The sequence below is a fragment of the Allosphingosinicella sp. genome, from assembly GCF_046295735.1.
GTDB lineage: Bacteria > Pseudomonadota > Alphaproteobacteria > Sphingomonadales > Sphingomonadaceae > Allosphingosinicella.
On sequence record NZ_JBKBMQ010000010.1, the window covers coordinates 1 to 55,738 of the forward strand.

Below are 55,738 nucleotides of genomic sequence, written 5' to 3' on the forward strand. Positions count from 1 at the left end.
ACAAACTCAAGAACTGGCGGCGCATTGCCACCCGCTACGACAAGACGCGAGAGTCATATCTGGGCTTCGTCACCATCGCCTCCGTCAAACTCTGGCTACCCTTTGTCCACGAGGCCTAGCGGCGCGAGCCGCGCGTGATTAGCGGGTGGTTAGGCGCGATCCTGCTGTTTGGCGGGCTCAATGTATTGCCGCATGCGGTTGGTGGGGATGTCATTTCCCATCGCAAAGAGACAATAGGGAACATCATACTCCTCGCCGAAAATGTCACGATACGTGATGTGTCCGTAGCAATAGAGGGCGTACTCCCCAGCCAACACATTTTCCAAAGCGGATTTCGCCAAGGTGAAATCAAGCACCTGATCGGCTTCCCCAGTGGGAGGCATATCCCCGCTTCCCCCGAGCCCCAGCTGGGGATGCTTTTGAAGATCAACGGTGAGCGGGTACGGGAAATAGGCCCCGCTGATGCTCCACTGCATCCCCAAGGCCGGACTCGCTCCAAAATTTTTGATCTTAAGACCAATCACGGTGCGGAAGCCGCCGTCCTCGCCTTCATCCTCAACCGCTATGTCGGCGCTAGCGATATCTACGTAGGCGCGAAGCTGAACTTTCTGGCCTTGAAGGGCGATGGAATTTGCCTCTCTCCCCGCATCACTAGCGGCGATCGCTGCTTCGGTGGCAAGGCGAGCTTGGTCCGCCATGTCTCCGGCATAATCAGCGGCGCGGCGCGTATGCTCCAAAGTCCTCCAAATCAGGATGATGCCTATAAAGGTGAGAAGGGCCATCAAAGCGGCAACAGCGGCAGCGACCTTCGCCCACAACCACATGCCCTCTTGAGCGGCAAGGTCGCGCTCACTCTGGGTTTGGCCGGTCTCGGTCTGTGCCTCTGTGTGGCCGGCTTCTATCGCACGGGTGAGGCGGTCGATGCTGTTCTCGATGGCCAAAAGAGAGCTTGGTGGAATGCCTTGCTCGGCACTCTCGTTGCGTTCAGTGGCGCCGGGCTGGCCGTAGGCAGCATGTTCTATTGGATAGCATAGAGCTAATCCTGCAAGCGCAATGACGATGCACCTACTGCCTCTAAGCATTGGACCAGGAACACCGCTGTGAATTTGCCCCGCGCAAGCTTGTTCCTGATATTCGGCTCAGAGTCCACCACCCCGATCGCAGCCAACTTCTCCACTAGCTGGGCGTAGGTGACGTTCCGCCGCTTCAGCTCCGCCTTCAGCAGCCCCTTCACCTTCGCTTCCCACTCCGCATTGTCCGCCATGTAAGCTCTCCATTCGTCGCAAATGCCATCATATGCGATGCGAATGTGCTTGTATAGGGTGCATGATGCCATTATATCCGATGCATAAGCAACGGAAACGATGGCAATGCAACACTTTCTCCTCTCCGCCGCCGCCCGCACTCTCAGCCTGAAGGCTGTTTTCCAGATGGGCGATGACAAGGCTTACGAGACGTTCCGGCTACTGCGGTGGCCCGAGACGAACGGGGAAGCCGTGTGCCCGCGCTGCGGCTGTGTCGAAACCTACGACATTGCCACCCGCCGCCGGTTCAAGTGCGTTGCCTGCCACCACCAGTTCAGCGTCACCAGCGGGACCATCTTCGCGAGCCGGAAGCTCAGCTTCGTGGATCTCCTCGCCGCGATCGTGATCTTCGTGAACGGCGCCAAGGGCATCGCCGCGCTCCAACTGAGCCGCGACCTGGACGTTCAGTACAAGACCGCCTTCGTGCTGACGCACAAGCTGCGGGAAGCCATGGCGCGCGAGAACGCCGGCCGTCAGCTCAATGGGGTTGTCGAGATCGACGGCGCGTACTTCGGCGGCTACGTGAAGCCGGAGAACCGGAAAGAGGACCGCAAGGACCGCCGCCTGGTCGCCAATCGCTCGGGCAAGCGTCAGTGCGTTGTCATCATGCGCGAGCGCGACGGCCGCTCTCTTCCCTTCGTCGTTGCCAACGAAGGCGATGCGGTTCCGTTCGTGCGCGATCACGTCGGCACCCTCGCCACCATCCATGCCGACGAAGGCACGGGCTGGGACGCGCTCCACGCCGGTTGGGACACGAAGCGGGTCAATCACTCCATCGCGTTCATGGATGAGGGTGTGTGCACCAATCAGGCGGAAAGCTACTTCTCTCGCCTCCGCCGCATGGAGATCGGGACGCACCACCACATCGCGGGTCCGTACCTCAATGCCTATGCTGGTGAGGCCGCATGGCGCGAGGATCACCGCCGGGTGGCAAATGGCACTCAGGCGGCGCTGGTGGCGGGTGCGGCTATGGCTTCCCGTCAGAGCCGGAGCTGGACCGGGTACTGGCAGCGGGCCGTCTAAGCGGCAACCGGCCCCTTAGCGGAACGAGTAAAAAAATCGAAAAGCCGCATCGCCGCCTCGTAGGAAGCCGCTTTCCCGAGGACGCTGATGCCAGCATCAGGGCAGCTCTCATCTGTTTCGAAAATGAAATAGCCCCGGTCGCCGCCCAAACCCGACCCGACACTATCCCTATAGGTTTTGTGGGAAATAGAGGATATGCATAGCATCCTCGATTCCCCTATTTCGGCCGAAAGGAATAGGTCTTCCATGCCGACCTCCAAACCCAAATACAGAGAGGCCGCCCATCCGCAAGTCTCGGCGAACCAGCTCGCGCAGTACCTACTCGCGGGGCCTTCGGCGCGCAAGCGAATTGTTCAGTCGGCACGGTGGCAATCCACCGCCGTTGTGGCTCGTTACCGGCTTGCGCGGGAAGCCATCATAGGGTGCCTGTGCGATGGTACGCGAAGCCCCACCAAGGTCGCCGCAGAACGCGAAAGCCTGATAGAACGCCTCGGTAAGCCCGGAAACAGCAGCTGGGCTAAGGATGATATTGAGTCCTCCATCCTCGCCCTAGATCGCTACGCGGCGTCCTCTGGACAAACGGTGTTGTCCAAAGTCACCTGTAAGCCAGTACCAGGCTCCGTTCCTCCGCTGATTATTGCCGATTTGCGGGTGAAGGTAACGCCAGACGTTATCCTTCACCAAGGAGATCAGGTGGGAGCAATGGTGGCTATGATCGCCAAGGGGGAGAAGTCTACCAAGGTCCGAACTGAGCAGGCCCGAACAGCCGCCATATTGGTTTGGCAGTTTGCTCAGAAACACCTGCAAAAATATGGCGAGGTTCAGCGGAGCCTATGCGTCTCGTATGATGTGTTCGAGGGAACCGTTACTCCTCCCAGCGCGAACTATGTGACGCGCCTAAAAAACATTCAGGATGCCTGCGAGGAGATCGCCGCAAAGTGGCACACAGTGCCACCTCCGGATGATTTGGAGAGCTGAACCGCTGCGCTTGAAAGCCGAGTTTGCCCTGATCCTGATCCTCAGCGTTGCGGCGCTGGCAAGCAGCGTGTGGGCGCTTCTGAGCGGCTGACGCTCCACAGTTGGTACGTCCCCGGCCCGTCCTCCGACTCCACCCGGCCTTTCTCGCGCTGGTCCCGTAGCGCCGTGCTGACGCGCTTTGTCATGGTCCGGAGCATCCGCTGATCCGATGTGTCCAGCGCCCGCTCTAGGAGCATCTGAGCGGCGATCTCGCGCGATGTGAGGGGTTCCTTGGCTTGGCGGAGGATCGACAGCACAAGGCGGCTCATCTGCCCGCGCTTGCTCCAATCATCCGGTGGCCGGAAGGCTTTCGGCCGTATCGCCTCCACCTCCACATCCGGCGCCACCAGACGCAACGTGGCGTCCAGATGCTCTAGCTGCTGCACCAGCTCGCGGAGACGTTCGTGTGTCCGTTCCAGCTCGCCTGCCAGCTCTGCCCGTTTCTTGACCAGGCCTGTCACCATGTAATCAGTCATGCCCCCTTATGCCATCGCAGACGGTGGCAAAGGTAGACGGGGCTTGGTGCATTTGCTACATAATGCCGGAGGCGCTGGAAGTGTCGATGATCGCGAGCGTGGCGGGCGAGCTCAAGGACGGGCGGCTGATCCGGACCCGCCCCTATCGCGCGCCGCACCATTCGGCGTCGATGCCGGCGCTGGTCGGCGGCGGCCTCAAGGTCCGGCCGGGGGAAGTGAGCCTCGCCCATCTCGGCGTGCTGTTCCTCGACGAGCTTCCGGAATTCCAGCGCAGCGTGCTCGATTCGCTGCGCCAGCCGCTGGAGACGGGGCAGGTGAGCGTCGCCCGCGCCAACGCCCATGTCACCTTTCCCGCGCGGGTCCAGCTGGTGGCGGCGATGAATCCGTGCCGCTGCGGCCATCTCGGCGACCCCGCGCTCGCCTGCGCCCGGGCGCCGCGTTGCGCGGCCGATTATCAGGCGAAGGTGTCCGGGCCGCTGCTCGACCGGATCGACCTTCACGTCGACGTCGCCGGCGTCTCGGCCGCCGACCTGGTCCTGCCGCCGCCGGCCGAGGGATCGGCCGAGGTCGGCGCGCGGGTCAAGGCGGCGCGGCAGGTGCAGACCGATCGGTTCGACGGCTCCGGCATCCGCACCAATGCGGAAGCGGACGGGGCGCTGCTCGACGGGATCGCGACGCCGGACGAGCCGGGGCGGCGCCTGCTCGCCCAGGCGGCCGAGGCGATGCGGCTGTCGGCACGCGGCTATCACCGCATCCTGCGGGTCGCGCGCACCATCGCCGACCTCGCCGGCAGCGACTCCGTCGCGCGCGTCCACATCGCCGAAGCCTTGAGCTACCGCCGCCAGCCGCCGCGTGCCTGAGGGGGCACTCTATTTGGTTTTGAGGGCTCCGGCCCATGGATTGCTTCGTCGCTTCGCTCCTCGCAATGACGAATTCATCAAAGACACGCTCTAGATCGTTCTTTGATCGACCGGCTGAGAGGGCCTTGTGGTTGCGTACAAGATCTGGACGCACGCCCTGGATGAGCCGGCGCGGCCTGCTTCCGGGGAGCCTGCCTCCTGCCAGAGGAGGCGCGGCGCGGGGTAACACTTCTGCAACGGTAGAGAATAATTTCGCTCCCCATCAATCTTGGGGTTGATCGGGCCGCGAGCCTCCGGCTAACGCGGAGTTCGTGCGGGGGCAGAAACGAATGGCTCCCGTGCGCGTCAGGGAGAAGTCAATGTTCAATAAGTCTCTTGCCGCTCTCGCGGCGGCCTCGCTGGCGGTCGCGCCGGTGATGGCTCAGGCGCAGTCGGTGCCCTCCGCGGCCGCGGCTCCGTCCATCGAACAGGTCGAAGGAAGCGAAGCTTTCGGTCGCGGCGGCATCGTGCTGCCGGTGATCGCGGCGGTTGCGGTGGTGCTGGCGATCCTCGCCCTCACCAACACCTGGCCGTTCGACGACAAGAAGCCGGTCAGCCCCTGAACTTCAGGGCCTGACGGCTACGGGACGGGCTGGATGAAGCGGCAAGCTTCATCCAGCCTTTTCTTTTTGGGGAACGGCCGGTCAGCGCTCCAGGCAGAGCGCGATGCCCATGCCGCCGCCGATGCACAAGGTGGCGAGCCCCTTGCGCGCGTCGCGGCGCTGCATCTCGTAGATGAGGGTGGTGAGGACGCGGGCGCCGGACGCGCCGATCGGATGGCCGATTGCGATGGCGCCGCCGTTCACGTTTACCCGGTCGGCGTCCCAGCCGAGCTCCTTGCCGACCGCCAGCGCCTGGGCGGCGAAGGCCTCGTTGGCTTCGATGAGGTCGAGATCGCCGACGCTCCAGCCGGCCTTTTCCAGCGCGCGGCGGGTGGCCGGGACCGGGCCGATGCCCATGATCGACGGATCGACGCCGGCCGAGGCCCAGCTCGCGACCCGGGCGAGGATCGGCGCGCCGCGCTTCTCCGCCTCCTCGCGGCTCATCACCACCAGGGCGGCCGCGCCGTCGTTGATGCCGGAGGCGTTGCCGGCGGTGACCGTCCCGTCCTTGCGGAAGGCGGGGCGCAGGCCCGCCAGCGCGGACTGCTCGACATTGTCGCGGATATATTCGTCGGCTTCGACGATCGTGTCGCCCTTGCGGCCCTTCACCGTCACCGGGGCGATCTCGTCCCTGAAGCGGCCCTGCGCGCGGGCGGCCGAGGCCTTGTTCTGGGAGGCGGTGGCGAAGGCGTCCTGCTCGTCGCGGGTGATCTGATATTGCTCGGCGAGATTTTCGGCCGTGATGCCCATGTGATAGGCGTTGAAGGCGTCGGTCAGGCCGTCGGCGATCATCGTGTCGACGAGCGCCAGATTGCCCATCTTGGTGCCGCCGCGCAGATGCTGGGCGTGCATCGACAGGCTCATGCTTTCCTGGCCGCCGGCGACGACGATGCGCGCGTCGCCGGTCAGGATCGCCTGCGAGGCCAGCGCGACGGCGCGCAGGCCCGACCCGCAGACCTGGTTGACGCCCCAGGCGGGCACTTCCTTCGGCACGCCGGCGCCGATCGAGGCCTGGCGGGCGGGATTCTGGCCCTGGCCGGCGGTCAGCACCTGGCCGAGGATGACTTCGGACACCTCCTCGGGCGCGACGTCCGCCTGGGCGAGGGCGGCGGCGATGGCGGTGCGGCCGAGCTCGTGACCCGGCACAGAGGCGAAGGCGCCGAGGAAGCTGCCGACGGGCGTGCGCTTGGCGGCGGTGATCACGACTTCGGTCATCTCGAAAACTCCTGTGCGATGTCCTGACGGCGTCCCGCCGGCGCGGCGCCGAGGCGTCCGCCCGTCCCGGAAGGCGACCGAGCGAAGCGGCTCCTAGCAGCTTGCACCGGCGCGTGAAAGCCAGCCGGCGAGCGGCTCCCACAGCGCCTCGGGCGCGCGCGAGCCGACCACCATGCCGACATGGCCGAGCGCGAGGTCGCGGCGCTCGCCGGCCCGCGGCGCGGTGGCGTGGGGCACGATCCGGTCGGTGGTGGAGGCGATGTGCAGCTGCGGGCAGGGCAAGGCGGCGGGATCGGCCAGCCACCCGCCGGCGCCGGTCCGGTCGGCGGCGAAGAAGTCCTCGAACAGCTCGCGCGCGGCGGCGCCGGCGAGCGGCGGGCCGTCATTGGCCCAGTCCTCCAGCGCGACGAAGGCGGCGGCCTCGGGCTCGGGCACATCGGCGAAGGCTTCGAACTTCGCGACCGTGCGGGCGGGGTCGAGGCTCCAGAAGGCGCTTTGCAGCACCTCCATCGGCAGCAGGCCGAGCGCCTCGGCGGCCGGGCGGGCGCCGCGCCACAGCCCGGCGAGGCGGGCGCGGGACTCGTCCGGGAAGCCGCCGAAATGCCAGGGCGCCGCGATCGTCACCACCGCCCGCGCCGGAACCAGGGCCGCGGCGCCGATCGCCATCGTGCCGCCGAGGCAATAGCCGCACAGGAGCGGCGGCGCGCCGAGGTCGCGGAGCAAGGGGACCAGGATCCGCTCGACATGCGCCGTCACGTCCATCCCGCGCCGCTCCCCCTCCGGCCAGCCCCAGTCGAGCAGCCGCACGCGAAAGCCGCGCCGCGCCAGCAGGCGCAGCAGCGAGCGGTCGCCGAGATCGAGCACGGTGGGCGGGTTGATCAGCGAGGGTACGAAGACGAGATCGGGCCCGCTCCCGCCATAATCGCGCAGCGCCGCGCCGTGGCGCTCGGCGACCGCCGGCATCGGCGGCGGGGCGGGCGTGCGCGGCCAGTCCTGGTAGCGGCGCAGGCCCGCCAAGGCGCGCTGCATCCGTTCGGGATTCGCCGCGGTTTCGCTGCGCAGCATGGCCAGGAACAGCGGCAGCGGCCGGGGCCTGTGTTGCGGTGCGGAAACCTTTGGTGCTAAAGCGGAACCACCGAAATCGAGGGAAGCATTCATGGCGGCGTCCGGATCAGGCGACGATGTGGTCATCATCAAGAAATATGCGAACCGCCGCCTCTATAACACCGAAAGCTCCACCTACATCACGCTGGAGCATCTCGCCGCGATGGTCCGCGAGAAACGCGAGTTCAAGGTGGTCGACGCCAAGAGCGGCGACGACATCACCCATGGCGTCCTGACCCAGATCATCATGGAGGAAGAGGCGCGCGGCGCGACGATGCTGCCGGTCAACTTCCTGCGCCAGCTGATCTCTATGTACGGGGCGTCGACGCAGGCGCTGGTGCCGCAATATCTGGAGGCCTCGCTGGAGGCGTTCCAGCGCAACCAGAGCCAGTTCCGCGACGCGATGGGCGCGCTGGCCGGCGGCCCGTTCGCCGAGATCGCGCGCCGCAACATGGAAATGTTCGCAGCCGCGGCAAAACCGGCCCGAAAGGAGCCGGAGCCGGACACCAAGGCGGAACTGGCCGAGTTGAAGGCGCAGCTGGCGGATCTCCAGAAGAAGCTCGACAAGCTGGGGGGGTAGGTTGGCCTCGCCCCCTCTGCCAGGGGGAGAGGGTTGGGGTGAGGGGATCGGGCGGTTGGGGGTGTCTTCCGGCGCCGGTACCCTCACCAACTTCGCCTAGGCTTCGCTTCGCTACGCCAAGGCTGCGTATCCTCTCCCGGGGGGAGAGGGGCGGATGTGGCTGCGCTGGCCTTGCCCCCCTCTCCCAGGGGGAGAGGGTTGGGGTGAGGGGATCGGGCGGTTGGGGTATCTTCGGGCGCCGGTACCCTCACCAACTTCGCCTAGGCTCCTTCGTCGCCAAGGCTTCGTATCCTCTCCCGGGGGGAGAGGGGGGCCTTGCTTCCTCCCGGGGGGAGAGGGGGGGCTTATCTCGGCTTGACGAATTTCAGGGTCATGCGGTCGCTTTCGCCGATGGCGAGGTAGCGGTCGCGGTCCTGGTCGCCGAGGCGGAGCGAGGGGGGGAGGGTCCACACGCCCTGCGCCCAATCGGCGGTGTCGCGGGGGTTGGCGTTGATCTCGGACGCGCCGGCGAAGCGGAAGCCGGCCTCCTCGGCCAGGCGGCGGACGGTCGAGACCTTGATGTAGCCGCTGGTCCGCTCCCGCTCGGCATCGGCGTTTTCGGGCAGGCGGTGGTCGACGATGCCGAGCACGCCGCCCGGCTTCAGCATCCGGAAGATCTGCGCGAAGGCCTCGGGCGCATAGTCCTGGCCGTCGCGCTGCGAGCCCATGCGCCAGTTGTGGACGTTGCGGAAGGTGAGGACGACGTCGGCCGATCCGTCCGGAACGCGGGAGTCGCCGGCTTCCCAGGCCGGGAAGATGGCGAGGTTCACCCGGCCGTAAAGCTGCGGATTGGCCTCCATCATCGCGCGGACGCGGTTGAGCCCGGCATTGGGGGCGGCGGCGTAATAGGTCCCGCCGCCCTGGGCGAGATAGGGCGCGAGGATTTCGGTGTACCAGCCGGCGCCGGGCCAGATCTCCACCACCGTGTCGGTCGGGCGGACGCCGAAGAAGGACAGGGTCTCGACCGGATTGCGGTAGCGGTCGCGCTGGGTGTTGGCGGGCGTGCGGGTGGGCGCGGCGACGGCGGCCTCGAGCGCGCCGCGCTGCGCGGCGGACAAGGCGGACGGCGCGCCGGCGGTGGCGCAGGCGGCCAAAGCGAAAGGCGCCGATGCGGCGAGCAGAAGGGCAAGGCTCTGGCGGATCATGATCGTCTCCCTACATGCGCTGTCGGACGGCTCATGACGGAAGGGCAACGATGACGCAAGCTGGGCTTTGGGCGGGCGCGGGGGCGTCGGCGGCGATGGTGCTGGTCGCGGCGCTGGCCGACCGCGCGCGCCAGCGCCGCCGCGATCTCGACGCGCCCGGCTGGATGCCCTGGCCCGCGATCCAGGTTTTCGCGCTGCTGCTGGCGGTCGTGCTCGCCGCGCTGGCGGTGAAGACCGGCTGATTTCGCTTGCTTCCGCGCTCCGGACCCCCATCTGGGGCGGATATGACATTTCAAGATCTCCCCCCGCTTCTTCGCGAAGCGCTCGAAGCGCGCGGCTATGCCGCGCCCACTCCGGTCCAGGCGGCCGTGCTCGAAGCGGAGGCGGCGGGGCGGGACCTGGTCGTCTCGGCCCAGACCGGGTCCGGCAAGACCGTCGCCTTCGGCCTCGCCATGGCGCCGGACCTGCTGGAGCCGAACGGCGGCATGCCCTATCTGCGCGCGCCGCTCGCCCTCATCATCGCCCCGACCCGTGAGCTGGCGCTGCAGGTGAGCCGTGAGCTGATCTGGCTGTACGGCAAGGCGGGCGCGCGGATCGCGACCTGCGTCGGCGGCATGGATCCCTCCAAGGAGCGGCGCAACCTCGCCCAGGGCGCGCATATCGTCGTCGGAACGCCGGGGCGGCTGCGCGACCATCTGGAGCGCGGCGCGCTGGACCTGGCCGCGCTTCGGGTCGCGGTGCTCGACGAAGCCGACGAGATGCTCGACATGGGCTTCCGCGAGGATCTGGAGGAGATACTCGACGCCACGCCGGAAGGGCGGCGCACGTTGCTGTTCTCCGCGACCATGCCCAAGCCGATCGTGGCCCTCGCCAAGCGCTACCAGAAGGATGCGCTGCGCATCTCGACGGTGGGCGAGGATCGCGGCCATGGCGACATTTCCTACCAGGCGGTGGCGGTGGCGCCGGCCGACATCGAACATGCCGTCGTCAACCTGCTCCGCTTCCACGAGGCGGAATCGGCGATGCTGTTCTGCGCCACGCGCGACAATGTCCGCCGGCTGCACGCCAGCCTGATCGAGCGCGGATTCGACGCGGTCGCCTTGTCGGGCGAGCACAGCCAGAACGAACGCAACCAGGCGCTGCAGGCGCTGCGCGACCGGCGCGCGCGGGTGTGCGTCGCGACCGACGTCGCCGCGCGCGGCATCGACCTGCCGACATTGTCGCTGGTCGTCCATGTCGAGCTGCCGCGCGACGCGGAGACGCTGCAGCACCGGTCCGGCCGCACCGGCCGCGCCGGCAAGAAGGGCACGGCGGTGCTGATCGTCCCCTATCCCCGCCGCAAGCGCGTCGAGATGATGCTGCGCGGCGCGCGGATCGAGGCGGAATGGATGAAGCCGCCGAGCGCAGAGGACATTCGCCGCAAGGACCGCGAGCGGCTGCTCGCCAACCTGCTCGAGCCGGTCGAGGCGGACGAGGCCGATCTGGAGCTCGCCCGCCGCCTGCTCGAGGACAGGAGCGCCGAGGACATCGCCGCGGCGCTGGTCCGCGCGCACCGGCAGAGGCTGCCGGCGCCCGAGGAACTGAGCGACGCCGGCCCCGGTCCCGGCCCGCGTGCGCCGCAGGGGCCGCGCACGGGCTTCGAGGACACGGTCTGGTTCCGGATGGACGTGGGCCGCCGCGACCATGCCGATCCGCGCTGGATCCTGCCTTTGCTCTGCCGCCGCGGCCACATCACCAAGAACGAGGTCGGCGCGATCCGGATCAACGCCGCCGACACCCTGTTCGAAGTGCCGCGCGCCGTCGCCGGCCGCTTCGCCGCCGCGCTAAAGCGGACGGAGGGCAGCGAGGAGGGCGCCGACATCGCGATCGTGCCGGTGGAGGGCAACCCCCGCGCCGAAGCGCGGCGCAATCGGCGCGGCCCGCCGCCGCCGCGCTACCAGCCCAAGCCGTTCAAGGGCGGGCGCAAGCGGGCGCGCTGAGCTTGCCCGGCTCCCGGGTCCGCGTTACACTTACGTAAACGTGAACCTGGAAAGGGAGCCCCGATGCCGCAAGCCTATATCGTCGATGCCGTTCGTACCGCCGGTGGCAAGAAGGGCGGGGCGCTGAAGGACTGGCATCCGGCCGACATGGCCGCGCAGGTGCTGAACGCGCTGGTCGATCGCACCGGCATCGATCCCGCCGCGATCGACGACGTGGTGATGGGCTGCGTCGGACAGGCGGGCGAACAGGCCTTCCATGTCGGCCGCAACGCGGTGCTGGCGTCCAGGCTGCCGCAATCGGTGCCGGCGGTGACGATCGACCGCCAGTGCGGATCGTCGCAGCAGTCGATCCACTTCGCCGCCCAGGCGGTGATGAGCGGCACCCAGGACATGGTGATCGCGGCCGGCGTCGAATCGATGACGCGCGTGCCGATGGGCCTTCCCGTCACGCTGCCGATGCAGCACGGCATCGGCACCGGCCCGTTCCCGAAGAGCATCCAGGACCGGTTCGGCGTGCCGATGTTCAGCCAGTTCATCGGCGCCGAGATGATCGCCGAGAAATATCAGTTCCGGAAGGAAGAGCTCGACGCCTTCGCGCTGGAAAGCCATCGCCGCGCCGCCCGGGCGACCGGGGAGGGCGCCTTCGCCGACGAGATCGTGGCGCTGCCGGTGCGCGGCGAGGACGGCGAGGAGCGTCTCCACGACCGCGACGAGGGCATCCGCCACGACGCGACGCTGGAGGGCATCGCTTCGGTGAAACTGCTGAAGGAAGGCGGCAAGATCAGCGCGGCCAATGCCTCTCAGATCTGCGACGGCGCGTCGGGCGTGCTGGTCGTGTCCGAAGCGGCGCTGAAGGCGCATGGCCTGACGCCGCTGGCGCGCATCCACAATTTGACCGTCACCGCCGGCGACCCGGTGATCATGCTGGAAGAGCCGATTCCCGCCACCCGCCGCGCGCTGGACCGGGCGGGGCTGCGGATCGAGGACATCGATCTTTACGAGGTGAACGAGGCGTTCGCCCCGGTGCCGCTCGCCTGGCTGCGCGAGATCGGCGCCGATCCGGAGCGGCTCAACGTCAACGGCGGCGCGATCGCGCTCGGCCATCCGCTCGGCGCGTCGGGCGCGAAGCTGATGGCGACGCTCACCCACGCGCTGAAGCGCCGCGGCAAGCGTTGGGGCCTGCAGACGATGTGCGAAGGCGGCGGCATCGCCAATGTGACGATCGTCGAAAGCCTCGCCTGAACAGCGGCCGGCGGCCGTCCGCTCAGTAGGGCGGGCGGTCGTAGCCGGCGGGGCTGCGGGTGAAGATCTCGCAGCCCGTTTCGGTGATGCCGATCGAATGTTCGAACTGGGCGGAGAGCGACCGGTCGCGGGTAACCGCGGTCCAGCCGTCGTCCAGCACCTTGCAGGCCGCCTTGCCGGCGTTGATCATCGGCTCGACCGTGAAGAACATGCCCGGCCGCAGTTCGGGGCCGGTGCCGGGGCGGCCGGCATGGATCACCTCCGGCGCGTCGTGGAAATTGCGCCCGAGGCCGTGGCCGCAGAAATCGCGCACCACCGAAAAACGGTTCTTCTCGGCATGGCTCTGAATGGCGTGGCTGATGTCCCCGAGCCGGTTGCCGGGCTTCGCCTGCTCGAGCCCGAGCATCAGGCATTCGTAGGTGACGTCGACGAGGCGGCGGGCCTTCAGCGGCACGTCGCCGACCAGGAACATGCGGCTGGTGTCGCCGTGCCAGCCGTCGAGGATCGGCGTCACGTCGATATTGACGATGTCGCCGGTCTTCAGGACCTTCGGGCCCGGAATGCCGTGGCAGACGACATGGTTGATCGAGGTGCACGAGCTCTTGGTATAGCCGCGATAGCCGAGCGTGGCGGGGATGGCGCCGCGGGCGCGCATCTCGCGGAAGACGATGTCGTCCAGCTCCTGCGTGGTGACGCCCGGCACGACGTGCGGCACCAGCGCGTCCAGTATCTCGGCGGCGCAGCGGCCCGCCGCGCGCATGCCGGCGAACCCTTCGGGGCCGTGGAGCTTGATGCCGGCATGGGTGCCGACGACGCTGTCGTCGCGGTCGATCGAGGTGAGCGTGGTCATCGGGGCCATATAAGCGATGGCTGGCCGCTTGACGACCCCCGCGCTATGGCGGGGCCATGGCCGAGGAGAAGATCTGGACCGCAGCCCTGCTGGTGATCGGCGACGAAATCCTGTCGGGGCGCACCCAGGACAGGAACGTCGCCGCCATCGCGACCTGGCTCAACCTGCAGGGCATCCGCCTGTCTGAGGTGCGGGTGGTGCCGGACGTGATGGAGCGGATCGTCGCCGCGGTGAACGCGCTCAGGGCCGATTACGACTATCTGTTCACCACCGGCGGGATCGGCCCGACCCATGACGACATCACCGTCGACGCGGTGGCGGCGGCGCTGGGCGTCGCGGTCACCGTCCATCCGGGGGCACGGGCGATGCTGGAGCGCCATTACGAGACCCGCGGCGGCCTCACCGACGCGCGGCTCCGCATGGCGCGGGTGCCCGAAGGCGCGGACCTGATCGACAATCCGATCTCCGGCGCCCCCGGCATCCGGTTCGGCAACATCTTCATCCTGGCCGGCGTGCCGCACATCGCCGCGCAGATGCTGGAAGGGCTCAGCGGGCGGATCGAGGGCGGGCGCCCCCTTCTGTCGGAAACGCTCGGCTGCTGGGTGCCGGAGAGCGAGGTGGCCGAGCTGCTGGAAGCCGCGGAGAAGGCGCATCCGGGGACGCAGATCGGTTCCTATCCCTTCTTCCGCGACGGCCGAGTCGGCGCCAATTTCGTGATCCGCTCGCCCGATCCGGCGCGTCTCGCCGCCTGCCTGGCCGACCTCGCGGCGCGACTGGAAGCGGCGGGCCGCGAGGTGCGGCACGGCGGCATCTGACGCGGTCAGGCGGCGGCGGGCTCCGGCGCTTCCTCGCTCATCAGCCCGAGCAGATTGCCCTCGCTGTCGCGCGCCACCGCCAGCCAGACGTCGCGGCCGCCGACCTCGGCGATGCGGCGCGGTCCTTCCTCGAACGGGACGCCGGCGCGGCTGAGGTCCTCATGCGCCGCGCGCGCGCTCGGCACCGCATAATAGAGGATCGAATTGCCGGCGGTCTCCGGACCTCCGGGCTGGCTCAGCATCAGCCGCGTCTCGCCGCACTGGAAGAAGGAGAGGCCCGGCGGCGCGTCGAACAGATGGGTGAGGCCCAACGTGTCCCGGTAGAATGCGGCGGCGCGGGCGACGTCGCGAACGGCGATCGCCACCTGCGCGATGTGGGAAGGCGGAACCGGCATGGCGCATCGACTCCTTCGCTGCTAGGATTAGCGGAGCCAACAATTAGCAAAGCTAACGTTCGATGTCAAAAGAGCTCGCCACCCGCCTCCATTCCGCGTCGATCCGCCTGCTGCGCGGGCTGCGGCGGGAGGATGCGGCGGCGGGGCTCAGCGCGCCGCGGCTGTCGGCGCTGTCGGTGGTGGTGTTCGCGGGGCCGCTGTCGCTCGCCGAACTCGCCGCCGCCGAGCAGGTGAAGCCGCCCACCATGTCGCGGATCGTCGACGCGCTGGAGGCGGCCGGCCTCGTCGTGCGCGGCGCGAAGCCGGGCGACCGGCGCAGCATCCGGATCGAGGCGACCATGGAGGGGCGGCGCGTGCTGGAAGAGGGCCGCGCGCGGCGGGTGCGGGCGCTGCTCGAACGGCTGGAGGCGCTGAGCGAGGAGGAGCAGGCGGCGCTGGCGCGCGGCGTCGCTTTGCTGGAGCGGATCGCGGGCTAGGGGATATCGGGATCACAGAGCGGACGAGATCAGGAATCCTCCCCGTCGAGGGGAGGTGGCAGCCCGCAGGGCTGACTGAGGGGTGTCGGCGGCGGAGGATATTCTCGGACTCCGATACCCCTCCACCAGCCTTCGGCTGGTCCCCCTCCCCTTGCAGGGGAGGAACTGAAAGCCCGCCGTTCTACTCGTCGCGCGCCAGCCACTCCTCCAACCACTTGATGGTGTAGTCGCCGACGAGGAATTCGGGATCCTCGATCAGCTTCTGGTGGAGCGGGATGGTGGTCTTCATCCCCTCGATCACGAATTCCTCCAGCGCGCGCTTCAGGCGCATGATGCAGCGCTCGCGCGTGGTGCCGTAGACGATCAGCTTGGCGATCATGCTGTCGTAATAAGGCGGCACCTTGTAGCCGACATAAAGGCCGCTATCGACGCGGACGTGCATGCCGCCGGGCGCGTGGAAGCCTTTGACCAGGCCTGGCGAGGGGGCGAAGGTGCGCGGATCCTCGGCATTGATCCGGCATTCGATCGCGTGGCCGTGGAACTGGATCTGGTCCTGGGTGCAGGACAAAGGCTCGCCGGCGGCGATGCGGATCTGCTCGCGCACCAGGTCCATGCCGGTGATCATCTCGGTCACCGGATGCTCGACCTGGAGCCGGGTGTTCATCTCGATGAAGTAGAATTCGCCGTCCTCGTAGAGGAACTCGATCGTACCGGCGCCGCGATAGCCCATCTCGGCCATCGCCTTGGCGACGATGCCGCCCATCCGGTCGCGCTCCTCGGGCGCGATGACGGGGGAGGGGGCCTCTTCCAGCACCTTCTGGTGGCGGCGCTGCAGCGAACAGTCGCGCTCGCCCAGGTGGACGGCATTGCCCTTGCCGTCGCCGAACACCTGGAACTCGATGTGGCGCGGATTGCCGAGATATTTCTCGATATAGACGGTGGCGTCGCCGAAGGCGGCCTTCGCCTCCTGGCCGGCCTGGATCATCTGCGCTTCGAGCTGGCTTTCGTCCTGCACCACCTTCATGCCGCGCCCGCCGCCGCCGGACGCCGCCTTGATGATCACCGGATAGCCGGCCGCGGCCGCGATCTCCTTCGCCTCCGCGACGCTTTCGACCGGGCCGTCGGATCCCGGCACCAGCGGCAGCCCGAGCCGGGCGGCGGTGCGCTTCGCCTCGATCTTGTCGCCCATCGTGCGGATATGCTCCGGCTTGGGGCCGATCCAGATGATGTTGTGCAGCTCCACGATCTCGGCGAAGCGGGCATTTTCCGACAGGAAGCCGTAGCCGGGGTGGATCGCGTCCGCCTGCGAAATCTCGGCGGCGGAAATGATGTTCGGGATGTTGAGATAGGAGTCGGCGGCCGGCGGCGGGCCGATGCACACCGCTTCGTCGGCGAGGCGGACGTGCATCGCATCGGCGTCGGCGGTGGAATGCACCGCCACCGTCTTGATGCCCATTTCGTGGCAGGCGCGGTGGATGCGGAGCGCGATCTCGCCGCGATTGGCGATCAGGACCTTGGAGATGGTCATTATTCGATGATCACCAGCGGCTGGTCGAATTCGACGGGCTGACCATTGTCGACGAGGATCTGGGTGACGGTGCCCGCCCGCGGCGCGGTGATGGGATTCATCACCTTCATCGCCTCGACGATGAGCAAGGTGTCGCCCGCGCCGACCTTCGAGCCGACCGACACGAACGGTTTGGCGCCCGGTTCGGCGGACAGATAGCAGGTGCCGACCATCGGCGACTTGACCGCGCCGGGGTGATCGGCGGCGGAGGGCGCCGCGGCGGCCGGCACCGACGACGCCGGCGGCGGCGCGGCGGCGGCGAGCGGCGCCGGAACGGCATGGACGGCGGGCGCGGCCACCATCTGGAGCTTGCGCTTGACGACGATGCGGCGGTCGCCGTCCTCGACCTCGATCTCGCTGAGATCGTTCTCGCTCAGCAGCTCGGCGAGGTGGCGCACCAGCTCGGCGTCGACCCGCATCGCGCCTTCGGCAGGCTTGTCGTCGGACATTGAAAAACCTCTTTCCCCGTTATGTGGCGCGCTCTGTCAGAGACGGGCGGCGGCGTCCAGAGCCAGTTCGTAGCCGAGCGCGCCGAAGCCGGCGATCGATCCGCGCGCCGCCGCGGCGATGTAGCTCCTGCGTCTGAACGTCTCGCGGGCCTGCGGGTTCGACAGATGCACTTCGATCACCGGAACCGAAATCGCCTTCACCGCGTCGTGGAGCGCGACCGACGTGTGGGTGAAGCCGCCGGCGTTCAGGATCACCGCTTTGGCGTCCCGCGCATTGGCCTCGTGCAGCCAGTCGATCAGGTGCCCCTCATGGTTGGACTGACGCAGGTCGACGGCGAGGCCGAGCTCGCGGGCCCTGTCCTCCAGCCGCCCGGCGATGTCGTCCAGCGTGTCGGTGCCGTAGATGTCGGGCTCGCGCAGGCCGAGCAGGTTGAGATTGGGGCCGTTCAGCACGTAGATGGTGGGTACCGTCGCCATGGGCGCTCCCTATATGGGGCCGGCGGGCTTTATCCAAGTTTTGAAGGAAGCATCTGTGGACGACGGCACTCTCTCCATCACCGTGAACGGGCAGCACCGCCGGGTGCGCGGCGGCATCAGCGTCGCCGATCTGGCGCTGGAGCTCGGGCTCGACCCCGCGCGCGTGGCCGTCGAGCGCAACCTGGCGGTGGTGCCGCGCTCCACCCTCGCCGACATCCGCGTCGAGGACGGCGACGATTATGAGATCGTCACCTTCGTCGGCGGCGGCGACCATGGGGCACGGGTGGACGAGGACGGCTGGACGGTGGCCGGCCGCAGCTTCCGTTCGCGCCTGATCGTCGGCACCGGCAAGTACAAGTCGTTCGAACAGAATGCCGCCGCGGTCGAGGCGTCGGGCGCGGAGATCGTCACGGTGGCGGTGCGGCGGGTCAACATCGCCGATCCCGGCCAGCCGATGCTGACCGACTTCATCGATCCCAAGCGCTACACCTATCTTCCCAACACCGCCGGCTGCTTCACCGCCGACGATGCGATCCGCACGCTGCGCCTGGCGCGCGAGGCGGGAGGCTGGGACCTGGTGAAGCTCGAGGTGCTGGGCGAGGCCAGGACGCTCTATCCCGACATGCGCGAGACGCTGCGTGCGACCGAGGTGCTGGCCGGGGAAGGCTTCCTGCCGATGGTCTATTGCGTCGACGATCCGATCGCGGCGAAGCAGCTCGAGGATGCGGGCGCGGTCGCCATCATGCCGCTGGGCGCGCCGATCGGCTCCGGGCTCGGCATCCAGAACCGGGTGACCATCCGGCTGATCGTCGAGGGCGCGAAGGTGCCGGTGCTGGTCGACGCGGGCGTCGGCACCGCGTCCGACGCGGCGGTGGCGATGGAACTGGGCTGCGACGGCGTCCTCATGAACACCGCGATCGCCGAGGCCAAGGACCCGATCACGATGGCGCGGGCGATGAAGGCGGCGGTGGAGGGCGGACGGCTCGCCTACCGCGCCGGCCGGATGGCGCAGCGCAAATATGCCGATCCGTCCAGCCCGCTCGCCGGCCTGATCTGATCCGTCAGGCCGAAGTGATGCCCCAGCCCTGGCGGCTGTACGGGTGGGAAACGGACAGGCCGCCGTCCACCACCAGCGCGTGGCCGTTCACGTAGGAGCTGTCGTCGGAGGCGAGGAACAAAGCCGCGCGGGCGATCTCGTCGGGCACGCCGCCGCGCTTCAGCGGGTTGAGGCGGCCGATCTGGTCTTCCTTCCCCTTGTCGCGCGCCCAGTCGTAGACCGGCCGGGTCATGCCGGTTTCGATCAGGCCCGGGCAGATCGCGTTCACCCGTACGTTGGACCCGGCGAGCTGGGTGGCGGCGACCTGGACGAGGTTGATGACCCCCGCCTTCGACGCCGAATAAGCCGGCCCGCCCGCGCCGGCGCGCAGGCCCGCGACGCTCGCGGTGCAGATGATCGATCCGCCGCCGCGCTCCCGCATCGCCGGCGCGGCATGCTTGATCGCGAGGAACGGGCCGATGAGGTTGGTGCGCAGGATCTGCTCCCAATCCTCCACCCCTTGCTCGAAGAGCGAGGCGAGGCCGCCCGAGACGCCCGCATTGGCATGGAAGATGTCGAGCCCGCCATGCTCCGACATCGCCATCTCGATCAGGCGGCGGACGTCGTCTTCCGAGCCGGCGTCGGCGGGGACGATCCCTTCGGCTTCGGCGAGGTCGGCGGCGATCACGCTCGCGCCCTCCGCCCGGAACAGCGCCGCGGTGGCGCGGCCGATGCCGGAGGCGGCGCCGGTGACGATGGCGGTTTTGCCGGTGAGTCTCACGACCCTCTCCCCTTCAGGGGAGAGGAGGGAGCCGCGCAGCGGCGGAAGGAGAGGGGCCTGTCCGGGGACGCGGATGCTCTGACTCCCCCTCTCCCCGGCCCTCTCCCCTGAAGGGGAGAGGGGTTTTTCAGGTCACACCGCATGTTTCGCCATCTCGAGCCGCGCGATGGCGCGGTTGTGGACTTCGTCGGGGCCGTCGGCGAGGCGGAGCGTGCGGATGCCGGCCCAGCTCTTGGCGAGCTCGAAATCCTGGCTGACGCCGGCGCCGCCATGTGCCTGGATCGCGTCGTCGATGATGCGCAGCGCCATGTTGGGCGCGTGGACCTTGATCATCGCGATCTCGCCCGCCGCCGCCTTGTTGCCCGCCTTGTCCATCATGTCGGCGGCCTTGAGGCACAGCAGGCGCGAGCATTCGATGTCGATCCGCGCGGCGGCGATCCGCTGCTCCCAGACCGAATGAGAGATGAGCGTCTTGCCGAAGGCGACCCGGGTCTGGAGCCGCTTCACCATCGCCTTCAGCGCCTCCTCGGCCGCGCCGATGGTGCGCATGCAATGGTGGATGCGGCCCGGGCCGAGGCGCCCTTGCGCGATCTCGAAGCCGCGGCCCTCGCCGAGCAGCATGTTGGAGGCGGGGATGCGCACGTCCTTGAGTTCGATCTCCATATGGCCGTGCGGCGCGTCGTCATAGCCGTAGACGGTGAGCGCGCGCTCGACCGTGACGCCGGGCGCGTCGAGCGGCATCAGCACCATCGACTGCTGACGGTGACGGTCGGCTGAGCGGTCGGTCTTGCCCATCACGATCGCGACTTTGCAGCGGGGATCGCCGGCGCCGGAGGACCACCATTTGCGGCCGTTGATCACATAATCGTCGCCGTCGCGGGCGATGTCGCATTCGATGTTGGTCGCGTCCGACGAGGCGACGGCGGGCTCGGTCATCAGGAAGGCGGAGCGGATCTCGCCGTTCATCAGCGGCCTCAGCCATTCCTCCTTCTGCTCGCGCGTGCCGTAGCGGTGCAGCACCTCCATATTGCCGGTATCGGGCGCCGAGCAGTTGAACACCTCGCTCGCCCAGGAGACGCGGCCCATCTCCTCGGCGCAGAGCGCATATTCGAGATTGGTGAGCTGCGTGCCCTCGAACTCGAACGTCTCGTCGACATGGCGGAGCGCATGGCCGGGCGGCATGAACAGGTTCCACAGGCCCGCCGCCTTCGCCTCGGGCTTCAGCTCCTCGATCACCTGGTGGGGCTGCCAGCGGTCGCCGGTCGCATGCTCGGCCTTGAAGTCCGCCTGGCGGGGGCGAATCCGCGATTCGATGAACTCCCGCACCCGGTCTCTGAAATGCGCCTGCCGTTCCGTAAGGGAAAAATCCATCGGCTTGTCGATCCTCTCTGCCTGTCCGGCCGGAGCCTGTCAGAACCGGCCCCGTTTCGCCAGTCTTGACCTTGCCGCCCCGCCTCTGCCATCTGACGTTTACGTAAAGGAGAGGGCCTTATGAGCGAACTGGACGGGTTCCGGCAAGAGACCCGCGCCTGGCTGGAGGCGAACTGCCCGCCCGAGATGCGGGAGCCGGTGCGGGACGAGAGCGACATGTGCTGGGGCGGGCGCAATCCCGCCTTCAAGAACGACGCGCAGAAACGCTGGATGGAGCTGATGGCGGAGCGCGGCTGGACCGTGCCGGACTGGCCGAAGGACTATGGCGGCGGCGGCCTTTCGCCCGCCGAGACCAAGGTGCTCCGCCAGGAGATGGCGGCGATCGGCGCGCGCAATCCTTTGTCCTCCTTCGGCATCTCGATGCTCGGCCCGGCGCTGCTCAAATATGGGTCCGAGGCGCAGAAGAAGCGCTTCCTGCCCGAGATCGCGCGCGGCGAGATTCGCTGGTGCCAGGGCTATTCGGAGCCGGGGGCGGGCTCGGACCTCGCCTCGCTGCAGACCAAATGCGAGGACAAGGGCGACCATTGGCTGGTGAACGGCCAGAAGGTGTGGACCAGCTATGCCGACAAGGCGGACTGGATCTTCTGCCTGGTGCGCACCGATCCGCAGGCGCCCAAGCACAAGGGAATCAGCTTCATCCTGTTCGACATGGCGAGCGAAGGCGTCTCGACCAAGCCGATCAAGCTCATCTCCGGCTCCTCGCCCTTCTGCGAGACCTTCTTCGACGATGTGAAGGTGCCCAAGGACCAGGTTGTCGGCGAGGTGAACAAGGGCTGGGACGTCGCGAAATATCTGCTGGGCCACGAGCGCGAGATGATCAGCGGCATGGGCCTGGGCGGCGGCTCCGGCAGCGCGGCGCTCGGCGAGGCGCTGGCCGAGACGGTGGGGCGCGACGGGGAGGGGCGGCTCGCCGACCCGCTGCTGCGCGCCGACATCGCCCGGTTCGACGTCGACGCGATCGCCTTCCGCGCGATGAGCGAGCGCTTCATCGACGAGCTGAAGGCGGGACGGGCGCATCCCGCCCAGCCCTCGATGATGAAATATGCCGGGACCGAGCTCAACAAGGCGCGGCACGAACTGGTAATGGCCGCAGGCGGCTCGGCCGCGCTCGAATGGGAGAGCGAGCGCTCCCGCAAGGGCAAGTTCGCGCGCGACTGGCTGCGCACCAAGGCCAATTCGATCGAAGGCGGCACCAGCGAGATCCAGCTCGGCATCATTGCCAAGAGAATCCTGGAGCTGCCGGGGAGCTGAACAAAGCCCGCGCGTCATCCCGGCGAAGGCCGGGATCCCGGCGAAAGCGAGCGCCGGCGCCTTTCACCCGCGGGGATCCCGGCCTTCGCCGGGATGACGGGGTGAGGGGACGGGATGACGGGTTGAGGGACCCGGATGACGGAGTAAGAGAATGCCACTGTATCTCACCGACGATCAGCAGATGCTCCGCGACAGCGCGCGGTCCTTCATGGCGGAGGAGGGCGCGATCGCGAAGCAGCTCAGGCACTGGCGCGACCGGAACTGCAAGGACGGCTTCGGCCATGCCTTGTGGAAGCAGTTCGCCGAGATGGGCTTCACCGGCATCCTGGTCGACGAGGCGGACGGGGGGCTGGGCCTCGGCCATGTCGAGGCGGGGATCGTGATGGAGGAGATCGGGCGCAACCTGACGCCGTCGCCCTTCCTCACCACCGCCGTCGCCTTCGTCGCGGCGATCCGCGGGAGCGGCGCGCGCGAGCGCTGGCTGCCCGGCATCCTCGCCGGCGACACGGTGGCGGCGATCGCGGTCGACGAGGGGCGCAAGCACCGGCCCGAGGCGATCGAGGCGAAGGCCGAGCGGGCGGGCAACGGTTTCCGCTTGTCGGGGCGCAAGAGCTTCGTCGTCCATGGCGGATCGGCCGACGTGATCCTGGTCGCCGCGCGCGGGGATGAGGGGCTGAGCCTGTTCGCGGTCGAGAAGGACGCGAAGGGTCTGGACGTCGCGCCGGAGCGGCTGGCCGACAGCTCGATGGCCGCGACGGTGACGCTGGACGGCGTCGAGGTCGATGCCGATGCGGTCGTCGGCGAGGTCGGCGGCGGCGAGGCGGTGCTGGCGCGGCTGCTCGATGCCGGCCGCGCGGCGGCGGCGTCGGAGGCGGTCGGGCTCGGAACGGCGGCGATGGACATGACCGTCGATTATCTGAAGCAAAGGAAGCAGTTCGGCCGCCTGATCGGCGAGTTCCAGGCGCTGCAGTTCCGCGCCGCGCACCTCTATTCGGAGCTGGAGATCGCCCGGGCGGCGACGCTCAAGGCGCAGCAGATGCTGGACGAGGAGGCCGGGGACGCGGAGCTGATGGTGTCGGTCGCCAAGGCCAAGGCCGGGCGCGCGGCGCAGCTCGCGGTGCAGGAAGGCGTCCAGATGCACGGCGGCATCGGCATGACCGACGAATATGATATCGGCCTCTACATGAAGCGCGACCGGGTGCTCGCCGAGCTGTTCGGCGACCCCAACTACCATGCCGACAAGGTCGCGCGGATGAAGGGATATTAGCCGTCATGCTGAACTCGTTTCAGCATCCAGTTTCGAGCAGCGGTGCGGGTGGAGACCTGGACCCTGAAACAAGTTCAGGGTGACGTATGGCCTTAGATCCTGAAACCTTCGACGCCCTTCTTTCCACCGTCCGCCGCTTCGTCGCGGAGCGGCTGCGGCCGGTCGAGGAGCGGGTCGAGCGCGAGGACGAGGTTCCCGACGAGATCGTCCGGGAAATGCGGGAGATGGGCCTGTTCGGCCTCTCGATCCCGGAGGACTATGGCGGGCTGGGGCTCACCATGACGGAGGAGGTGCGGGTCGCGCTGGAGCTCGGCGGGACGACGCCCGCCTTCCGCTCGACCTTCGGCACCAATGTCGGGATCGGCAGCCAGGGGCTGGTGATGGCCGGCACCGACGCACAGAAGGCCGAGTGGCTGCCGCGCATCGCGAGCGGGGAGATCGTCACCAGCTTCGCCTTGACCGAGCCCGGCGCCGGTTCGGACGGCGCGTCGGTGCAGACCAAGGCGGTGCGGGACGGCGACGTCTACCGGCTGTCCGGCACGAAGCGCTACATCACCAATGCCGACAAGGCGTCGCTGTTCACCGTGATGGCGCGGACCGGCGGGGAGGGCGCGCGCGGCGTCTCGGCCTTCCTCGTCCCCGCCGACCTTCCCGGCGTGTCGGTCGGGCAGCCGGAAAGCAAGATGGGCCAGCAGGGCGCCCATGTCTGCGACGTCAATTTCGACGGGACGCCGGTGCCGGCCGCCAACCGGCTCGGCGAGGAAGGGGAGGGGTTCAAGGTCGCGATGCGGGTGCTGGACCGCGGCCGGCTGCACATCGCCGCGGTCTGCGTCGGCATCGCCGAGCGGCTGATCCGCGATGCCGTCGCGTACGCCGCCGAGCGCAGGCAGTTCGGTAAGCCGATCGCCGATTTCCAGCTGATCCAGGCGATGATCGCCGATTCCAAGACGGAGACGATGGCCGCCAAAGCGCTGGTGATCGAGGCGGCGCGGCTCAAGGACGCCGGCGAGCCGATCACGATGGAGGCGGCGGCCGCCAAATATTTCGCCAGCGAGACGGTCGGGCGCGTCGCCGACCGGGCGGTGCAGATCTATGGCGGCGCCGGCTATATCGCCGATTACGGCATCGAGCGCCTCTACCGCGACGTGCGGCTGTTCCGCATCTACGAAGGCACCAGCCAGATCCAGCAGCTCGTCATCGCCCGCGAGGTGATGAAAAGGGGCGGGTGATCGGGCGAGGGGGAGGGATCTCTCGTCACCCCGGCGAAGGCCGGGGTCCGGGCGGGTGGTTTGCGCCGGTGCTTTTGCGGCCTGGGGTCCCGGCCTTCGCCGGGACGACGGAGGGGGCGTCACCCCGGCGGAGGCCGGGGTCTCGGTGGGTGGTTTGCGCCGGTGCGTCTTCGGCTTGAGGTCCCGGCTTTCGCCGGGACGACGTCAGCGCCGCAGCATCAGGTTCATGTGAGCGGCGGCGATGGGTTTGGCGCGGTCGAGTTGCCAGGCGTGGGCCTCGACATTGGCGACGCGCTTGCCGAGGCGGGTGATGGTGGCGGCGGCGAAGGTGTCGTGATCGGTGCCGCCGCGCATGAAATCGACGGTGACGTTGATCGGCTTCACCCGCGCCGGCGCGTCGCCGAGCGCGTCGTAGAGAGTGCCGAGCGCCGCGAACTCCAGCAGGCCGGCGATCGCGCCGCCGTGGAGGAAGCCGGGCCGGCCGAGCACATTGTCGCCGAAGGGCATCACGAACAGCAGCTCGCCCGCGTCTGACCGGCGGGTGCTGAGGCCGAGCAGCTCGGCATAAGGGGGCAGCGGACGCATGGCGGCGCCCTAGCGCATCTTCCCGGCATCGGGGAGGAGAAAGAGGTCCTCCGGATCGTCCACGTCGCGCAGCGTCTCGCCGAGATGGAGCCGCCACCCGAGCCGATCGATGCGCGCCACGGTCGCGGCGGCGACTCCGGCGGTGCTCCAGGCGATGCCGGCGAACAGCGACGGATCGAAGCGGGCGAGGCCGAGCAGCACATAGCCGCCGTCCGCCGCCGGATGGAGGATCGCGTCCGCCTCGTCGAGCGCCTCGGCCGCGGCGCGGAGGCGGTGCCGGTCGAGCGCCGGGCAGTCCGTGCCGATCAGCAGCGGCCGCGCGCCCCCGGCGAGGCAGCGCGCCGCCGCCCGGGCCAGCCGCGCGCCGAGATCGCCCTCGCCCTGCGCCGCGAGGCGGAGCGGCGGCCCGTCATACCAGCCCGCCGGATCGGGATCGCCCGCAAGCTCGACGTCCAGCCCGCTCGCCAGCGCTTCGGCGACGGTGCAAGCGAGCATGTCCTTCGCCAGCGCCGCCGCGCCGCCCGCGCCCAGAGCGGGGATCAGCCTGGTCTTCACCCGCCCCGCCACCGGCGCCTTGGCGAAGACGATGACGCGCGCTTTCACCCGCGCCGCCGGCGGTGCCAGCGCTCGGCAAGAGCGAGCAGCCGTTCGGGCTTGTGCGCCTGCTTCCACTCCCCGGCCGCATAGCGGTTGGCCTCCGCCATGGTGGGATAAGCGTGGATGGTGCCGAGGATCTTGTTGAGGCCGATGCCGTGCTTCATCGCCAGCGTCAGCGTCGCGATCAGCTCGCCCGCATTGTGGGCGACCACGGTGGCGCCGAGGATCCGGTCGCGCCCGGGCGCGACGAGGATCTTGACGAAGCCGTGCGCCGCCCCCTCCGTCACCGCGCGGTCGAGATGGGAGAGTTCGTGGCGCACGACCTCGTAGGCGAGGCCGGTCGCGCGGGCGCTCGCCTCGTTATGGCCGACGCGGCCGACCTCCGGATCGGTATAAGTGACCCAGGGGAGGAAGCGGTAATCGGGCCGGAACCTCTTCACGCTTCCGAACAAGGCGTTGACGGCGGCGAACCAGGCCTGGTGCGCGGCGGCATGGGTGAATTGATAGGGACCGGCGAAATCGCCGACCGCGAAGATGTTCGGGAAGCGCGTGTCGAGAAAAGGTCCGAGCTCCAGCGGCGCGGCGGTGTCGAAGCCGAGATCCTCCAGCCCGTAGCCGGACAGGCGGGGCCTGCGGCCGACGGCGAGGATCAGTTCGTCGAAGGCGAGCTCCTTGTCCCCCTCCGCTCCGCGCAGCGTGAGCGTGCCCGGCGCCGCCCGCACCGCCTGATGCGCAGTCAGAATCTCGACGCCCTCGCCGCGCAGGTGGCCCGCGACGAAGGCGGCGGCGTCCTCGTCCTCGCGCGGGAGGATGCGGGGGCCGGCCTCGACGAGGCTGACCGCGCTGCCCAGCCGCGCGAACGCCTGCGCCATTTCCGTCCCGATAGGCCCGCCGCCGACGATCGCCACCCGGCGCGGCAGCTCGCCGCGGGCGGACAGCGCGTCCCACATCGTGTCGCTGGTGAGGAAGGGCACGTCCGCGAGGCCCGGGATCGGCGGCACGACCGGCTCCGCGCCCGTCGCGAGCACGATCGCCCGCCCGGTGATGCGCTCGCCATTCACCTCCACCGTCCATGGGTCGATCAGTCGGGCGTGGCCGAGGCGCACGTCGACGCCGAGCTTGCGGTAGCGCTCCGGGCTGTCCGCCGGCTCGATATGCGCGATCACCTCCCGCACCCGCGCCATCACGCGGGCGAGGTCCACGCGCGGCGTCCCCGGTTCCAGTCCGAAGCGGTCGGCCGTGCGGATCTCGTGCGCGAGGCGCGCGGAGCGGATCAGCGCCTTGGACGGAACGCAGCCGGTGTTGAGGCAATCGCCGCCCATCCGATGGCCTTCGATCAGGGTGACCTTCGCCCGCACCGTCGCGCCGATATAGGCGGTGACGAGCCCGCCGGCGCCGGCGCCGATCACGATCAGGTTGCGGTCGAACCGCCTGGGGCGCCTCCAGCCCTTGTAGACGCGGCCGCGGCGCAGGCGATCGACGGCGAATTTGGCGAGGAGCGGAAAGAGGCTGAGGAGGACCAGCGACCCGACCAGCGCCGGCGACAGGATGTCGGACGGTTCGCGGATGCGGGCGAGCTGCGTGCCCGCGTTCACATAGACGAGCGTCGCGGGGAGCATGCCGGCCTGGCTGGTGAAGGTGAAAGCCGGCACCCGCATCTTCGTCAGCCCCATGGCGAGGTTGACGAGGAAATAGGGCACCGCCGGGTTGAGCCGCAGCGTCAGCAGATAGAAGATGCCGTCTTTGGCGATGCCGCGGTCGAGCGCCTCGACCCGGCGGCCGTAGCGGCGCTCCACCCAGCCGCGCAGCAGATAGCGGGAAGCGAGGAAAGCCAGCGTCGCCCCCGTCGCGGACGCGAAGGAAGCGATCACCGCGCCAAGGAACAGGCCGAAGATCGCGCCGGCGGCCAGCGTCATGATCGCGGCGCCCGGGATCGAAAGCGAGGTGATGGCGACGTAGAGGAGGAAGAAGCCGACCACCATCGCCACCGGATGGGCCTCGAGCATGCGCGCGAGTTCCGCCTGGCTGTCGCGCAGCGTGTCGAGCGTGAGGAGATCGGCCGCGCCGCTCGCCAGCGCGAACGCGATCGCGGCCGCGATCAGCAGCAGGAGGGCGATCCGGCCGTGGCTGCGCAACTTCTACTCTCCTTCGAGCCAGCGGTTAGCGGAAGCGTGAGACGAAGGCGAGATCAAGGCGGCGCTTCACGAGGAGAGCGGCGCGCGAGCGGTGGGAGAGGCCGCCCCAGGTCGCGAAGCCGCTTCCGTCGCCGAGGTCCATGATCGACAGCCAGCGGCGTTGCGGGCGGTAGCGGGCCAGCGGCCGCCCCTCGGCCGCGGCGATCAGGTTGCGCAGCAGCACCGGCGCCTGGCGGACTCCGAAGACGCCGTGTTTGGGCAGCGGGCGCGGCAGGAAATCCGCGCAGTCTCCGGCCGCGAAGATGCGGGGATCGTCGCGGCTCCGGAGCGTGGCGTCGACCGGGATGGCGGGTGGGCCGCCGACGAGCCCGGTGGCGGCGACGATCTCGTCCACCGGGATCCGGCCTCCGCCATCGAGCAGCGCCGCTCCCTCGGCATGGCCGACGATCTTCGCATCCTCGAGCGCCACGCCGCGCCCCGCGAGGCTGCGGTAGAGGCCGGGCCAGTCCGGCCGCGGTCCGCACAAGGTGATGGCGAGGTCCAGCCTCTGTCGTTCGGCGAGGCCGGCGAGGCAGGCGGCGATCTCCGTGCCGGTCGGCCCGGCCCCCGCCACCGCGATGCGGGCGCGGCCGGCGGCGATCAGCCGACGCTTCAGCACGGTGAGGTTGGCGAGCGGCTTGGCCGGCACCGCGGGGAAGGGCGCGGCGACATGGCTGCCGACGTTGACGCTGGCGAAGTCGAAGGGCAGCGCGCCGCCGCCGTCGATCCGGGCGCGCCCGTCCTCGATGCCGGTGCAGGACGCGTCGACATGAAAGATGCCGCGGCAGGCGCAGAGGGCGGCGACGTCCACCCGGTTCGCATCGTCCGGCAACGCGCCGGACAGCACGCCGGTGGCGAGGCCGGAATAATGGAACCAGCGCGGCGACAGCATCACCGGATCGAGCCCGGCGGCGCGCAGCCGCCGCACCTGACAGGTGAGGAGGAGATTGGCATGGCCGGCGCCGATCAGAAGGAGGGTCTTGGCAGCCATGCCCCTTTCTCTCTAACCGGGTCGGCGAGGAGAGAGACCATCGCCGCCGCCAGCCCCTTTTCCGTCCCCGACGCCCGGCCGATCGATCCGGCCAAGTTCCGGGACCCGGACCGTACGGCCAGAGGCGAACCGCGGGCGAAGGTGTGGATGGACCGGCTGGACACGCTGTGGATCAACACCGGCACCCTGTGCAACCTCGCCTGCCCCAGCTGCTATATCGAAAGCTCCCCGACCAACGACGCGCTCGTCTATATGAGCGCGGCCGAAGTCGAGGACTATCTCGACGAGGCCGAGGCGATGGGCGCGCGGGAGATCGGCTTCACCGGCGGCGAGCCCTTCATGAACCGCGACATCATGGCGATGCTGTCCTCGGCGCTGGCCCGCGGCTTCGAGGTGCTGGTGCTCACCAACGCGATGCGGCCGATGCGGCGGTTCGAGGCGCGTCTGCTCGAGCTCCCGCGCGCGCGGCTGACCTTCCGCGTCAGCCTGGACCATCACGGCCGCGCGCTGCACGAGGCGGAGCGGGGCGAGGGCAGCTGGGAGAAGGCCCTGGACGGGCTCGGCTGGCTGGCGGCGAACGGGTTCAAGGTGGCGGTGGCGGGCCGCCGCCTGGGTCCGGAAGACGAGGGGCTTTACGCCGCTCTCCTTGCCCGGCTCGGCATCGTGCCGGACCATGTCGTCCTGTTCCCGACGATGGACGCGGGCGCGGACGTGCCGGAGATCAGCGACGCCTGCTGGGGCATTTTGGGCGTGTCCCCCGCCGCGCCGATGTGCGCGTCTAGCCGGATGGTGGTGAAGGCGAAGGGCGCGGCGCGGCCGCATGTCGTCGCCTGCACGCTGCTTCCCTACGATCCGCGCTTTGCGCTCGGCCCGCGCCTGACGGAGGGCGCCCGCGAGGTCGCGCTCAATCACCCCCATTGCGCGCGCTTCTGCGTGCTGGGGGGCGCGAGCTGTTCGGGCTGAGCGGCGGTCAGTCCTTGCGGCCGGTCGACGCCATCTCCTTCAGCTTCTTCTCGCTCATCGATTCGTACATCGACTTGGACGGGCCCTTGAGGTCGCTCACCTCGCTGTCGCCGCGCTTGGCGGACAAAGCGGCGCCGGCAGCCTTTTGCTGCGCGTCGGACTTTGCGGGCATGGATCTTCTCCTTTCGTTCAGGAAGAACCGGCAGGATGGCGCGCGGGTTCCGGCCGGACGGGAGGCGGCAAGAGGATGATCGCGCGATACGCCCTGACGCTGCTGGCGCTGGTCGCCGCGCCGGCGGCCGCGCAGCGTCCGCACCCGGCGCAAGCGGCGCTGGAGGCGGCGCGGGTCGAACTCGGCCTGCCCGGAATGGCGGCGGCGGTTTGGAAGGACGGGCAACTGATCCTCGACATCGCGGCGGGCGAGCGGGCGCTGGGGAGCGGCGTGCCGGTCGCGGTGGGCGACCCGTTCCACATCGGCTCGATCACCAAGCCGTTCACCGCCACGCTCGCCGCGCGGCTGGCGGAGCAGGGGCGGATCGGCTTCGGCCAGCGCATCGCCGACCTGCTGCCGGACCTTTCGGGGCTCAGGCCCGAATATGCGGAGGTGACGCTCGCCGATCTGCTCGCCCATCGCGGCGGGATCAGCGCGTCGCCGAGCCCGGAGGAAGGGGCGCGCCTCGTGCGCTTGCGCGGCCTGACAGAGCGGCGCCTCGCCGTCGCCGAGATCATGCTCGCCATGCCGCCAAGCGGGACGCCGCGCCGCACCTTCCTCTATTCGAACTTCTCCTACGTCATCGCCGCCGCGATGATGGAGCGGGCGACCGGCCGGCCTTACGAGGAACTGGTGGCGGAGGAGGTGCTGGCGCCGCTGGGCCTCGCCAGCGCCGGGTTCGGGGCGCCGGGAAGCCCGGCGGCGATCGACGCGCCGCGCGGCCATTTTCCCGAGGGCACCAATCTTGCCGGCCCGATCGATCCCGCGAGCCCGATCGCCGACAATCCCGCTTTCGCCCAGCCGTCGGGCGGGCTCCACATGTCGATGCGCGATCTCGCCGCCTTCGGAGCCGATCATCTGCGCGGCGCGCTCGGGCAGCCGGGCACGCTGCTGCGTCCGGAAAGCTATGCCTTCCTTCACGCGCCGGTCCCCGGCGCGGAGGCGACCGGCTGGGCGCTGGGGCCGGGCGCCGAGCGGCACCATGACGGATCGAACCGGCGCTGGTACGCTCTGCTGCGCTTCATACCCGAAGAACGGCTGGTGATCGCCGTCGCCGGCAATTCGGCGGGGGACGAGCGCCGCACCGGCCCCGGCCTGTTCGCGCTCAGCGACCGGCTCCGCCGCCTGGTCCGCTGACGGGTTGCCAGCCGGGCGCGAGCCGCTATGTCCGGCCGCCAGACGAGCGGAGCGTGACATGGACGAAGTGGAATGGTGGGAATTCGGCAGCCGTAAGGAGCTGGCCGAGCAGGCGGCGGGCGACGTCGCCTTCGTGATCGAGAGCGCGATAGAGGCGCATGGCGGCGCGCGACTCGCCCTCCCGGGCGGGCCGACTCCCGATCCGATCTACGCGGCGCTCGCCGAGAGCAGGGGCATCGACTGGTCCAAGGTGACGATCCTGCCGACCGACGACCGCCTGGTGCCGCTCGACGACGCGCTCAGCAACCATGCCAAGCTCAGCCGCTTCTTCGCGCCGCTCGGGGCGGAGATCGTCTCGCTGGTCGATGAAGCGGCGCTCGACAATTATCGCGAGGCCGGGCGACTGGCGGACCAGCGGCTGGCGCTGCTGCACTGGCCGCTCGATCTCGTCATGCTCGGCATCGGCGAGGACGGGCACACCGCCTCCATCTTCCCCGGTCCCGATTACGACCGCGCGATCGCCGGCCCGCGCGAGCGGCGCGCGGTGGGCGTGCGTCCCGATCCGATGCCGGAGGACGCGCCGGTCGAGCGCGTCACATTGACCGCGGTCGCGATCGGATCGGCGCGCGCGGTGATGATCGTGCTGGAAGGCGCGAAGAAGCGCGAAGTGCTGGAACGGGCGATCGGGCAGGGGCCGCTGTCGGACCTGCCGATCGGCCGGGTCGTGGCCGAGCTCGACGCGGCGATCGACATTCTGTGGAGCCCCGACTGAACCGGTCCGGACCGGTTCAGATGAGTTCGTCGAGATCCAGGAGGCGGTAGAGCGCGGTCCGGGCCTGGTCGAGCCGGTCCCACAGCGCAGGCTCCAGCAGGTCGGCGGGGGCGATCTCCTCGGGCCAATGCTCGGCGATGCAGGCGCTGATCCGGTCGAGCCTGGCGGCGTCGGCCATGAAGCGGGGATCGACCGCGGCGGGGTTGGCGACGACGCGCAGGCGCAGGCAGGCGGGTCCGCCGCCATTCGCCATCGACTGGCGCACGTCGACCACCTTCAGCTGGCGGATCGGGCCGTTGTCGGCGACCATGTCCTGCAGCCAGGTCCACACGCTCGGCGTCTCGCGCGCTTCCTCGGGAAGAATGAGGGCCATGCCCTGGCCGTCCGGGAGCGTCACCAGCTGCGCGTTGAACATGTAGGAGCGGATGGCGTCCTCCAGGCTGACGGCGCTCGCCGGCACCTCGACGATCTCCGCCTTCGGCATCAGGCGATGGATCTGGGTGTAGAAGGCCGGGCGGTCCTCGAAGGCGAGTTCGTGGCAGAAGAGGACGGTCTCGTTCGCGACCGCGACCACGTCGTTGTGGAAGGCGCCGGCGGCGATCGCCTCCTCGCTCTGCGCGACGAACAGGGTGCGGTCGAGGTCGAGCCGATGGGAGCGGGCGATGGCGTTCGACGCCTCGATATGCTGGCGCACCGGATAGTCGCGGCCGCGCACGCCGTAGACGAAGATCTCGACGCCCGGCGCGTCATGCGCGGGGGCGAGCCGCATATGATTGGCCGCGCCTTCGTCGCCGAACGTCGCCGGAATGGGGGCGTGGACCTGGAAATGGTCCGGGTCGGCGAAGGCGAGGCGGAGCTGCGCCAGGGTCTCGGGCCATTCGTGGCTGCGATGCGCCATCGTCCTGAGGTTGGCGGCGGTGAGATGGCAGCGCCCGTCCGCCGTGTCGGGGGCGGGGGAGACGGTGGCGGCGTTGGCCGCCCACATCGCCGACGCGCTGAACGCCGCCGGGCGGAGCGAGGCGGGCACCTCCTCGACGCTGGTCGCAAGCTCGGCCAGCCAATGCCGGTCCGGCCGGCGGTGCGGCAGGAACAGGCCCTGGGCGAGGCCGAGGCGCAGATTGTGGCGCATCTTGTCGACGCCCTGCAGCGCCGCGGCGCGGGGGTGCGATACCGCGCCCTTGTTGGTGGTCGACGCGACATTGCCGATGCTCAGCCCGGAATAATTGTGGCTGGGCCCGATGATGCCGTCGAAATTGATTTCCTGCATGGTTGCCTCAGCGGCTGATGGCGATGAAGTCGTCGCCCGGGGCGATGCCGAGCAGCTCCGCGCTCGCCGGGTCGAGCGTGGCGCGCCCGTCGGGAAGGACGTGGAGCCGCCCGTAAGCGGCGGCGAAGTCGGTGAGGCGTCCCGCGGCGAGGAGGGCGTCATGGCCCTCCCCGCTCTCGTCGAGGTCGGCGAGGGTGTGGGGCTTGGCGTCGCGAACCGTGCGGATAGAGTCGGTCGCGGCGGCCATGGTCGGCCCGCCGTCGAAGATGTCGATATAGCCGTCGAAGCTGAAACCTTCCTTCTCCAGCATCTTCATCGCGGCGCGTCCCGACGGGTGGGGGACGCCCATCACCACCCGCGCGCTCTCGGGCAGCATGGCGGTGTAGATCGGCGTCTTGGGCATCAGATCGGCGATGAACTGGTTGCCATGGGTGGCGTTGAACTCGTCCGCTTCCTGAAAGGTCATGCCGAAGAAGCGGCCGGCGACCGCGTCCCAGAAGGGGGAGGCGCCGCTTTCGTCGATCACGCCGCGAAGCTCCGCCAGCACCTTGCCGGCGAAACTGTCGCGGTGGAGCTTCATGAAGAGGTAGCGGCTGCGCGCGAGCAGCAGGCCGAGGCCGCCGGCCCGTTCGTGCGGATGGAGGAACAGCCCGCCCACTTCCGAGCAGCCCTCGAAATCGGTGACGAGGTTCAGCATCTCGGCGCGGAAGGTTCGGTTCAGCGCCTTGGACGTCTGCGTGAACGTGGTGATCTTGTAGCTGTAGAAGGGCCATTCGGTGCCGACCTTGCTGAACACCTGGCAGGTGCCGCGGATCTGACCGGTCTCTGTATTTTCGAGCACGAACATGAAGAAGCCGTCGCCCTCCGTGCCGGAGAAGGCGGCTTCGGACCGCACGAGCTTGCCGACCAAGGTCGCCTTGTCGGGCGGGAGGTTGGTGAACCCCCCGCCGGTCAGCTTGGCCATTTCGTAGATCGCCTGGAAATCCTCGTTCCGCGCCGGGCGCACCCTGAAGCTCACAAATCCTCCCCTTGCGCCAGCCGCATGATGGCGAGCGCCGACAGTTGCGCGCGCTCGAGCAGGCTCTCCACGATCAGAAATTCCTCGGACGAATGGATGGCGCCGCCGCGCACGCCCATCGTGTCGACCACGGGCACGCCGCAGGCGGCGATGTTGTTGCCGTCGCAGACGCCGCCGCTCGCCTTCCAGCCGATGTCCTGCCCGAGATCGGCGCCGCAGCGGCGGACGAGTTGAAACAGGCGCTCGGCCGGGCGGTTGAGCGGCTTGGGCGGGCGCGCGAAGCCGCCATGGACGTGGGCGCGCACCTCGTGCGCCGCCTCGATCGCCGCCACCGCCTCGCGCAGCGCCGCCTCCGCGACCGCCTGCAGCTCGGCGGTGCGGGGCCGCATGTTGACGCGCAGCGTCGCCCGGTCGGGCACGACATTGTTGGGGCCGCCGCCGTCGATCCGCGCCGGATTGACCGACAGGCCGTCGCGCCGCGCGGCGGCGAGCCGCAGCGCGAGATCGGCGGCGGCGAGGATGGCGTTGCGGCCCTCCTCCGGATTGCGCCCGGCATGGGCGCTGCGGCCTTCGAGGAAGATCGAGAAATTGCCGCTGCCGGGCCGGGCGCCGGCAAGCGTCCCGTCGGGAAGAGCGGCGGGCTCGTAGGTGAAGGCGGCCTTCTTGCCGCGCGCGGCCTCGGCGATCAGCCCGGCCGATCCGGGCGAGCCCACTTCCTCGTCGGAATTGATCACCACCGCATAGCCGAGCCGTTCGGCCAAGGGGGAGGCTTCGACCGCCTTGAGCGCGGCCAGCATGACCGCGATCCCGCCCTTCATGTCGGCGACGCCGGGCCCGCCGAGCACGCCCTCTTCCCGCCAGAAGACCTGCTGGAAAGGGTGGTCGGCGCCGAACACGGTGTCCATGTGGCCGGTGAAGAGCAGCTGCACCGGCGCTTCGGGGCGCACGCGCAGGTGGAGATTGCGGCCATGGGCGAGCGGCTCCAGCGATCCGTCCGCCGCCATCGTCTCGACCGGCGCGGGGTCGCGCAGCTCGGCGGGGCCGAGCGCCGCGAACTCTTCCCGCAGGATTTCCGCGATGGCGGCCAATCCGTCGAGGTTGCGCGAGCCGCTGTTGACCGCGGCCCAGGCGCGGACCTGGTCCAGCATCGGCGCGTCGGCGCAACGCTCGACCGTTGCGCGCTCGTCTGTGCTCAAGCCCCTCATGCCGCAGCGCTCTAGCGCCAGTTTCATGCGAGCGCCACCGCCCGGCAAAAGCCGCTCCATTGCAGGCGGCCGTTTTCCGGCTAAGCTGTCGCGGAAACGGGGGAGGGAAACATGGCCCGCAACACATGGCTCATCGCCGGCGGCATCCTGAGCGCCGCCGCTGCTGTCCTTCACCTCGGGGTGATTGTGGGCGGCCCCGACTGGTACCGCTTCTTCGGCGCCGGGGAAGCGATGGCGCGGGCGGCCGAGCGCGGATCGGCCATGCCGGCCCTCATCACCTTCGGCATCGCCGTCATCCTGGCGGTGTGGGCGCTCTATGCATTTTCCGGGGCGGGGCTCATCCGCAGGCTCCCGCTTCTGCGCACCGCTTTGATCCTGATCAGCGCGGTCTATCTGCTCCGCGCGGTCGCGCTTCTCCCCGCCCTCATCGTTCGGCCGGAGATCATCGACACCTTCGCGGTGGTGAGTTCGGCGGTGGTGCTCGTCTACGGCCTCGCCTATCTGATCGGAACGTGGACGGGATGGCGCGCGCTCACGCCGGCACGAGCCGGGAGATAACTTTTCGCCTCCCGCGCCATCGGCTAAGCGGATCGCCATGCATCGGGACGACATCCGCAACATCGTGATCCTCACCGGCGCGGGCATTTCCGCCGAGTCGGGCGTCGCCACCTTCCGCGGCCCGGACGGGCTTTGGGAAGGGCACCGCGTGGAGGATGTGGCGACGCCGGAGGCGTTCCGCCGCGATCCGGCGCTCGTCCAGAACTTCTACGACGCACGGCGGGCGAAGTTGCGGGACGTGGCGCCGAACGCGGCCCACCGGGCGCTGGCGCGGCTCGACGCCGAATGGCCGGGCGAGCTCCTGATCGTCACCCAGAATGTCGACGACCTTCATGAGCGCGGCGGGGCGAAGCGGCTGCTCCACATGCATGGCGAGCTGAAATCCGCCTGGTGCCTCGCCTGCGACGGACGCTTTCCCTGGGCGGAGGACCTCGGCCATGGCCCGCAGTGCCCGGGCTGCGGCGCGGCGGGGCGGCTGCGGCCGGACATCGTCTGGTTCGGCGAGATGCCCTATGAGATGGAGCGGATCGAGAGCGCGCTGATGGCGGCGGACCTGTTCGTGTCGATCGGAACGTCGGGCGCGGTCTATCCCGCCGCCGGCTTCGTCCAGACGGCGCGTTATTGCGGCGCGCGGACGCTGGAGATCAACCTGGAGCCGAGCCTCGGCAGCATCCACTTCCACGAAAGCCGCATCGGCCGCGCGGGCGACCTGGTTCCGGCCTGGGTCGACGAGCTGCTCGGGGGCGGCGCATGAGCAGCGCGCCGCCGCCCGTCGAGCAGAATCCGGATATCCGCTTTCTCGGCCGTCTGCTCGGCGACGTGATCCGCGAGGAGGGCGGCGAGGCGCTGTTCCGGCGCATCGAATATATCCGGGCCGCCTCCGTCGACCGGCACCGCGGGGTGGCGGGGGACGCGATCGACCGGGGCCTGGGATCGCTCACGCTCGACGACACGCTCGCCTTCGTGCGCGGCTTCATGCTGTTCTCGATGCTCGCCAACCTCGCCGAGGACCGGCAGGGCGTCTCGACGGAGCGCAGCGTCGGGCTCGCCGCCGCGCTGGAGCGTCTGGACGCCGAAGGCGTCGACCGGGAGGCGGCGGCGCGCCTGCTCGACCGGGCGCTCATCATGCCGGTGCTGACCGCGCATCCGACCGAAGTTCGCCGCAAGAGCATGATCGACCATCGCAACCGCATCGCCGAGCTGATGCGGCTGCGCGACGCGGGCGTCGGGGAGACAGGGGACGGCGAGCCGGTGGAGGAGGCGCTGGTGCGGCAGATCGCGCTCCTCTGGCGCACCCGGCCGCTGCGCCGGGAGCGGCTGTTCGTCGCCGACGAGGTGGAGATCGCGCTCTCTTATCTGCGTGACGTGTTCCTGCCGGTGCTGCCGGCGCTCTACGCGCGCTGGGAGCGGGCGCTGGGACGGGAATTGCCGAGCTTCCTGCGGCCCGGCAGCTGGATCGGCGGCGACCGCGACGGCAATCCGTTCGTCAATGCCGAGACGCTGCGCATCGCGCTCGCCGGGGGCGCGGAGACGGTGCTCGCCCATTATTTGGAGGAAGTGAACGCGCTCGGCGCCGAACTGTCGCTGTCGGCCGAGCTGGCGCCGGTGGGGGAGGCGGTGCGGGCGCTGGCGGACGGGTCGGGCGACGCAGGCGTCGCCCGGAGCGACGAGCCCTATCGCCGGGCGCTGACCGGCATTTACGGGCGGCTGGCGGCGAACTTCCGCGCCGTGGCGGGACGGGGACCCGCCCGTCCGGCCGCGGTGGAAGGCGCGGCTTATCCGCGGCCCGAGCACCTGCACGCGGATCTGGCGACGCTGGCCGACGGCCTCGGAGCCCTTGCCGGCGGGAGGCTGAAGCGGCTGATCCGGGCGGTAGATACGTTCGGCTTCCATCTCGCCAGCCTCGACCTCAGGCAGAATTCCGCGGTGCACGAGCGGGTGGTGGCGGAGCTGCTGCGGGTGGCGGGCGTCGAGCGCGACTATCTGGCGCTCGACGAAGCCGAGCGGGTGGCTTTGCTCCGCCGCGAGCTGGCCGGCGCGCGCCTCCTGGCCGTGCCGTTCGCCGACTATGGCGAGGAGACCGCGTCCGAACTGGCCATCGTCCGCGCCGCGGCCGAGGCGCATGCCCGTTACGGGCCGGCGGCGATCACCACCTACAACATTTCCAAGGCCGAAAGCGTGTCCGACCTGCTGGAGGTGAACCTGCTGCTGAAGGAAGCGGGGCTCTACCGGCCGGGCGATCCGCCGCAGGTGGCGGTGATGGCCGTTCCCCTGTTCGAGACGATCGCCGACCTCGAAAACGCGCCCGCGGTCATGGACGACTGGCTGTCGCTGCCGGAGGTGAAGGCCGCGACCGCCGCGCGCGGGCACCAGGAAGTGATGGTCGGCTATTCCGACAGCAACAAGGACGGCGGCTATCTGACCTCGGTCTGGAGCCTCAACAAGGCGAGCCGGGCGCTGGCCGCGACCTTCGAGGCGCGTGGGACCGCGATGCAGCTGTTCCACGGCCGCGGCGGCGCCGTGGGACGGGGCGGGGGATCGAGCTTCGACGCGATCCGCGCGCAGCCGCACGGCACCGTCAACGGCCGCATCCGCATCACCGAGCAGGGCGAGGTGATCGCCGCCAAATATGGCACGCCCGACGCGGCCGCCGCCAATCTGGAGACGATGGCGTCGGCGACCCTGCTGGCCAGCCTGGAGCCGGAGCGGCTCGGGGCGGCGGACCGGGCGCGGTTCGAGTCGGCGATGGAACAGCTGTCGGCGACCGCCTTCGCCGCCTATCGCGGGCTGGTCTACGAGACGGAGGGCTTCCGCGCCTTCTTCCGGCAGATGACGCCGATCAGGGAGATCGGGGACCTCAAGATCGGGTCGCGACCGCCGAGCCGTACCGCCTCCGACCGGATCGAGGACCTGCGCGCCATACCCTGGGTGTTCAGCTGGGCGCAGGCGCGGGTGATGCTGCCCGCCTGGTACGGCGTCGGCGCGGCGCTCGACGGCTTCGGCGACCTGCCGCTGCTCAGGGAGATGCGGGAAGCCTGGCCCTTCTTCCGCGCGACGCTCGACAATCTCGAGATGGTGCTCGCCAAATCCGACATCGAGATCGCCGGGCTCTATGCGCAACTGGTGGAGGACCGGGCGCTGCGCGACACCATCTTCCCGCGCATCGAGACTGGCTGGCGCACCACGCACGACCGGCTGCTGGAAGTCACCGGCGAGGCCCGCCTGCTGGAGGGCAATCCGCGCCTGGAATCCTCGATCCGCTTGCGCCTTCCCTATATCGAGCCGCTCAACCTCCTCCAGATCGAGCTGTTGCGGCGCCACCGCGCGGGCGAGGACGACCCGCGCATTCGGGAGGGCATCCAGCTTTCGATCAACGCGATCGCCACGGCTTTGCGCAATTCGGGCTGAATAGGAAGCAAGTCGTCTTTCCTGCGGATTTTACTGCCTTTTTCAGTCAAGTCATGAAAATGTCGTAATAATTCCGCGTGACACCTGCATTGGCTTGTGCCAACCTTGCCGCCTGACGCGCGCGCTCTGCGCCTCGGAGGGGGAATATCAAGATGTCCGTTACCGCTACTCGCACGACCAGCCTGTTCCAGGACAATGACGGCGACGGTCGCGTCGACGCAGGCGATATCCTGCTGTTCGGGGTGACCATTGCCAATACGGGATCGAACCTGGTCACCGGCATCCAGATCACGGACAACTTCCCCGGGACGGTCCAGAGCGGATCGATCAAGATCACGCCGGTGACGGGCAACGACGCCTTCAGCATCACCGGCAACACGCCGATCACCCTGTCCTTCGCGAGCCTGACCGGCAACGATTACGATCCGGACGGCGGCGCGGTCACGATCACCAGCATCGGCGGCATTCCCGTCGGTTCGGGCTCCACGGTGACCGTCTTCAACGGCATTGACGAGGTCGGCACCCTTTCGGTGAACTGGGGCGCGCAGACCTTCACCTTCGTCCCCAAGACCGGTCTCGCGGTCAATTCGACGCCGAACTTCACCTACACGATCAAGGACGCGGACGATCTTCCGGCCAACCAGCCCGGCACCGTCACCTTCACCATCGCCAACAACGTTTGGTATGTGAACGCCGACGCGAGCTCGGTGGGCGCCGACGGCTCTTACCTCCGGCCGTTCACCTCGCTTGCCCCGCTGAACGGGCTCCACGGGGCCGACGACTTCGACGCGGCCGGCGACACGATCTTCGTCTACAACAGCACGACGGCGCTGACCGGCGGCATCCAGCTCGAGGCGAACCAGAAGCTCTACGGCGGCGGCCAAGCCTTCCAGGCGAACGGCATCACCATCAGCACCGGCGCGGCCAACTCGACCATCAATCACAGTGTTCACGGCGTCATGCTCGACGCCGGCAACGAGGTGCGCGGCATCAATTTCCACGGCACCTCGACCGGCGCGGTCGGGATCGTCGACGGCAACAAGTCCGTGGGCAACCTGACGATCGCCAACGTGGCGGTCTCGGGCCAAGGCCAGATCCTTGATATCGACCAGGGTGGCACCGTCTCCATCCAACTCAACAGCGCGAGTTCGACGGGCACCAGCGTCGCCAGGGGCGGCGTCATCGACCTGAACCAGGTGCAGGGGACGTTCGTGGTCACCGGCGCCACCAGCATCACCGGCAGCCATGTGCAGACCGGTATCGATGTGACCGGATCAGGCAGCGCGATCGGCGTGACGCTCGGCGGCGCGGTGACCGTCAACGCCGGCGGCAATGTTGGCATCAACTTCTCGAGCAACACGGATGCGACATTCGTGATGAATGGCGCGGGTGTGAAGGACATCACCAGCGTCGTCAACGGCATCAACATCCAGAGCAACTTTGGGGCCACCAATTTCGGCGTCTCCGGCGGCACGCTCGACGTGTACGCCGGTGCCGGCCATGCACTCAACATACAGGGCAACGTCGCGGTCAACGCCACCGTGTCGAGCAACGTCATCCTCAATGCCGGCGGCGGCGGCAACGCGCTCAACGTTCAGGGCAATAGCGGTGCGGGCAACCTCACCTTTTCGGGTGCGTCGAAAGATCTGGATGCGACCAGCGGCAGCGGTATCAGCTTCACCGGCAACGCCAATAGCATCCTGAACTTCAGCAATGGCGGCCTTGACGTCGATGTGACGAGCGGCCGCGCGATCAGCGCCAGCGGCGGCGGCACGCTCGCGATCAGCGGCAACAACAACACCGCCCATGCCACCACCGGTTCGGCCGTGTGGATCGACGGGACGTCGAGCGGCGGCATCACGCTTCAGCAGGTCGGAGCCGCGGGAGGCGAGGCGACCGGCATTTACCTCCGGAACGCGGGCACCGGCGGTTTCGCCGTCACCGGCACCGGGACGACGGACGGTACCGGCGGCTCGATCACAGGGAAGACCCACGGAACCCACGGCGTTACGACGGCCGGAACCGGCGTCTATCTCGAGAACGTGTCCAACATTTCGCTGAAGAACATGAACTTCAGCAACATGGACAATTACGGCATTCGCGGTCAGAACGTGAACAATTTCACGCTGGATAACTCCAACCTGACCGGGTTCCATGGCAATTCCATTCTTTCCAGCAGCCGCGAGAGCGCGATCCGCTTCGACGAGCTGACCGGGAATGCGAACTTCACCGACAATCTGATTTCCGGCGGTTATCAGCACAATCTGATGATCGACAACAATGCCGGAACGCTGAATCTCAACGTTCTACGCAACGACATCAAGAACACGCATTCCAGCGTCGAGGGAGACGACGGCATCCACGTCGAGGCCGGCGGCACCTCGACCATGTTCATCAATGCGTCCAACAACATCTTCACGTCGCATGGCGGCGATCACTTCAACCTGTCGCTGCTGCAAAATTCGAACGTGCACTTCACGTTCAAGAACAACGACATGCAGAATGGGCACGTGAACGGCTTCGGCGGCGGCGTGTTCGTGATCGCCGGCGCTCACAACGGCTCGCTGTTCTACGACATCTCGAACAACGGCACCGCCGCGGATCCGATGATCGGTCACCGCCAGGGTGGCGCCATCCACGTCGCGCAGCTGACCGGCACCGGCACGTTCAACGGCACGATCGCCAACAACTTCATCGGTAATGCCTCGGTGCCGCTGTCCGGCTCCGAACAGGGCATGGGCATCTACGTCGAGCAGCGAGGGAACGGCACGCACACCGCGTTGGTGACCGGCAATACCGTTCGCCAGTGGTACGACATGGGCATGGTGTTCGATCAGGGCGAGGGAAGCGGCCGCTTCAACCTCACCGTCACCAACAACAGCCTCTCCCACTATGGCCATCCCACCGACTCCGGCCACGGCCTCCGCTTCAACACCGGCATTCTGAGCGGCTCCGCGCCGGTCATGTACCTCGACGCGCGGAACAACAACGTCGCGACGGCGGGGAACGAGCCGAATTACAACGACATCTCGCTGCGCGCCACCAACCTGGCCAACGTCCATATTGCGGGCCACACCGGCGGCAACAGCGCTGCGTCGGCGGCATCCTATCTTCAAAGCGTCAACACGGCGACGACCTCCGCGGGCTTCAAGTCGTCGACCGCCACCATCCACAATCTCGCGCTCAACGCAGTGCCGCAGCCGACCGCTCCGACCGTTCCCGCGGCGCCCTCGTCGAGCACGGGCGTGTTGGGCGGCGACGGCTACACCGCCGCCACCATCACGCCGCCCTCGACCTCCGCGGGTTCCGGCACCCTCGGCACGGGAGCGCCGGCCAATTCCATCCCGGCCGGCCCGAACCCGGGATCGGCGGGGCCGTTCCAGATCGGGCAGCTCTATGCCGGTAAGAGCGTCACGCTCACCTGGCTCGAAGCCGTCCCCGGGTTCGGCGAGAATCGCATCGTCCCGAATTTCGTCATGGCGAGCAGCGTTACTGGACTCGACGGTGGCATTTCCTTCATCGAGCAGACCAACGAGCAGACGCTCGGCGGATCGACCACGCCGCTGGCGCTCGACCTGCTGACGCTCGGCAACCTCATCTTCCACGACGCCAATTTCAACGGCCAGCGCGATGCGGGTGAAGCCGGCATCGGCGGCGTCTCGATCACCCTGTTCGCCGACGACGGCGACGTGGCGGGCGAGTGGGACGCCAACGACACCGAAATCGGCACCACCACCACGGACGCGTCGGGCAATTACAAGTTCGAGCATCTGGCGGCCGGCGACTATCTGATCCGCCTCAACGCCTCCAACTTCGTCGGCGGCGGCGCGCTCGCGACCTACTACGTCACCTTGCCAGGCGGCGAGGCGATTGATCCCAACAACAACGATCCGAACGACAGCAACGGCTACCGGTCCGGCGGCGTGGTGCTGACCCGGCCGATCCGCCTCGATTACGGCCAAGAGCCCGGCGGCAGCGTCAACAACACGCTCAACATCGGCATGTTCGCGCCGGTCTTCAACGGAACGGCGGGCCCCGACACGTTCCAGGCGCCGACCAACGATCCCTGGACGATCTACGGCAATGCCGGCAACGACGTGCTGACCGGCGGCCTCGGCAACGACCACATCTATGGCGGCGAGGGCGACGACATCATCGACGGCGGCGCGGGTGAGGACGACACCGGAACCGACAAGATGTGGGGCGGCCCAGGCAACGACACCTTCATCGTCGACAGCGAAGATGACGAAGTCTACGAGTTCGCGAACGAAGGCTTCGACACGATTTTCTCGCGCGGCAGCTACACGCTGCTCGCCGGCTCCCACATCGAGGCCCTGCGGACCACGGCCGTCAGCGGAACCGCGCCGGTGAATTTCACGGGCAACGAGTTCGACAATTCGATCTTCGGCAATGCGGGCAACAATATTTTGCGAGGCATGGACGGCGACGACAAGCTCTATGGCCTCGCCGGTGATGATGAACTGTTCGGCGGCGACGGCGACGACCTTCTCGACGGCGGCCCCGGGGACGATATCCTGCGCGGCGGCCGCGGCAACGACACCTACATCGTCTCCGAAGGCGACACGGTGCTCGAAGACGAGAACGAAGGGATCGACACGGTCTTCGCGCGGACCAGCTTCACGCTGACCGCCGGGAGCCATGTGGAAATCCTGCGCACCAACGCCGGCAACGCCACCACCGCCATCAACCTCACCGGCAACGAGTTCGCCAACACCATCCACGGCAATGCGGGGGCCAACGAGTTGCGCGGCATGAGCGGCGACGACGTACTGTTCGGCCACGGCGGCGATGACGAACTGCATGGCGGCGACGGCGATGATCAGCTGAACGGCGGCGACGGCAACGACCGGCTCTACGGCGGCGCCGGGATCGACCAGCTGTTCGGCGGTGCTGGCAACGATCTGCTCGACGGCGGTGCCGGCGACGACATCATGCGGGGCGGAAGCGGCGACGACACCTACTTCGTCGACAGCGCGGGCGATCAGGTGATCGAACTCGCCGGCGAAGGGTACGACACGGTACGCGCGTCGGTCGATTACGTGCTGGCCGCCACCACCCATGTGGAGGCGTTGCGCACCACCGACAGCCTCGGCACCGATCCGCTGAAGCTCACCGGCAACAACTTCGCCAACGAGATCGAAGGTAATGCCGGCGACAACGAGCTGTTCGGCCTTGGCGGCAATGACGTGATCTATGGCCTCGACGGGGACGACAAGCTCTACGGCGGCCTCGGCGACGACATTCTGTACGGCGGTGCGGGCAATGACCTGCTCGACGGCGGTGCGGGCAGCGACACCATGTATGGCGGCGCGGGCGACGACACTTACATCGTCGACAACCCGAACGACGTCGTGATAGAACATGCCGGCGAGGGGCACGACACCATCTTCTCGCGGGGCAGCTACACGCTCGCGGCGGGCAGCCATGTCGAGGTCCTTCGCACGACGTCGGTCAACGGCACCACGGCGGTCAACTTCACCGGGAACGAGCTGGCGAACGCGATCTTCGGCAATGCCGGATCGAACGTGCTGCGCGGCATGGACGGCGACGATTATCTCCACGGCCAAGCCGGCGACGATCATCTCTATGGCGGCGCGGGGAACGACACGCTCGTCGGCGGCACCGGTGCGGACAATTTCTACTTCGACACCGCGCTCGATCCGGTGAACAATGTCGATGCCATCCTCGACTTCAACGTCGCGGACGATACCATCCACCTCGATCGTGCGATCTTCACCGGAATCGGCTCCAACGGCGTGCTCGACGCCGGCGCGTTCCGGGTCGGGACGGCGGCGGCCGATGCGGACGACCGGATCATCTACAACAGCGCCACCGGCCAGATCTTCTACGATGCGGACGGAGCAGGCGGGGCGGATGCGATCCTGTTCGCGACCGTGAGTCCGAACCTGGCGCTGACGCATCTCGACTTCGTCGCCTATACCGGCGGTTGAGCCGGCCTGAGGCAAGCGGGGCCGCGTGGGGCGAATCTCCGCGCGGCCCTTCGCTTGTTTCCAATCCCACTGGCGGCGGACCGGCGGCCTACCTATAGCCCGTGCCGATGGCGAAAGCGGGTCCGATCGACGTCCTCATCATCGGCGCGGGGCATAACGGCCTCGTCTGCGCCTGGTATCTTGCCGATCGCGGCCTGAAGGTCGCGGTGCTCGAGGCGCGGGGCGTGGTCGGCGGGGCTGCGGTGACGGAGGAATTCCACCCCGGCTTCCGCAACTCCACCGCCAGCTACACGGTGAGCCTGCTGAACCCCCAGGTGATCCGCGACATGCGCCTCGACGCGCATGGCCTGCGGGTGGTCCTGCGCAAGATCGACAATTTCCTTCCGACCGAGGGTCCCGAGCATCTGCTCGCCGGCCGCAATGGGCTGACGCGGCGGGAGATCGCCCGCCACTCGGCCAGCGACGCGGAAAATTTCGACGCTTATGCCGCGGCGATCGGCCGGGTGGTCGGCGTGCTGCGGCAATGGCTGCTGAGGGCCCCGCCCAATGCCGGCGGCGGCCTCGGAGACCTGCTTGCCATGCTGAAGCTCGGCGGCGGCGTCGCCCGGCTCGGCATCGAGGGACAGCGCGACCTCGCCGACTTCTTCACCCGTTCCGCGGCGGAAATCCTGGAGCGCTATTTCTCGACCGAAATCGTCCAGGCGCTGTTCGGCTTCGACAGCGTTGTCGGCCATTATGCCAGCCCCTACGAGCCCGGCTCGGCCTATGTGCTCCTCCATCATCTGTTCGGCGAGGCGGCCGGCGTGGAGGGCGCATGGGGTCATGCGATCGGCGGCATGGGCGCGATCACCAAAGCGATGGCGCGCGCCTGCCGCGCCAAGGGCGTGGAAATCCTGGTCGATACGCCGGTCGAGGAGGTGATCGTGGAGCGCGGGCGGGCGGCGGGCGTGGTGGCGCGCGGCACCGCCTATCGCGCGGCGGCGGTCGCCGCCGGTGTGAACCCGAAGCTGCTCTTCACCTCGCTGCTGCCGGAAGGCGCAGTCGATGCCGACAGCGCCGGGCGCATGGCCAAGTGGCAGAGCGAGTCGGCCACCTTCCGGATGAATCTGGCTTTGTCCGAACTGCCGCGCTTCACCTCGCTGCCGGAACCGGGCGACCATCTGACCGCCGGCATCATCATCGGCCCGTCGCTCGGCTATATGGACCGCGCCTGGCTCGACGCGCGGCGCGACGGCTGGTCGCGGGAGCCGGTGGTCGAGATGCTGATCCCGTCGACGCTGGACGACAGCCTCGCGCCCGCCGGCGCGCATGTCGCGAGCCTGTTCTGCCAGCATTTCCCCTACGAGGTGGCGGGCGGCTGGGACGCCAGGCGCGACGAGGCGGCGGATCACATCATCCGTCACGTCGATCGCTTCGCGCCGGGCTTCGCCGCATCGGTGGTGGGGCGGCTCGCGCTCAGCCCGCTCGATCTCGAGCGCCGCTTCGGCCTTGTCGGCGGCGACATCTTCCACGGCAAGATGGGGTTGTCCCAGCTCTTTTCGGCCCGTCCCATGATCGGGGCGGCCGATTACCGGATGCCGCTGCCGGGCCTTTACCTTTGCGGCGCGGGCGCGCATCCGGGCGGCGGCGTCACCGGCGCGCCCGGCCACAATGCCGCACAGGCGATCCTCAAGGATCGGTGGAAGTGGGCACGCTGATATCCTCCCTGTGGAGCGAAGCTCCATGGGGAGGGGGACCATGCGGAGCATGGTGGAGGGGCTGGCAGCGTCCTTGCCCCTCCACCACCCTTCGGGTGGTCCCCCTCCCCGCGAGCTTCGCTCGCAGGGAGGACTGAGAAGGAGATCAAGATGAAGACCAGAGCCGCCATCGCCGTCGCGCCCAACCGGCCGCTGGAGATCCACGAAGTCGATCTCGACGGGCCGAAGGCCGGCGAGGTGCTGGTCGAGATCATGGCGACCGGCATCTGCCACACCGACGCCTACACGCTGGAGGGCAAGGATTCGGAGGGCATCTTCCCCTCGATCCTCGGCCATGAAGGCGCCGGGATCGTGCGGGAAGTGGGAGCAGGCGTGACCTCGGTGAAGGTCGGCGACCATGTCATTCCGCTCTACACGCCCGAATGCCGCCAGTGCAAAAGCTGCCTCAGCCGCAAGACCAACCTGTGCACCGCGATCCGGGCGACGCAGGGCAAGGGCGTGATGCCGGACGGGACCAGCCGCTTCCGCCTGGGGAACGAGACCATCTACCATTATATGGGTTGCTCGACCTTCTCGAACTTCACGGTCATGCCGGAGATCGCGGTCACCAAGGTCCGCGAGGACGCGCCGTTCGACAAGATCTGCTATATCGGCTGCGGCGTGACCACCGGCGTCGGCGCGGTGCTCTGGACCGCCGGCGTGGAGCCGGGCGCCAATGTCGTCGTGTTCGGCCTCGGCGGGATCGGACTCAACGTCACCCAGGCGGCGCGGCTGGTCGGCGCGGACAGGATCATCGGCGTCGACATCAATCCCGCCAAGCGCGCCATGGCCGAAGCCTTCGGCATGACCCAGTTCATCAACCCGAACGAGGTCGGCGCCGACAAGCTGGTCGCCGCGATCGTCGATGCGACGGACGGCGGTGCCGATTACAGCTTCGACTGCACCGGCAACACCGACGTGATGCGCGCCGCGCTCGAATGCTGCCACCGCGGCTGGGGGGAGAGCGTCATCATCGGCGTCGCCGAGGCCGGGCGCGAGATTTCGACCCGGCCGTTCCAGCTGGTGACGGGGCGGGTGTGGAAAGGCTCGGCGTTCGGCGGCGCCCGCGGCCGCACCGACGTGCCGCGCATCGTCGACTGGTACATGGACGGCAAGATCGCCATCGACCCGCTGATCACCCACACCATGCCGCTCGACGACATCAACCAGGCGTTCGACCTGATGCACGAGGGCGCGAGCATCAGGAGCGTGGTGGTTTATTGAGGAACAGCCTTCTCCCCTTGCGGGAGAAGGATCCGGAGCCTTGGCAGCTTGCTGCCTAGGCGCAGTTGGATGAGGGGTCGCGGCCGCTGGCCGCGCGGCGCCGAAGGCGCCGACCCCTCTCCAAGCTTCGCTAGCCGCGATGCGGCAAGCTTCGCTATCCTCTCCCGCAAGGGGAGAGGGGGAGGATCGAATGGACACGCTCTCGGTAACTCGCGCTCATGGCGGCACCCAGCATGTGGTGCGGCATGCCAGCCGCGCCACCGGCACCGACATGACCTTCTCTGTCTTCGTGCCGCCCGCAGCCGAGGCGGGGGCGCCATGCCCGGTCGTCTGGTATCTGTCGGGCCTCACCTGCACCCATGCCAACGTCACCGAGAAGGGCGAGTATCGCCGCGCCTGCGCGGAGCTCGGGCTGATCTTCGTCGCGCCGGACACGAGCCCGCGCGGCGAGGGAGTGCCCGACGACCCGGCCTATGATTTCGGCCAGGGCGCCGGCTTCTACGTGGACGCCACGCAGGCGCCCTACGACGCTCATTACCGGATGTGGACCTATGTCGCCGAGGAACTGCCGGAAGTCGTCGCGGCGGCCTTTCCGGCCGACATGGCGCGGCAGGGGATCATGGGCCATTCGATGGGCGGCCACGGCGCGCTGACGGTGGCGCTGCGCCACCCGGGCCGCTTCCGCGCCGTATCCGCCTTCGCGCCGATCGTCGCGCCGTCGGAGGTGCCGTGGGGCCGCAAGGCGCTCGGCCGCTATCTCGGCGAGGATCGGACGGCCTGGCGGCGGCACGATGCGGTCGCCCTGATCGAGGACGGGGCGCGGCTGTCCGAGCTGCTCGTCGACCAGGGCGCGGCCGACAATTTCCTGGAGACGGAACTGCAGCCATGCCGGCTGGAGAAAGCCTGCGCCGAGGCGGGGATCGACCTCACCCTGCGCATGCGGCCGGGCTACGACCACAGCTATTACTTCATCTCCACCTTCATGGAGGATCATCTGCGCTGGCACGCGGCGCGGCTCAGATGATCGGGTGACGCTCCCAGTTCACCTTGTCGACGCGCTTGTTCATCTTCTTGTGGAGCGCGCACATCGTCCGGCTGGCCGTGTTGACGAACAGGAAGGGGAGGACCGCGTGGATCATGCAGGCGATCCCGCCCAGCGTCATCCTGAGGCCGAAGCCGCCGGCGGTCGCGAGATGCTCCAGATAGGTCTCGTCGACTTCGTGCGGATGCTTCGTGAAGATGTTGGGCATGGCGCTCCTCATAGCGCGGCGGCGCCCCGCTCGCCACCCCCGGCGGTTTCGGCGATGCCGAGCATGGCTCGCGCCTCGTCCGGAGAGGCGACGGCGCGGCCGGCCTGCCGGGCGCAGGCGGCGAGCGCTTCGACCAACTGGCCGTTGCTCGCGGCCCGGCTTCCGTCCGGAAGGTAGAAGGTGTCCTCGAGCCCGGTGCGGAGGTGCCCGCCGAGCTCGGCGGCGCGGCGGTGGACCGGCCAGATGTCGGCGCGGCCGATGAGCGTGGTCTGCCAGGGCGACCCTTCGGGGCGGTAGCGCAGCAGCAGTTCGAGCAGGTCGGCGTCGACCGGCATGCCGCTTGCCACGCCCATCACGAAGTTCATCTGCGGCACGCCCTTCGCCATGCCCGTCTGCATGTAGAGCGAGACCGAGCGGACGATGCCGACGTCGAAACATTCGAACTCGGGGACGGAGCCGATGCGGTAGATGGTGTCCAGATAGGCCGCGAGCTTCTCGACCGGATTGTCGAACACCATCGGCGGCCAGGCCCAGCGGCCGTCGGACGCGGCCTTGAGATAATTGAGCGTGCCGGCATTGGCGGCGGAGATTTCGGGGCGCACCGCCTCGAGGCAGGCGAGCGGACCCGAAATGTCGGGGCCGACATGGCCGGAGGTGGAGTTGATGAGGAGGTCCGGGCATTCGGCGCGGATCGCATCGACGATAGCGCGGGCGACCTCCGGCTCCCAGCTCGGCAGATGGCCCATTCCGGGCTCCTGCCGGCGATAGTGGATGTGGACGATGGCGGCGCCGGCGTCGCGCGCCTCGCGGGCGGCGGCCGCCATCTGCTCCGGCGTCACCGGCACGTTGAAGCGGGCCGGATCGGTGAGGACGCCGTTCAGGGCGGCGGTGAGGATCGCCTTCATCGCTTCAATCCTCCAGCACGGCCGGCGGCGCGGCGCGGTGGAAGCCGTCATAAGCCGGTGCCGGCGCGTGATCGGGCAGCGGCCAATGGCCCTTCACATTGGGCGCGGCGCCGTCGACGCGCAGGGTCGCGCCCGAGACGAAGGCGGCGGCCGGAGACAGCAGGAAGCAGATCGCCGCCGATATCTCCGCCTCGGTGCCGAGCCGTCCGAGCGGCACCGCCTTGGCGAGGCCGCGGATCGTCTCGCGCATGGCGGGCGGATATTGATCGAGCCCCGAAGAGGCGATCCAGCCCGGCGCCACCGCGTTCACCCGCACGCCGCTCGGCCCCCATTCGAGCGCCGCGGTCTCGGTGAAATTGACCATGCCCGCGCGCGCGGCGCCCGAATGGCCCATGCCGGGCATGCCCATCCACATGTCGGCGACGATGTTGACGATCGCCCCGCCATTGGCCGCCATCCAGCGATTGTAGCAGGCGCGCGCCATCAGGAAGCCGCCGGTGAGGTTGGTCCGCACCACCGCGTCCCAGCCCTTCTGGTTGATCGCGGCGAGCGGCGCGGGGAACTGGCCCCCGGCATTGTTGACCAGCCCGTCGATGCGGCCGAAGCGGTCCAATATTCCGGCGATGGCCTCCTCCACCGCCTCCTCGACGCGTATGTCGAGGCTCCAGCAGGCGGCGCGGCCGCCATCCTCCTCGATCTCGGCACGGACCGCTTCGAGCTTTTCGGGCTTGCGGCCGACCAAAGCGACGGTGGCGCCGAGGCTGGCGAGCTCGTGCGCGGTGCAGCGGCCGATGCCGGAGCCGCCACCGGTTACGATCGCCACCTGCCCGTCGAACAGGCCGGGGCGGAAGATGGAGGCGTAGCTCATGCGTCGAGCTCCAAGCGCGCGAGCAGGGTGCGGGCGGCGACCTGATCGCCGGCCTTGACGGCAAGCTCGGCGACGATCCCGGGGCCGGGCGCCTTCAGCTCCAGCTGCATCTTCATCGCCTCCATCACCAGCAGTTTCTGTCCCTTCTCCACCCGGTCGCCCATCGCGACCGCCAGCTCGACGATCAGGCCCGGCATGGGGGCGATCAGCGTGTCGGGCGCGTCGCGGCGGGCGGCCGCGGCGCCGAGCGGGGTCTCCGCGAAGCGCCAGGTCTCGCCGTCATGGTCGAGCCAGGCGGTGTCGCCCTCGATCGTGACCTCGGCCGCGGGGGGAACGATGCGCTCGCCGCTCATCTCGACATCCTCGCGGCCCACCCGCATCGCCTCGCCGTCGAGCCGGATCGGCACGCGCGGGTCGCCATGGCTCCACCAGCCGGGCCGGGCCAGCGCCATGGCGGCGGCGGCCATGGCTTCCGCCGGCGGCGCGGGCCGTTCGAAGCGGGTCTCGGCGAGGAAGGCGGTGGTCGCCTCGCCTGCGGCGAAGGCGGGATGGTCGAGAATGCGCCTCAGGAAGGCGCGGTTGGTGACGACGCCGTGGACGCGCAGCGCATCCAGCGCGCGTGCAAGGCGCTGCCGGGCTTCGTCGCGCGTCGTGCCGTGGGCGATGACCTTCGCCAGCATCGGGTCGAAATGGGGGGTAACCTCCGCGCCTTCGTAGAGCCCGTGGTCGATCCGCACGCCGGGCGGCGGACGCCAGGCGAGCAGGCGGCCGGCCTGCGGCAGGAAGTCGTCATAGGGGTCCTCGGCATAGAGGCGCGCCCCGATGGCGTGGCCTTCGAGCGTCACCTCGTCCTGCGACAGCGGCAGCCTCTCGCCGCGGGCGACGCGCAGCTGCCATTCGACGAGGTCGAGGCCGGTCACCGCCTCGGTGACGGGATGCTCGACCTGAAGGCGCGTGTTCATCTCCATGAAGTAGAAGCTGCCATTGGCATCGAGCAGGAACTCGACCGTGCCGGCGCCGACATAGTCGACGCTGCGCGCCGCCGCGATTGCCGCCGCGCCCATCGCTTCGCGCAGGTCGGCGCCGACCGCCGGTGACGGCGCTTCCTCGATCACCTTCTGGTGGCGGCGCTGGACCGAGCAGTCGCGCTCGCCGAGATGGAGAATGTTGCCGTGCGCGTCGCCGAACACCTGCACCTCGACATGGCGCGGGGCGGCGAGCGCGCGCTCCAGGATCAGCTCGCCGTCGCCGAACGCGCTCTCCGCCTCGGCGCGGGCGCGGGCGAGGGCGGCGGGGAGGTCGGCGGCGTCGGCCACCAGCCGCAGCCCCTTGCCGCCGCCGCCGGCCGAGGCCTTGACCATGAGCGGCAAGCCGATCCGCTCCGCCTCGCGCAGCAGCGTCGCCTCGCTCTGGTCTTCGCCGTCATAGCCGGGCAGCACCGGCACGCCGGCCTCCGCCACCCGCCGCTTGGCGAGCCGCTTCGATCCCATCGCCCGGATCGCGTCCGGCGAGGGACCGACGAAGATCAGGCCCGCATCGCGGCAGGCCTGCGCGAAATCGGCATTTTCGGAGAGGAAGCCGTAGCCCGGATGGACCGCGTCGGCGCCGGCGCGACGGGCCGCGTCGATCAGGTCCGGGATGGAGAGGTAGGAGGGGATTTCGAGCGCGGAATCGGCGCTGCGCACGTGAAGGGCGCCGGCGTCGGGCGCGGTGTGGACGGCGATCGTGCTGATCCCCATGGCCCGCGCGGTGCGCACGATGCGGCAGGCGATCTCGCCGCGATTGGCGATGAGGAGGGTCGAAATCCTCCCCGCAACGGGGAGGGGGACCATGCGCAGCATGGTGGAGGGGGCCCCGGCGCTCGGGCCCCCTCCACCACGTCGCTTCGCGCCGCGGTCCCCCTCCCCGTTCCGGGGAGGAGTCATGGTGCCCCCCATGGCGGAGCGCTCCTCGTGAGGAAGGCGGTGATGCCGGCGCTCGCTTCCTCGCCGGCAAGCGCATCGGCGAATTCGTCCGCGGCTTCGTCGAGCAACGCGCCGAGCTCCGCCTCCTCGGCGCGGGCGATGAGGCGCTTGGTGGCGGCGACGGCGCGGGGGGCGCATCTGGCGAGGTCCGCCAGCGTCGCCTCCAGCAGCGCGTCGACATCGCCGACGGCGCTGGCCAGGCCGAGGCGCAGCGCCTCCTCGGCGCCGAGCGTGCCGCCGATCAGCGCGAGGCGGCGGGCCGCGGCCTGGCCGATGCGGCGCACCACGAAGGGGGCGATCTGGGCGGGGATCAGGCCGAGCCGGACCTCGGGCATGGCGAAGCGCGCGTCGGGCGCGGCGAGCGTCACGTCGGCGACGCAGGCGAGGCCGAGGCCGCCGCCCATCGCCGGCCCCTCGACCACGGCGACCAGCAGAGCGGGAAGCGCCTCGGCCCGCTGCAGCATCGCGCCGAAGCTCCGGTTCACGTCGCGGATCGCGCCGCCGTCCATCCCCTTCAGATCGCCGCCCGCGCAGAAGCTGCCGCCGGCGCCGCGCAACACGACGGCGCGCACCTCCGGATCGGGCGCGGCGAAGAGGGCGGACAGCTCCCGCACCATCGCGGCGTTCATCGCGTTGCGGCTCTCCGGGCGGTTCAGTGTCACGTCGAGCCGCCAGCCCGTGCGCGCCACCTTCAGCGTCTCGAAGCTCATCCGCGCGCCACTCCGAAGCTGTTGGGGCGAAGGCGCCGCAGTTCGGCCTCGCGCGCCATCGCCAGGCACATGGCCAGGATTCGCCGCGTATCGCGCGGGTCGATGATGCCGTCGTCCCACAGGCGCGCGCTGCCGAACAGAGCGCGGGTCTCGGGCTCCATTCGCTCGACGATCTGGCCGCGGACGATGGCGAGCGCCTCCTCGGGCATGTCCTGGCCGGTGCGTTTTGCTTTCTCGGCCATCAGGATCGCCATGACGCCGGCCGCCTGCTCCGGCCCCATCACCGAGGTGCGGGCATTGGGCCAAGCGAAGACGAAGCGCGGATCGAAGCTGCGCCCGCACATGCCGTAATTGCCCGCGCCGAAGCTGCCGCCGACCAGGAAGGTGACGTGCGGCACCGCCGAATTGGCGACCGCCTGGATCATCTTGGAGCCGTGCTTGACGATGCCGCCGCGCTCCGCCTCGGTGCCGACCATGTAGCCGGTCGTGTTCTGGAGGAAGCAGATCGGCGTCCCGGTCTGGTTGCACAGCTGGATGAACTGGGCGGCCTTGACCGAGCCGGCCGGGTCGATCGGGCCGTTATTCCCGACGAAGCCGCAGGGCCAGCCTTCGACCGCGCCCCAGCCGCAGACCGTCGCCGCGCCGTAATCGGGTTTGAAGTCGAGGAAGTCGCTCTCGTCGAGGATGCGGGCGAGCAGCTCGCGCACGTCATAGGGCTTGCGGTAATCGACCGGCACCGCGCCGGCGAGCTGGTCGGGATCGTGGAGCGGCGGGCGGGGCGGCTGCGGCGGGGCCGGGTCGAGCGCCTCCCAGCCCGTCTTCGCCACGATTTCGCGGGCGATGCGGATCGCATCGGCATCGTCCTCCGCGACATATTCGGCGGTGCCGGCGATGCTGGCGTGGAGATCGGCGCCGCCCAGCTCCTCGTCGGTCGCGACCTCGCCGGTGGCGGCCTTGAGCAGAGGCGGGCCGGCGAGGAAGATCTTGGCCCGGCCGCGCACCACCACGACATGGTCGGACAGGCCCGGAAGATAGGCGCCGCCCGCCGTGCTGGAGCCGTGGACGACGCAGATATGGGGAATGCCGGCGGCGGACAGGCGCGCTTCGTTGGCGAAGGTGCGGCCGCCCTCGACGAACATCTCGGACTGGTAGGTGAGATTGGCGCCGGCCGATTCCGCAAGGGTGACGATCGGGAGCTTGTTCTCCAGCGCGATCTGCTGGAGGCGCAGGCTCTTCTTCATCCCCATCGGGCTGACCGCGCCGCCCTTGATCGCGCTGTTGGACGCCGAGACGAGCACGCGCCGCCCGGCCACCCGGCCGATGCCCGCGATGATGCCGCCGCCCGCGGCATTCTCCCCGCCGTCATCGTCGTGCATCGCGGTGCCGGCGAAGGGGCAGAGTTCGAGGAAATCGGAGCCCCGGTCGATCAAGGCGGCGACGCGGTCGTGCGGCAGCATCTGGCCGCGCTTGTCGAACTTCGCGCGGGCGCGCTCGCTGTTGGCGCGGATGCGCCGCTCCAGCGCGCGCACCTCTTCGAGGAGAGCGAGCATCTCCTCGCGGTTGCGCGCAAAATC

Annotated in this window: 50 protein-coding genes and 1 pseudogene (1 of these 51 cut by a window edge); 24 read left to right on the forward strand and 27 right to left on the reverse strand. The window is 69.0% G+C overall.

Annotation, left to right across the window (positions count from 1 at the left end; genetic code table 11):
- Positions 1-149: 149 nt before the first annotated feature.
- Positions 150-941, reverse strand: a complete 792-nt coding sequence (locus ACK4K7_RS10465) for a hypothetical protein (protein ID WP_431865816.1) — start codon at positions 939-941, stop codon at positions 150-152.
- A gap of 95 nt (positions 942-1,036) precedes the next feature.
- Positions 1,037-1,264 (reverse strand): DUF6471 domain-containing protein, encoded by a 228-nt coding sequence (locus ACK4K7_RS10470; protein ID WP_431865817.1) that lies wholly within the window; start codon positions 1,262-1,264, stop codon positions 1,037-1,039.
- A gap of 106 nt (positions 1,265-1,370) precedes the next feature.
- Here ACK4K7_RS10470 and ACK4K7_RS10475 point away from each other — a divergent pair, with 106 nt between their 5' ends.
- Complete coding sequence (locus ACK4K7_RS10475; protein ID WP_431866047.1) at positions 1,371-2,327, forward strand: IS1595 family transposase; 957 nt, start codon at positions 1,371-1,373, stop codon at positions 2,325-2,327.
- Positions 2,328-2,573: 246 nt separating this feature from the next.
- Positions 2,574-3,305, forward strand: coding sequence for a hypothetical protein (locus tag ACK4K7_RS10480; RefSeq protein WP_431865818.1), 732 nt, complete (start codon positions 2,574-2,576; stop codon positions 3,303-3,305).
- Between the two features lie 41 nt (positions 3,306-3,346).
- On the opposite strand, the gene ACK4K7_RS10485 is transcribed toward ACK4K7_RS10480, so the two are convergent.
- Positions 3,347-3,820, reverse strand: coding sequence for a hypothetical protein (locus tag ACK4K7_RS10485; protein ID WP_431865820.1), 474 nt, complete (start codon positions 3,818-3,820; stop codon positions 3,347-3,349).
- Between the two features lie 65 nt (positions 3,821-3,885).
- Here ACK4K7_RS10485 and ACK4K7_RS10490 point away from each other — a divergent pair.
- Together ACK4K7_RS10490 and ACK4K7_RS10495 are read left to right on the forward strand one after the other, a co-directional pair.
- Positions 3,886-4,680, forward strand: a pseudogene (locus ACK4K7_RS10490) (YifB family Mg chelatase-like AAA ATPase); the annotation flags it as partial.
- Between the two features lie 359 nt (positions 4,681-5,039).
- Positions 5,040-5,282 (forward strand): hypothetical protein, encoded by a 243-nt coding sequence (locus ACK4K7_RS10495; RefSeq protein ID WP_431865822.1) that lies wholly within the window; start codon positions 5,040-5,042, stop codon positions 5,280-5,282.
- 81 nt (positions 5,283-5,363) lie between these two features.
- Here ACK4K7_RS10495 and ACK4K7_RS10500 read toward each other — a convergent pair whose 3' ends face one another.
- Both ACK4K7_RS10500 and ACK4K7_RS10505 read right to left on the reverse strand, forming a co-directional pair.
- A complete protein-coding gene (locus ACK4K7_RS10500) occupies positions 5,364-6,536 on the reverse strand; it encodes an acetyl-CoA C-acetyltransferase (RefSeq protein ID WP_431865824.1) in 1,173 nt (390 codons plus the stop codon).
- 93 nt (positions 6,537-6,629) lie between these two features.
- Positions 6,630-7,601: an alpha/beta fold hydrolase gene (locus tag ACK4K7_RS10505; protein WP_431865825.1), complete on the reverse strand. Its 972-nt coding sequence runs from the start codon at positions 7,599-7,601 to the stop codon at positions 6,630-6,632.
- 91 nt (positions 7,602-7,692) lie between these two features.
- Between ACK4K7_RS10505 and phaR the strand changes: the two genes are divergently transcribed.
- Positions 7,693-8,220, forward strand: coding sequence for a polyhydroxyalkanoate synthesis repressor PhaR (gene phaR / locus ACK4K7_RS10510; RefSeq protein WP_431865826.1), 528 nt, complete (start codon positions 7,693-7,695; stop codon positions 8,218-8,220).
- A 344-nt stretch (positions 8,221-8,564) separates the two neighbouring features.
- On the opposite strand, the gene ACK4K7_RS10515 is transcribed toward phaR, so the two are convergent.
- Positions 8,565-9,404 carry a class I SAM-dependent methyltransferase gene (locus ACK4K7_RS10515; protein WP_431865828.1) on the reverse strand — a complete coding sequence of 280 codons (840 nt, stop codon included), beginning with the start codon at positions 9,402-9,404 and terminating at the stop codon, positions 8,565-8,567.
- A gap of 50 nt (positions 9,405-9,454) precedes the next feature.
- On the opposite strand from ACK4K7_RS10515, the gene ACK4K7_RS10520 reads away from it, so the two are divergent.
- The 3 genes from ACK4K7_RS10520 to ACK4K7_RS10530 all read left to right on the forward strand — a co-directional run bounded on the left by ACK4K7_RS10520 (position 9,455) and on the right by ACK4K7_RS10530 (position 12,625).
- On the forward strand, positions 9,455-9,646 hold the full coding sequence (locus ACK4K7_RS10520; protein ID WP_431865830.1) for a hypothetical protein: 192 nt from the start codon (positions 9,455-9,457) through the stop codon (positions 9,644-9,646).
- A gap of 42 nt (positions 9,647-9,688) precedes the next feature.
- Positions 9,689-11,383, forward strand: a complete 1,695-nt coding sequence (locus ACK4K7_RS10525; protein WP_431865832.1) for a DEAD/DEAH box helicase — start codon at positions 9,689-9,691, stop codon at positions 11,381-11,383.
- 63 nt (positions 11,384-11,446) lie between these two features.
- Positions 11,447-12,625, forward strand: a complete 1,179-nt coding sequence (locus ACK4K7_RS10530) for an acetyl-CoA C-acetyltransferase (protein ID WP_431865833.1) — start codon at positions 11,447-11,449, stop codon at positions 12,623-12,625.
- Positions 12,626-12,647: 22 nt separating this feature from the next.
- Here ACK4K7_RS10530 and map read toward each other — a convergent pair whose 3' ends face one another.
- Complete coding sequence (map, locus tag ACK4K7_RS10535) at positions 12,648-13,475, reverse strand: type I methionyl aminopeptidase (protein WP_431865834.1); 828 nt, start codon at positions 13,473-13,475, stop codon at positions 12,648-12,650.
- A 56-nt stretch (positions 13,476-13,531) separates the two neighbouring features.
- On the opposite strand from map, the gene ACK4K7_RS10540 reads away from it, so the two are divergent.
- Complete coding sequence (locus tag ACK4K7_RS10540; RefSeq protein WP_431865835.1) at positions 13,532-14,290, forward strand: competence/damage-inducible protein A; 759 nt, start codon at positions 13,532-13,534, stop codon at positions 14,288-14,290.
- Positions 14,291-14,295: 5 nt separating this feature from the next.
- On the opposite strand, the gene ACK4K7_RS10545 is transcribed toward ACK4K7_RS10540, so the two are convergent.
- The gene (locus tag ACK4K7_RS10545; protein ID WP_431865837.1) at positions 14,296-14,685 is read right to left on the reverse strand and encodes a VOC family protein; all 390 of its coding nucleotides are present in this window, start codon (positions 14,683-14,685) and stop codon (positions 14,296-14,298) included.
- A gap of 62 nt (positions 14,686-14,747) precedes the next feature.
- Here ACK4K7_RS10545 and ACK4K7_RS10550 point away from each other — a divergent pair, with 62 nt between their 5' ends.
- Entirely contained in the window at positions 14,748-15,161 is a 414-nt protein-coding gene (locus ACK4K7_RS10550) for a MarR family winged helix-turn-helix transcriptional regulator (RefSeq protein WP_431865839.1), read from the forward strand.
- Positions 15,162-15,342: 181 nt separating this feature from the next.
- On the opposite strand, the gene accC is transcribed toward ACK4K7_RS10550, so the two are convergent.
- Genes accC through aroQ form a run of 3 tightly spaced genes read right to left on the reverse strand, consistent with a single transcriptional unit; the run spans position 15,343 to position 17,654 of the window.
- Positions 15,343-16,689: an acetyl-CoA carboxylase biotin carboxylase subunit gene (accC, locus tag ACK4K7_RS10555; RefSeq protein WP_431865841.1), complete on the reverse strand. Its 1,347-nt coding sequence runs from the start codon at positions 16,687-16,689 to the stop codon at positions 15,343-15,345.
- Positions 16,689-17,177: an acetyl-CoA carboxylase biotin carboxyl carrier protein gene (gene accB, locus ACK4K7_RS10560; RefSeq protein ID WP_431865843.1), complete on the reverse strand. Its 489-nt coding sequence runs from the start codon at positions 17,175-17,177 to the stop codon at positions 16,689-16,691. Before accB ends, accC begins: the two co-directional genes overlap by 1 nt.
- Positions 17,178-17,213: 36 nt before the next feature.
- The gene (gene aroQ / locus ACK4K7_RS10565; protein WP_431865844.1) at positions 17,214-17,654 is read right to left on the reverse strand and encodes a type II 3-dehydroquinate dehydratase; all 441 of its coding nucleotides are present in this window, start codon (positions 17,652-17,654) and stop codon (positions 17,214-17,216) included.
- A 13-nt stretch (positions 17,655-17,667) separates the two neighbouring features.
- On the opposite strand from aroQ, the gene thiS reads away from it, so the two are divergent.
- Positions 17,668-18,711, forward strand: a complete 1,044-nt coding sequence (thiS, locus tag ACK4K7_RS10570; protein WP_431866048.1) for a sulfur carrier protein ThiS — start codon at positions 17,668-17,670, stop codon at positions 18,709-18,711.
- 4 nt (positions 18,712-18,715) lie between these two features.
- Here the strand turns inward: thiS and ACK4K7_RS10575 are convergent, their stop codons facing one another.
- A complete protein-coding gene (locus ACK4K7_RS10575) occupies positions 18,716-19,471 on the reverse strand; it encodes an SDR family NAD(P)-dependent oxidoreductase (RefSeq protein ID WP_431865846.1) in 756 nt (251 codons plus the stop codon).
- A gap of 132 nt (positions 19,472-19,603) precedes the next feature.
- A complete protein-coding gene (locus ACK4K7_RS10580) occupies positions 19,604-20,842 on the reverse strand; it encodes an acyl-CoA dehydrogenase family protein (RefSeq protein ID WP_431865848.1) in 1,239 nt (412 codons plus the stop codon).
- Positions 20,843-20,962: 120 nt separating this feature from the next.
- Between ACK4K7_RS10580 and ACK4K7_RS10585 the strand changes: the two genes are divergently transcribed.
- The 3 genes from ACK4K7_RS10585 to ACK4K7_RS10595 all read left to right on the forward strand — a co-directional run bounded on the left by ACK4K7_RS10585 (position 20,963) and on the right by ACK4K7_RS10595 (position 24,649).
- Positions 20,963-22,153, forward strand: coding sequence for an acyl-CoA dehydrogenase family protein (locus ACK4K7_RS10585; protein WP_431865849.1), 1,191 nt, complete (start codon positions 20,963-20,965; stop codon positions 22,151-22,153).
- Between the two features lie 151 nt (positions 22,154-22,304).
- Positions 22,305-23,420: an acyl-CoA dehydrogenase family protein gene (locus ACK4K7_RS10590; RefSeq protein WP_431865851.1), complete on the forward strand. Its 1,116-nt coding sequence runs from the start codon at positions 22,305-22,307 to the stop codon at positions 23,418-23,420.
- Positions 23,421-23,506: 86 nt separating this feature from the next.
- Positions 23,507-24,649 carry an acyl-CoA dehydrogenase family protein gene (locus tag ACK4K7_RS10595; protein WP_431865853.1) on the forward strand — a complete coding sequence of 381 codons (1,143 nt, stop codon included), beginning with the start codon at positions 23,507-23,509 and terminating at the stop codon, positions 24,647-24,649.
- A gap of 204 nt (positions 24,650-24,853) precedes the next feature.
- Here ACK4K7_RS10595 and ACK4K7_RS10600 read toward each other — a convergent pair whose 3' ends face one another.
- From ACK4K7_RS10600 to ACK4K7_RS10615, 4 genes are read right to left on the reverse strand one after another with little or no spacing between them, the layout of a single operon-like run.
- Entirely contained in the window at positions 24,854-25,234 is a 381-nt protein-coding gene (locus ACK4K7_RS10600) for a PaaI family thioesterase (protein WP_431865854.1), read from the reverse strand.
- A gap of 9 nt (positions 25,235-25,243) precedes the next feature.
- Positions 25,244-25,837 carry a TIGR04282 family arsenosugar biosynthesis glycosyltransferase gene (locus ACK4K7_RS10605; RefSeq protein ID WP_431865855.1) on the reverse strand — a complete coding sequence of 198 codons (594 nt, stop codon included), beginning with the start codon at positions 25,835-25,837 and terminating at the stop codon, positions 25,244-25,246.
- Positions 25,834-27,966, reverse strand: coding sequence for an FAD-dependent oxidoreductase (locus ACK4K7_RS10610; RefSeq protein ID WP_431865856.1), 2,133 nt, complete (start codon positions 27,964-27,966; stop codon positions 25,834-25,836). Before ACK4K7_RS10610 ends, ACK4K7_RS10605 begins: the two co-directional genes overlap by 4 nt.
- Before the next feature lie 25 nt (positions 27,967-27,991).
- A complete protein-coding gene (locus ACK4K7_RS10615) occupies positions 27,992-28,996 on the reverse strand; it encodes an NAD(P)/FAD-dependent oxidoreductase (RefSeq protein WP_431865858.1) in 1,005 nt (334 codons plus the stop codon).
- Between ACK4K7_RS10615 and ACK4K7_RS10620 the strand changes: the two genes are divergently transcribed.
- Positions 28,958-29,959, forward strand: a complete 1,002-nt coding sequence (locus ACK4K7_RS10620; RefSeq protein WP_431865859.1) for a radical SAM protein — start codon at positions 28,958-28,960, stop codon at positions 29,957-29,959. The two genes, ACK4K7_RS10615 and ACK4K7_RS10620, sit on opposite strands and share 39 nt — an antisense overlap.
- Before the next feature lie 7 nt (positions 29,960-29,966).
- Here ACK4K7_RS10620 and ACK4K7_RS10625 read toward each other — a convergent pair whose 3' ends face one another.
- A complete protein-coding gene (locus ACK4K7_RS10625) occupies positions 29,967-30,131 on the reverse strand; it encodes a DUF3008 family protein (RefSeq protein ID WP_431865861.1) in 165 nt (54 codons plus the stop codon).
- A gap of 75 nt (positions 30,132-30,206) precedes the next feature.
- Between ACK4K7_RS10625 and ACK4K7_RS10630 the strand changes: the two genes are divergently transcribed.
- Together ACK4K7_RS10630 and pgl are read left to right on the forward strand one after the other, a co-directional pair.
- A complete protein-coding gene (locus ACK4K7_RS10630) occupies positions 30,207-31,307 on the forward strand; it encodes a serine hydrolase domain-containing protein (protein ID WP_431865863.1) in 1,101 nt (366 codons plus the stop codon).
- Between the two features lie 58 nt (positions 31,308-31,365).
- A complete protein-coding gene (pgl, locus tag ACK4K7_RS10635; protein ID WP_431865865.1) occupies positions 31,366-32,079 on the forward strand; it encodes a 6-phosphogluconolactonase in 714 nt (237 codons plus the stop codon).
- A 16-nt stretch (positions 32,080-32,095) separates the two neighbouring features.
- Here pgl and ACK4K7_RS10640 read toward each other — a convergent pair whose 3' ends face one another.
- From ACK4K7_RS10640 to ACK4K7_RS10650, 3 genes are read right to left on the reverse strand one after another with little or no spacing between them, the layout of a single operon-like run.
- Positions 32,096-33,346, reverse strand: a complete 1,251-nt coding sequence (locus ACK4K7_RS10640; RefSeq protein ID WP_431865867.1) for an N-succinylarginine dihydrolase — start codon at positions 33,344-33,346, stop codon at positions 32,096-32,098.
- Positions 33,347-33,353: 7 nt separating this feature from the next.
- The gene (locus ACK4K7_RS10645) at positions 33,354-34,364 is read right to left on the reverse strand and encodes an arginine N-succinyltransferase (protein WP_431865869.1); all 1,011 of its coding nucleotides are present in this window, start codon (positions 34,362-34,364) and stop codon (positions 33,354-33,356) included.
- Positions 34,361-35,569: a hydrolase gene (locus tag ACK4K7_RS10650; protein ID WP_431865871.1), complete on the reverse strand. Its 1,209-nt coding sequence runs from the start codon at positions 35,567-35,569 to the stop codon at positions 34,361-34,363. The genes ACK4K7_RS10645 and ACK4K7_RS10650 overlap by 4 nt, the downstream gene beginning before the upstream one ends.
- Positions 35,570-35,680: 111 nt before the next feature.
- On the opposite strand from ACK4K7_RS10650, the gene ACK4K7_RS10655 reads away from it, so the two are divergent.
- The 7 genes from ACK4K7_RS10655 (at position 35,681) to fghA (ending at position 49,491) form a co-directional block, all read left to right on the forward strand.
- Entirely contained in the window at positions 35,681-36,127 is a 447-nt protein-coding gene (locus tag ACK4K7_RS10655; RefSeq protein WP_431865873.1) for a hypothetical protein, read from the forward strand.
- Between the two features lie 37 nt (positions 36,128-36,164).
- Positions 36,165-36,881: an NAD-dependent deacylase gene (locus ACK4K7_RS10660; protein WP_431865874.1), complete on the forward strand. Its 717-nt coding sequence runs from the start codon at positions 36,165-36,167 to the stop codon at positions 36,879-36,881.
- Positions 36,878-39,535: a phosphoenolpyruvate carboxylase gene (gene ppc / locus ACK4K7_RS10665; protein WP_431865876.1), complete on the forward strand. Its 2,658-nt coding sequence runs from the start codon at positions 36,878-36,880 to the stop codon at positions 39,533-39,535. The genes ACK4K7_RS10660 and ppc overlap by 4 nt, the downstream gene beginning before the upstream one ends.
- Positions 39,536-39,687: 152 nt before the next feature.
- A complete protein-coding gene (locus ACK4K7_RS10670; RefSeq protein WP_431865877.1) occupies positions 39,688-45,507 on the forward strand; it encodes an SdrD B-like domain-containing protein in 5,820 nt (1,939 codons plus the stop codon).
- Between the two features lie 107 nt (positions 45,508-45,614).
- Entirely contained in the window at positions 45,615-47,204 is a 1,590-nt protein-coding gene (locus tag ACK4K7_RS10675; RefSeq protein ID WP_431865879.1) for a phytoene desaturase family protein, read from the forward strand.
- A 150-nt stretch (positions 47,205-47,354) separates the two neighbouring features.
- Positions 47,355-48,467 (forward strand): S-(hydroxymethyl)glutathione dehydrogenase/class III alcohol dehydrogenase, encoded by a 1,113-nt coding sequence (locus ACK4K7_RS10680; protein ID WP_431865881.1) that lies wholly within the window; start codon positions 47,355-47,357, stop codon positions 48,465-48,467.
- A gap of 190 nt (positions 48,468-48,657) precedes the next feature.
- Positions 48,658-49,491: an S-formylglutathione hydrolase gene (fghA, locus tag ACK4K7_RS10685; RefSeq protein ID WP_431865883.1), complete on the forward strand. Its 834-nt coding sequence runs from the start codon at positions 48,658-48,660 to the stop codon at positions 49,489-49,491.
- On the opposite strand, the gene ACK4K7_RS10690 is transcribed toward fghA, so the two are convergent.
- The 6 genes from ACK4K7_RS10690 to ACK4K7_RS10715 all read right to left on the reverse strand — a co-directional run.
- The gene (locus ACK4K7_RS10690; RefSeq protein WP_431865885.1) at positions 49,484-49,717 is read right to left on the reverse strand and encodes a DUF6356 family protein; all 234 of its coding nucleotides are present in this window, start codon (positions 49,715-49,717) and stop codon (positions 49,484-49,486) included. The genes fghA and ACK4K7_RS10690 overlap by 8 nt on opposite strands.
- 8 nt (positions 49,718-49,725) lie before the next feature.
- The gene (locus tag ACK4K7_RS10695) at positions 49,726-50,622 is read right to left on the reverse strand and encodes a 3-keto-5-aminohexanoate cleavage protein (protein ID WP_431865886.1); all 897 of its coding nucleotides are present in this window, start codon (positions 50,620-50,622) and stop codon (positions 49,726-49,728) included.
- 4 nt (positions 50,623-50,626) lie between these two features.
- The gene (locus tag ACK4K7_RS10700; RefSeq protein WP_431865888.1) at positions 50,627-51,490 is read right to left on the reverse strand and encodes an SDR family oxidoreductase; all 864 of its coding nucleotides are present in this window, start codon (positions 51,488-51,490) and stop codon (positions 50,627-50,629) included.
- Positions 51,487-53,331 carry an acetyl/propionyl/methylcrotonyl-CoA carboxylase subunit alpha gene (locus tag ACK4K7_RS10705; protein WP_431865890.1) on the reverse strand — a complete coding sequence of 615 codons (1,845 nt, stop codon included), beginning with the start codon at positions 53,329-53,331 and terminating at the stop codon, positions 51,487-51,489. Before ACK4K7_RS10705 ends, ACK4K7_RS10700 begins: the two co-directional genes overlap by 4 nt.
- 80 nt (positions 53,332-53,411) lie before the next feature.
- Positions 53,412-54,164 carry an enoyl-CoA hydratase/isomerase family protein gene (locus ACK4K7_RS10710; RefSeq protein WP_431865891.1) on the reverse strand — a complete coding sequence of 251 codons (753 nt, stop codon included), beginning with the start codon at positions 54,162-54,164 and terminating at the stop codon, positions 53,412-53,414.
- Positions 54,161-55,738, reverse strand: the 3' portion of a protein-coding gene (locus ACK4K7_RS10715) for an acyl-CoA carboxylase subunit beta (RefSeq protein WP_431865892.1). The gene runs 39 nt beyond the window's last position; only the last 1,578 of its 1,617 coding nucleotides appear in the window; the start codon falls outside the window, past its right edge; it ends in the stop codon at positions 54,161-54,163. The genes ACK4K7_RS10710 and ACK4K7_RS10715 overlap by 4 nt, the downstream gene beginning before the upstream one ends.

What these genes read in the sequence shown, in the direction of transcription:
- ACK4K7_RS10670 (WP_431865877.1), top strand. Translation starts at nt 39,688, where the DNA reads ATGTCCGTTACCGCTACTCGCACGACCAGCCTGTTCCAGGACAATGAC.
- ACK4K7_RS10600 (WP_431865854.1), bottom strand. Translation starts at nt 25,234, where the DNA reads ATGCGTCCGCTGCCCCCTTATGCCGAGCTGCTCGGCCTCAGCACCCGC.
- ACK4K7_RS10695 (WP_431865886.1), bottom strand. Translation starts at nt 50,622, where the DNA reads ATGAAGGCGATCCTCACCGCCGCCCTGAACGGCGTCCTCACCGATCCG.
- ACK4K7_RS10500 (WP_431865824.1), bottom strand. Translation starts at nt 6,536, where the DNA reads ATGACCGAAGTCGTGATCACCGCCGCCAAGCGCACGCCCGTCGGCAGC.
- ACK4K7_RS10675 (WP_431865879.1), top strand. Translation starts at nt 45,615, where the DNA reads ATGGCGAAAGCGGGTCCGATCGACGTCCTCATCATCGGCGCGGGGCAT.
- ACK4K7_RS10520 (WP_431865830.1), top strand. Translation starts at nt 9,455, where the DNA reads ATGACGCAAGCTGGGCTTTGGGCGGGCGCGGGGGCGTCGGCGGCGATG.
- fghA (WP_431865883.1), top strand. Translation starts at nt 48,658, where the DNA reads ATGGACACGCTCTCGGTAACTCGCGCTCATGGCGGCACCCAGCATGTG.
- phaR (WP_431865826.1), top strand. Translation starts at nt 7,693, where the DNA reads ATGGCGGCGTCCGGATCAGGCGACGATGTGGTCATCATCAAGAAATAT.
- ACK4K7_RS10580 (WP_431865848.1), bottom strand. Translation starts at nt 20,842, where the DNA reads ATGGATTTTTCCCTTACGGAACGGCAGGCGCATTTCAGAGACCGGGTG.
- map (WP_431865834.1), bottom strand. Translation starts at nt 13,475, where the DNA reads ATGACCACGCTCACCTCGATCGACCGCGACGACAGCGTCGTCGGCACC.
- ACK4K7_RS10525 (WP_431865832.1), top strand. Translation starts at nt 9,689, where the DNA reads ATGACATTTCAAGATCTCCCCCCGCTTCTTCGCGAAGCGCTCGAAGCG.
- ACK4K7_RS10650 (WP_431865871.1), bottom strand. Translation starts at nt 35,569, where the DNA reads ATGAGGGGCTTGAGCACAGACGAGCGCGCAACGGTCGAGCGTTGCGCC.
- ACK4K7_RS10615 (WP_431865858.1), bottom strand. Translation starts at nt 28,996, where the DNA reads ATGGCTGCCAAGACCCTCCTTCTGATCGGCGCCGGCCATGCCAATCTC.
- pgl (WP_431865865.1), top strand. Translation starts at nt 31,366, where the DNA reads ATGGACGAAGTGGAATGGTGGGAATTCGGCAGCCGTAAGGAGCTGGCC.
- ACK4K7_RS10530 (WP_431865833.1), top strand. Translation starts at nt 11,447, where the DNA reads ATGCCGCAAGCCTATATCGTCGATGCCGTTCGTACCGCCGGTGGCAAG.
- ACK4K7_RS10505 (WP_431865825.1), bottom strand. Translation starts at nt 7,601, where the DNA reads ATGCTGCGCAGCGAAACCGCGGCGAATCCCGAACGGATGCAGCGCGCC.
- ACK4K7_RS10595 (WP_431865853.1), top strand. Translation starts at nt 23,507, where the DNA reads ATGGCCTTAGATCCTGAAACCTTCGACGCCCTTCTTTCCACCGTCCGC.
- ACK4K7_RS10690 (WP_431865885.1), bottom strand. Translation starts at nt 49,717, where the DNA reads ATGCCCAACATCTTCACGAAGCATCCGCACGAAGTCGACGAGACCTAT.
- ACK4K7_RS10480 (WP_431865818.1), top strand. Translation starts at nt 2,574, where the DNA reads ATGCCGACCTCCAAACCCAAATACAGAGAGGCCGCCCATCCGCAAGTC.
- ACK4K7_RS10590 (WP_431865851.1), top strand. Translation starts at nt 22,305, where the DNA reads ATGCCACTGTATCTCACCGACGATCAGCAGATGCTCCGCGACAGCGCG.
- ACK4K7_RS10545 (WP_431865837.1), bottom strand. Translation starts at nt 14,685, where the DNA reads ATGCCGGTTCCGCCTTCCCACATCGCGCAGGTGGCGATCGCCGTTCGC.
- ACK4K7_RS10660 (WP_431865874.1), top strand. Translation starts at nt 36,165, where the DNA reads ATGCATCGGGACGACATCCGCAACATCGTGATCCTCACCGGCGCGGGC.
- aroQ (WP_431865844.1), bottom strand. Translation starts at nt 17,654, where the DNA reads ATGGCGACGGTACCCACCATCTACGTGCTGAACGGCCCCAATCTCAAC.
- ACK4K7_RS10485 (WP_431865820.1), bottom strand. Translation starts at nt 3,820, where the DNA reads ATGACTGATTACATGGTGACAGGCCTGGTCAAGAAACGGGCAGAGCTG.
- ACK4K7_RS10475 (WP_431866047.1), top strand. Translation starts at nt 1,371, where the DNA reads ATGCAACACTTTCTCCTCTCCGCCGCCGCCCGCACTCTCAGCCTGAAG.
- ACK4K7_RS10470 (WP_431865817.1), bottom strand. Translation starts at nt 1,264, where the DNA reads ATGGCGGACAATGCGGAGTGGGAAGCGAAGGTGAAGGGGCTGCTGAAG.
- ACK4K7_RS10705 (WP_431865890.1), bottom strand. Translation starts at nt 53,331, where the DNA reads ATGCTGCGCATGGTCCCCCTCCCCGTTGCGGGGAGGATTTCGACCCTC.
- ACK4K7_RS10655 (WP_431865873.1), top strand. Translation starts at nt 35,681, where the DNA reads ATGGCCCGCAACACATGGCTCATCGCCGGCGGCATCCTGAGCGCCGCC.
- ppc (WP_431865876.1), top strand. Translation starts at nt 36,878, where the DNA reads ATGAGCAGCGCGCCGCCGCCCGTCGAGCAGAATCCGGATATCCGCTTT.
- ACK4K7_RS10495 (WP_431865822.1), top strand. Translation starts at nt 5,040, where the DNA reads ATGTTCAATAAGTCTCTTGCCGCTCTCGCGGCGGCCTCGCTGGCGGTC.
- accB (WP_431865843.1), bottom strand. Translation starts at nt 17,177, where the DNA reads ATGTCCGACGACAAGCCTGCCGAAGGCGCGATGCGGGTCGACGCCGAG.
- ACK4K7_RS10710 (WP_431865891.1), bottom strand. Translation starts at nt 54,164, where the DNA reads ATGAGCTTCGAGACGCTGAAGGTGGCGCGCACGGGCTGGCGGCTCGAC.
- ACK4K7_RS10515 (WP_431865828.1), bottom strand. Translation starts at nt 9,404, where the DNA reads ATGATCCGCCAGAGCCTTGCCCTTCTGCTCGCCGCATCGGCGCCTTTC.
- ACK4K7_RS10630 (WP_431865863.1), top strand. Translation starts at nt 30,207, where the DNA reads ATGATCGCGCGATACGCCCTGACGCTGCTGGCGCTGGTCGCCGCGCCG.
- ACK4K7_RS10680 (WP_431865881.1), top strand. Translation starts at nt 47,355, where the DNA reads ATGAAGACCAGAGCCGCCATCGCCGTCGCGCCCAACCGGCCGCTGGAG.
- ACK4K7_RS10640 (WP_431865867.1), bottom strand. Translation starts at nt 33,346, where the DNA reads ATGCAGGAAATCAATTTCGACGGCATCATCGGGCCCAGCCACAATTAT.
- ACK4K7_RS10585 (WP_431865849.1), top strand. Translation starts at nt 20,963, where the DNA reads ATGAGCGAACTGGACGGGTTCCGGCAAGAGACCCGCGCCTGGCTGGAG.
- thiS (WP_431866048.1), top strand. Translation starts at nt 17,668, where the DNA reads ATGGGGCCGGCGGGCTTTATCCAAGTTTTGAAGGAAGCATCTGTGGAC.
- ACK4K7_RS10540 (WP_431865835.1), top strand. Translation starts at nt 13,532, where the DNA reads ATGGCCGAGGAGAAGATCTGGACCGCAGCCCTGCTGGTGATCGGCGAC.
- accC (WP_431865841.1), bottom strand. Translation starts at nt 16,689, where the DNA reads ATGACCATCTCCAAGGTCCTGATCGCCAATCGCGGCGAGATCGCGCTC.
- ACK4K7_RS10620 (WP_431865859.1), top strand. Translation starts at nt 28,958, where the DNA reads ATGGCCGGCGCCGATCAGAAGGAGGGTCTTGGCAGCCATGCCCCTTTC.
- ACK4K7_RS10700 (WP_431865888.1), bottom strand. Translation starts at nt 51,490, where the DNA reads ATGAGCTACGCCTCCATCTTCCGCCCCGGCCTGTTCGACGGGCAGGTG.
- ACK4K7_RS10625 (WP_431865861.1), bottom strand. Translation starts at nt 30,131, where the DNA reads ATGCCCGCAAAGTCCGACGCGCAGCAAAAGGCTGCCGGCGCCGCTTTG.
- ACK4K7_RS10550 (WP_431865839.1), top strand. Translation starts at nt 14,748, where the DNA reads ATGTCAAAAGAGCTCGCCACCCGCCTCCATTCCGCGTCGATCCGCCTG.